The 54,272-nt window shown below is 72.1% G+C and carries 55 protein-coding genes; 19 read left to right on the top strand and 36 right to left on the bottom strand.

What is annotated here, in order from left to right; genetic code table 11:
• Positions 1 to 806: 806 nt before the first annotated feature.
• The 10 genes from ACWDR0_RS23970 to ACWDR0_RS23925 form a co-directional block, all read right to left on the bottom strand.
• Complete coding sequence (locus ACWDR0_RS23970) at positions 807 to 1,409, bottom strand: hypothetical protein (RefSeq protein ID WP_456353803.1); 603 nt, start codon at positions 1,407 to 1,409, stop codon at positions 807 to 809.
• A gap of 467 nt (positions 1,410 to 1,876) precedes the next feature.
• Positions 1,877 to 2,707, bottom strand: coding sequence for a hypothetical protein (locus tag ACWDR0_RS23965; protein WP_456353802.1), 831 nt, complete (start codon positions 2,705 to 2,707; stop codon positions 1,877 to 1,879).
• Between the two features lie 5 nt (positions 2,708 to 2,712).
• On the bottom strand, positions 2,713 to 3,882 hold the full coding sequence (locus tag ACWDR0_RS23960; RefSeq protein ID WP_456353801.1) for a peptidase M23: 1,170 nt from the start codon (positions 3,880 to 3,882) through the stop codon (positions 2,713 to 2,715).
• Positions 3,883 to 3,926: 44 nt separating this feature from the next.
• Complete coding sequence (locus ACWDR0_RS23955; protein ID WP_456353800.1) at positions 3,927 to 4,718, bottom strand: hypothetical protein; 792 nt, start codon at positions 4,716 to 4,718, stop codon at positions 3,927 to 3,929.
• A 3-nt stretch (positions 4,719 to 4,721) separates the two neighbouring features.
• The gene (locus ACWDR0_RS23950) at positions 4,722 to 6,764 is read right to left on the bottom strand and encodes a hypothetical protein (RefSeq protein ID WP_456353799.1); all 2,043 of its coding nucleotides are present in this window, start codon (positions 6,762 to 6,764) and stop codon (positions 4,722 to 4,724) included.
• A 45-nt stretch (positions 6,765 to 6,809) separates the two neighbouring features.
• Positions 6,810 to 7,439 (bottom strand): hypothetical protein, encoded by a 630-nt coding sequence (locus ACWDR0_RS23945; protein WP_456353798.1) that lies wholly within the window; start codon positions 7,437 to 7,439, stop codon positions 6,810 to 6,812.
• Positions 7,436 to 9,982, bottom strand: a complete 2,547-nt coding sequence (locus tag ACWDR0_RS23940; RefSeq protein ID WP_456353797.1) for an ATP-binding protein — start codon at positions 9,980 to 9,982, stop codon at positions 7,436 to 7,438. The genes ACWDR0_RS23945 and ACWDR0_RS23940 overlap by 4 nt, the downstream gene beginning before the upstream one ends.
• On the bottom strand, positions 9,979 to 10,554 hold the full coding sequence (locus ACWDR0_RS23935; protein WP_456353796.1) for a hypothetical protein: 576 nt from the start codon (positions 10,552 to 10,554) through the stop codon (positions 9,979 to 9,981). Before ACWDR0_RS23935 ends, ACWDR0_RS23940 begins: the two co-directional genes overlap by 4 nt.
• On the bottom strand, positions 10,551 to 10,808 hold the full coding sequence (locus ACWDR0_RS23930; RefSeq protein ID WP_456353795.1) for a TcpD family membrane protein: 258 nt from the start codon (positions 10,806 to 10,808) through the stop codon (positions 10,551 to 10,553). The genes ACWDR0_RS23935 and ACWDR0_RS23930 overlap by 4 nt, the downstream gene beginning before the upstream one ends.
• Before the next feature lie 87 nt (positions 10,809 to 10,895).
• Positions 10,896 to 11,972 carry a conjugal transfer protein gene (locus tag ACWDR0_RS23925; RefSeq protein WP_456353794.1) on the bottom strand — a complete coding sequence of 359 codons (1,077 nt, stop codon included), beginning with the start codon at positions 11,970 to 11,972 and terminating at the stop codon, positions 10,896 to 10,898.
• A 218-nt stretch (positions 11,973 to 12,190) separates the two neighbouring features.
• Between ACWDR0_RS23925 and ACWDR0_RS23920 the strand changes: the two genes are divergently transcribed.
• The gene (locus ACWDR0_RS23920) at positions 12,191 to 12,757 is read left to right on the top strand and encodes a helix-turn-helix domain-containing protein (protein WP_456353804.1); all 567 of its coding nucleotides are present in this window, start codon (positions 12,191 to 12,193) and stop codon (positions 12,755 to 12,757) included.
• A 195-nt stretch (positions 12,758 to 12,952) separates the two neighbouring features.
• On the opposite strand, the gene ACWDR0_RS23915 is transcribed toward ACWDR0_RS23920, so the two are convergent.
• Positions 12,953 to 15,235, bottom strand: coding sequence for a type IV secretory system conjugative DNA transfer family protein (locus ACWDR0_RS23915; protein WP_456353793.1), 2,283 nt, complete (start codon positions 15,233 to 15,235; stop codon positions 12,953 to 12,955).
• A 183-nt stretch (positions 15,236 to 15,418) separates the two neighbouring features.
• Here ACWDR0_RS23915 and ACWDR0_RS23910 point away from each other — a divergent pair, with 183 nt between their 5' ends.
• Positions 15,419 to 15,868 carry a hypothetical protein gene (locus tag ACWDR0_RS23910; protein WP_456353792.1) on the top strand — a complete coding sequence of 150 codons (450 nt, stop codon included), beginning with the start codon at positions 15,419 to 15,421 and terminating at the stop codon, positions 15,866 to 15,868.
• A 114-nt stretch (positions 15,869 to 15,982) separates the two neighbouring features.
• Positions 15,983 to 16,270, top strand: coding sequence for a hypothetical protein (locus ACWDR0_RS23905; RefSeq protein ID WP_456353791.1), 288 nt, complete (start codon positions 15,983 to 15,985; stop codon positions 16,268 to 16,270).
• 83 nt (positions 16,271 to 16,353) lie between these two features.
• Here the strand turns inward: ACWDR0_RS23905 and ACWDR0_RS23900 are convergent, their stop codons facing one another.
• Positions 16,354 to 16,914, bottom strand: a complete 561-nt coding sequence (locus tag ACWDR0_RS23900; RefSeq protein ID WP_456353790.1) for a flavoprotein — start codon at positions 16,912 to 16,914, stop codon at positions 16,354 to 16,356.
• Positions 16,911 to 18,149 (bottom strand): helix-turn-helix domain-containing protein, encoded by a 1,239-nt coding sequence (locus tag ACWDR0_RS23895; RefSeq protein WP_456353789.1) that lies wholly within the window; start codon positions 18,147 to 18,149, stop codon positions 16,911 to 16,913. The genes ACWDR0_RS23900 and ACWDR0_RS23895 overlap by 4 nt, the downstream gene beginning before the upstream one ends.
• Positions 18,150 to 18,246: 97 nt before the next feature.
• Here ACWDR0_RS23895 and ACWDR0_RS23890 point away from each other — a divergent pair, with 97 nt between their 5' ends.
• The gene (locus ACWDR0_RS23890) at positions 18,247 to 18,681 is read left to right on the top strand and encodes a hypothetical protein (RefSeq protein ID WP_456353788.1); all 435 of its coding nucleotides are present in this window, start codon (positions 18,247 to 18,249) and stop codon (positions 18,679 to 18,681) included.
• Positions 18,682 to 19,023: 342 nt separating this feature from the next.
• Complete coding sequence (locus tag ACWDR0_RS23885) at positions 19,024 to 19,443, top strand: hypothetical protein (protein ID WP_456353787.1); 420 nt, start codon at positions 19,024 to 19,026, stop codon at positions 19,441 to 19,443.
• A 111-nt stretch (positions 19,444 to 19,554) separates the two neighbouring features.
• On the opposite strand, the gene ACWDR0_RS23880 is transcribed toward ACWDR0_RS23885, so the two are convergent.
• A complete protein-coding gene (locus ACWDR0_RS23880) occupies positions 19,555 to 20,055 on the bottom strand; it encodes a transglutaminase domain-containing protein (protein ID WP_456353786.1) in 501 nt (166 codons plus the stop codon).
• A gap of 116 nt (positions 20,056 to 20,171) precedes the next feature.
• Here ACWDR0_RS23880 and ACWDR0_RS23875 point away from each other — a divergent pair, with 116 nt between their 5' ends.
• From ACWDR0_RS23875 to ACWDR0_RS23865, 3 genes are all read left to right on the top strand, one after another.
• Positions 20,172 to 20,561, top strand: a complete 390-nt coding sequence (locus ACWDR0_RS23875; protein WP_456353785.1) for a hypothetical protein — start codon at positions 20,172 to 20,174, stop codon at positions 20,559 to 20,561.
• Entirely contained in the window at positions 20,558 to 20,806 is a 249-nt protein-coding gene (locus tag ACWDR0_RS23870) for a DUF7848 domain-containing protein (protein WP_456353784.1), read from the top strand. The genes ACWDR0_RS23875 and ACWDR0_RS23870 overlap by 4 nt, the downstream gene beginning before the upstream one ends.
• A 169-nt stretch (positions 20,807 to 20,975) precedes the next feature.
• Positions 20,976 to 21,239, top strand: coding sequence for a hypothetical protein (locus tag ACWDR0_RS23865; protein WP_456353783.1), 264 nt, complete (start codon positions 20,976 to 20,978; stop codon positions 21,237 to 21,239).
• 72 nt (positions 21,240 to 21,311) lie between these two features.
• On the opposite strand, the gene ACWDR0_RS23860 is transcribed toward ACWDR0_RS23865, so the two are convergent.
• The 12 genes from ACWDR0_RS23860 to ACWDR0_RS23805 all read right to left on the bottom strand — a co-directional run bounded on the left by ACWDR0_RS23860 (position 21,312) and on the right by ACWDR0_RS23805 (position 31,036).
• Positions 21,312 to 21,665, bottom strand: a complete 354-nt coding sequence (locus ACWDR0_RS23860) for a hypothetical protein (protein ID WP_456353782.1) — start codon at positions 21,663 to 21,665, stop codon at positions 21,312 to 21,314.
• Between the two features lie 389 nt (positions 21,666 to 22,054).
• Positions 22,055 to 24,526 carry an FtsK/SpoIIIE domain-containing protein gene (locus tag ACWDR0_RS23855; RefSeq protein ID WP_456353781.1) on the bottom strand — a complete coding sequence of 824 codons (2,472 nt, stop codon included), beginning with the start codon at positions 24,524 to 24,526 and terminating at the stop codon, positions 22,055 to 22,057.
• A 163-nt stretch (positions 24,527 to 24,689) separates the two neighbouring features.
• Positions 24,690 to 25,208 carry a hypothetical protein gene (locus ACWDR0_RS23850; RefSeq protein WP_456353780.1) on the bottom strand — a complete coding sequence of 173 codons (519 nt, stop codon included), beginning with the start codon at positions 25,206 to 25,208 and terminating at the stop codon, positions 24,690 to 24,692.
• Positions 25,209 to 25,249: 41 nt separating this feature from the next.
• Positions 25,250 to 25,744, bottom strand: coding sequence for a hypothetical protein (locus ACWDR0_RS23845; protein WP_456353779.1), 495 nt, complete (start codon positions 25,742 to 25,744; stop codon positions 25,250 to 25,252).
• A gap of 2 nt (positions 25,745 to 25,746) precedes the next feature.
• Positions 25,747 to 26,331, bottom strand: coding sequence for a hypothetical protein (locus ACWDR0_RS23840; RefSeq protein WP_456353778.1), 585 nt, complete (start codon positions 26,329 to 26,331; stop codon positions 25,747 to 25,749).
• Complete coding sequence (locus tag ACWDR0_RS23835; RefSeq protein WP_456353777.1) at positions 26,328 to 26,582, bottom strand: hypothetical protein; 255 nt, start codon at positions 26,580 to 26,582, stop codon at positions 26,328 to 26,330. Before ACWDR0_RS23835 ends, ACWDR0_RS23840 begins: the two co-directional genes overlap by 4 nt.
• Before the next feature lie 79 nt (positions 26,583 to 26,661).
• Positions 26,662 to 26,943 carry a hypothetical protein gene (locus ACWDR0_RS23830; protein WP_456353776.1) on the bottom strand — a complete coding sequence of 94 codons (282 nt, stop codon included), beginning with the start codon at positions 26,941 to 26,943 and terminating at the stop codon, positions 26,662 to 26,664.
• Entirely contained in the window at positions 26,940 to 27,134 is a 195-nt protein-coding gene (locus tag ACWDR0_RS23825) for a hypothetical protein (RefSeq protein WP_456353775.1), read from the bottom strand. Before ACWDR0_RS23825 ends, ACWDR0_RS23830 begins: the two co-directional genes overlap by 4 nt.
• Positions 27,135 to 27,235: 101 nt before the next feature.
• A complete protein-coding gene (locus ACWDR0_RS23820; protein WP_456353774.1) occupies positions 27,236 to 27,406 on the bottom strand; it encodes a hypothetical protein in 171 nt (56 codons plus the stop codon).
• Positions 27,407 to 27,645: 239 nt separating this feature from the next.
• Positions 27,646 to 28,914 (bottom strand): hypothetical protein, encoded by a 1,269-nt coding sequence (locus ACWDR0_RS23815; RefSeq protein ID WP_456353773.1) that lies wholly within the window; start codon positions 28,912 to 28,914, stop codon positions 27,646 to 27,648.
• Complete coding sequence (locus tag ACWDR0_RS23810; RefSeq protein ID WP_456353772.1) at positions 28,911 to 29,711, bottom strand: hypothetical protein; 801 nt, start codon at positions 29,709 to 29,711, stop codon at positions 28,911 to 28,913. Before ACWDR0_RS23810 ends, ACWDR0_RS23815 begins: the two co-directional genes overlap by 4 nt.
• Positions 29,712 to 30,679: 968 nt before the next feature.
• Entirely contained in the window at positions 30,680 to 31,036 is a 357-nt protein-coding gene (locus ACWDR0_RS23805) for a hypothetical protein (protein WP_456353771.1), read from the bottom strand.
• A 255-nt stretch (positions 31,037 to 31,291) separates the two neighbouring features.
• On the opposite strand from ACWDR0_RS23805, the gene ACWDR0_RS23800 reads away from it, so the two are divergent.
• The 3 genes from ACWDR0_RS23800 to ACWDR0_RS23790 all read left to right on the top strand — a co-directional run bounded on the left by ACWDR0_RS23800 (position 31,292) and on the right by ACWDR0_RS23790 (position 33,741).
• Positions 31,292 to 32,068: a GntR family transcriptional regulator gene (locus ACWDR0_RS23800; protein WP_456353770.1), complete on the top strand. Its 777-nt coding sequence runs from the start codon at positions 31,292 to 31,294 to the stop codon at positions 32,066 to 32,068.
• A 29-nt stretch (positions 32,069 to 32,097) separates the two neighbouring features.
• Entirely contained in the window at positions 32,098 to 32,658 is a 561-nt protein-coding gene (locus tag ACWDR0_RS23795; protein ID WP_456353769.1) for a UTRA domain-containing protein, read from the top strand.
• 222 nt (positions 32,659 to 32,880) lie between these two features.
• Positions 32,881 to 33,741, top strand: coding sequence for a hypothetical protein (locus ACWDR0_RS23790; RefSeq protein WP_456353768.1), 861 nt, complete (start codon positions 32,881 to 32,883; stop codon positions 33,739 to 33,741).
• A gap of 78 nt (positions 33,742 to 33,819) precedes the next feature.
• Here the strand turns inward: ACWDR0_RS23790 and ACWDR0_RS23785 are convergent, their stop codons facing one another.
• Genes ACWDR0_RS23785 through ACWDR0_RS23765 form a run of 5 tightly spaced genes read right to left on the bottom strand, consistent with a single transcriptional unit; the run spans position 33,820 to position 35,830 of the window.
• Complete coding sequence (locus ACWDR0_RS23785) at positions 33,820 to 34,095, bottom strand: hypothetical protein (RefSeq protein WP_456353767.1); 276 nt, start codon at positions 34,093 to 34,095, stop codon at positions 33,820 to 33,822.
• Complete coding sequence (locus ACWDR0_RS23780; protein ID WP_456353766.1) at positions 34,092 to 34,412, bottom strand: hypothetical protein; 321 nt, start codon at positions 34,410 to 34,412, stop codon at positions 34,092 to 34,094. The genes ACWDR0_RS23785 and ACWDR0_RS23780 overlap by 4 nt, the downstream gene beginning before the upstream one ends.
• Complete coding sequence (locus ACWDR0_RS23775) at positions 34,409 to 34,702, bottom strand: hypothetical protein (protein WP_456353765.1); 294 nt, start codon at positions 34,700 to 34,702, stop codon at positions 34,409 to 34,411. Before ACWDR0_RS23775 ends, ACWDR0_RS23780 begins: the two co-directional genes overlap by 4 nt.
• A complete protein-coding gene (locus ACWDR0_RS23770; protein ID WP_456353764.1) occupies positions 34,668 to 35,555 on the bottom strand; it encodes a DUF2786 domain-containing protein in 888 nt (295 codons plus the stop codon). The genes ACWDR0_RS23775 and ACWDR0_RS23770 overlap by 35 nt, the downstream gene beginning before the upstream one ends.
• Positions 35,552 to 35,830 carry a hypothetical protein gene (locus ACWDR0_RS23765; protein ID WP_456353763.1) on the bottom strand — a complete coding sequence of 93 codons (279 nt, stop codon included), beginning with the start codon at positions 35,828 to 35,830 and terminating at the stop codon, positions 35,552 to 35,554. The genes ACWDR0_RS23770 and ACWDR0_RS23765 overlap by 4 nt, the downstream gene beginning before the upstream one ends.
• 138 nt (positions 35,831 to 35,968) lie before the next feature.
• Between ACWDR0_RS23765 and ACWDR0_RS23760 the strand changes: the two genes are divergently transcribed.
• From ACWDR0_RS23760 to ACWDR0_RS23730, 7 genes are all read left to right on the top strand, one after another.
• Entirely contained in the window at positions 35,969 to 36,271 is a 303-nt protein-coding gene (locus ACWDR0_RS23760) for a helix-turn-helix domain-containing protein (RefSeq protein ID WP_456353762.1), read from the top strand.
• Between the two features lie 186 nt (positions 36,272 to 36,457).
• Positions 36,458 to 37,456, top strand: coding sequence for a hypothetical protein (locus tag ACWDR0_RS23755; protein WP_456353761.1), 999 nt, complete (start codon positions 36,458 to 36,460; stop codon positions 37,454 to 37,456).
• Between the two features lie 14 nt (positions 37,457 to 37,470).
• Positions 37,471 to 38,025 carry a telomere-protecting terminal protein Tpg gene (gene tpg, locus ACWDR0_RS23750; RefSeq protein WP_456353760.1) on the top strand — a complete coding sequence of 185 codons (555 nt, stop codon included), beginning with the start codon at positions 37,471 to 37,473 and terminating at the stop codon, positions 38,023 to 38,025.
• Entirely contained in the window at positions 38,025 to 39,734 is a 1,710-nt protein-coding gene (gene tap, locus ACWDR0_RS23745) for a telomere-associated protein Tap (RefSeq protein WP_456353759.1), read from the top strand. Before tpg ends, tap begins: the two co-directional genes overlap by 1 nt.
• Before the next feature lie 157 nt (positions 39,735 to 39,891).
• Positions 39,892 to 41,799, top strand: coding sequence for a DUF6884 domain-containing protein (locus tag ACWDR0_RS23740; RefSeq protein ID WP_456353758.1), 1,908 nt, complete (start codon positions 39,892 to 39,894; stop codon positions 41,797 to 41,799).
• The gene (locus ACWDR0_RS23735) at positions 41,720 to 42,403 is read left to right on the top strand and encodes a hypothetical protein (RefSeq protein ID WP_456353757.1); all 684 of its coding nucleotides are present in this window, start codon (positions 41,720 to 41,722) and stop codon (positions 42,401 to 42,403) included. Before ACWDR0_RS23740 ends, ACWDR0_RS23735 begins: the two co-directional genes overlap by 80 nt.
• Positions 42,400 to 43,650 (top strand): hypothetical protein, encoded by a 1,251-nt coding sequence (locus ACWDR0_RS23730; protein ID WP_456353756.1) that lies wholly within the window; start codon positions 42,400 to 42,402, stop codon positions 43,648 to 43,650. The genes ACWDR0_RS23735 and ACWDR0_RS23730 overlap by 4 nt, the downstream gene beginning before the upstream one ends.
• A gap of 98 nt (positions 43,651 to 43,748) precedes the next feature.
• Here ACWDR0_RS23730 and ACWDR0_RS23725 read toward each other — a convergent pair whose 3' ends face one another.
• Entirely contained in the window at positions 43,749 to 44,075 is a 327-nt protein-coding gene (locus ACWDR0_RS23725; RefSeq protein ID WP_456353755.1) for a hypothetical protein, read from the bottom strand.
• A gap of 472 nt (positions 44,076 to 44,547) precedes the next feature.
• Here ACWDR0_RS23725 and ACWDR0_RS23720 point away from each other — a divergent pair, with 472 nt between their 5' ends.
• A complete protein-coding gene (locus ACWDR0_RS23720) occupies positions 44,548 to 46,092 on the top strand; it encodes a hypothetical protein (protein ID WP_456353754.1) in 1,545 nt (514 codons plus the stop codon).
• 206 nt (positions 46,093 to 46,298) lie between these two features.
• Here the strand turns inward: ACWDR0_RS23720 and ACWDR0_RS23715 are convergent, their stop codons facing one another.
• From ACWDR0_RS23715 to ACWDR0_RS23700, 4 genes are all read right to left on the bottom strand, one after another.
• Positions 46,299 to 46,817 carry a hypothetical protein gene (locus tag ACWDR0_RS23715; protein WP_456353753.1) on the bottom strand — a complete coding sequence of 173 codons (519 nt, stop codon included), beginning with the start codon at positions 46,815 to 46,817 and terminating at the stop codon, positions 46,299 to 46,301.
• The gene (locus ACWDR0_RS23710) at positions 46,814 to 47,701 is read right to left on the bottom strand and encodes a hypothetical protein (protein ID WP_456353752.1); all 888 of its coding nucleotides are present in this window, start codon (positions 47,699 to 47,701) and stop codon (positions 46,814 to 46,816) included. Before ACWDR0_RS23710 ends, ACWDR0_RS23715 begins: the two co-directional genes overlap by 4 nt.
• A 214-nt stretch (positions 47,702 to 47,915) precedes the next feature.
• A complete protein-coding gene (locus ACWDR0_RS23705; RefSeq protein WP_456353751.1) occupies positions 47,916 to 49,010 on the bottom strand; it encodes a TniQ family protein in 1,095 nt (364 codons plus the stop codon).
• A 103-nt stretch (positions 49,011 to 49,113) separates the two neighbouring features.
• Positions 49,114 to 53,535, bottom strand: coding sequence for a DUF3560 domain-containing protein (locus ACWDR0_RS23700; protein WP_456353750.1), 4,422 nt, complete (start codon positions 53,533 to 53,535; stop codon positions 49,114 to 49,116).
• Positions 53,536 to 54,272: the final 737 nt, after the last annotated feature.

The raw sequence follows: 54,272 nt of genomic DNA, 5'->3' as shown, positions 1-54,272 counted from the left end.
GCCAAGGTCACGGAGACCCACTAGTTCGCCTCCCGCCGGGGTGCCTCCCGCTGGGGTTGCTTGCCCCCTGGGGCCCGGGGGTGTGCCTATGCTCAGTTGGCGGCTTCGCCGCCAACCTGACGGGGTTTCACCCCGTCAGGGGCTCCGCTTCGCGGAGCCTGCCCCGGCTTCGCCGGGGCTGAGAGGGGCTCAGGTCGGCGGCTTCGCCGCCTCTGACCTGCGGTTTTGCCGCTTCGCGGCCAAACGAGCCGCTTCGCGGCTTGGCTGGCAACGAGGGTGGGGGCGGCTGCCGTCGATTCCGTTCCGGTTCGAACTGGCATCCCATTACCCCCTTTCCCGCTCTCATTTCCTTATGGTGCACCACCATACACGAATTGGAATTTCTTGGCAAGAGCCGGTGGTCGCCTCATTTTTGATGGTTATTCATAAACCCCGAAAGGGGTTTATGAATAACGACTGAAGGCCGTTTCCAATTCCCCCGAAGGGGGTGGGCCCCGGCGCGTAGCGCCTTTGGGGGGCCCGCCGCGATAGCGGCCCTCCCGAAGGGAGGGGGTATTTCCGCCCCGTGGCCGAAGGCCACTTAGGGGGGCGGTCATTCCTATTGACGCGGCGAAGCCGTGTCCTGTCCGCCCGTGGCCGAAGGCCACTTAGGGGCGGACCAGCCCGAAGGGCTGTCCATTGCCGCCGCATTTGGTCCTAGATCACAAATAGATAACCCCTCTCCCGGAGTATCGAGAGAGGGGCCAACGGCGCGGGGCGCAGCCCGTATTGGACTGCGCCCCGCGTTCGTCTCAGATGGTCAGAGACTAGTCTCGGTAAAAGAGGTCCCCCTCGCTGTCGATTCCGTGAGTGTCGCCCTCGTCGTCATTGTGGGCGTGATCCTTGAGGACCTGAGCGGCGGTGTCCGGCTCGCCGAGGTACTTGAGGAAGTCGGCAAACGCTTCGGCTTCCTCACAGGTCAGACCCGCCGAGGAGTCGTTCACGTCGGCGAGGAGGTAACCGTCAGAGAGCCTTTCGGCCAGTCGGTTTGCTGCGGTTTCCTGGTCCTTGGTGAATTCCCGCTTCGGCTCCGGCTGGAGTGCGCGCGCCTTGGGGTAAGGCAACCCCGCTTCAAGCGCGCCGAAAAGAGCGAGAGCCGAGTCGAAGAATCCGAGCAGTGCCCACCGCTCGTCAGCCGACCCATTGGGGGAATCCACGACGTATCCGGCGGTCTCCGCCATCCACTGAAGGGTGACGGTGGGGTCGATGACGTATCCGAGAGTGCGGTCGGCATTCACGACCCATACCTCTTCCCCGTCGAGGTCGATGTCGCGCGCGGTGATGGAATTCCCGCACGTGATGCACACGAACTTCTCGTCGGATTCGGCGTGGTAGGGGTTCGTCCCGCACTGGCAGAAGATGTTGTTCATTTCGGGCCTTCCTCGGTGGATGGCCCGTGACCCAAACGGTTGAAGCGGCTGGGGCACGGGAGTGCGCCCCTTCCGCCTTTTGCTTCCGGGGCGTGTCCCAGGAAGCCGCGCGGCACCCCGCTTGCTTTCGGCCCGGTGCGCGCCGAAGGCGCAGGGCCGAAACACTTTTCCCGGTGAACGCGCCGAAGGCGCCCGGGAAAAGCGGTCGGCGAAGCCGACCGAATCGCCGGTGAACGCGCCCGAAGGGCGCCCGGCGATTCGCCCGGAGGGCCCGCTAGGGCCCGTAGGGCGGCGGGCGGGGGCCGTGTGGCATCCTGGGCCACGCCCCGGAATTGATGGCCCGTAAGGGCCTTTCCCGCGCCTTGCTGCGCCCCGCCGCGCCTTGCCGCTCCCAGTGCTGCGCCGCGCCCCATGAAATGCGGAGTGCCCCCTCGCCGATTCAGGCGAGGGGGCACTCCATTCTTTCTCTACGCTGCTGCGCCCCCCTCGATCCAGCGGAGGACATCGCGGGCGCGCTCCTGGTCCTGGCCGAGGAGCTCCATCACCTGTCCGGCGATCTCCCGGGCGTAAGCGGGATCGGAGGCGGCGAGGCGGCGCCACGCAGCGTGCGTGTTCCTGACGAGGCGTTCGGTGTCCTCGGCAGGGGCGCCGGTCTGCTGGCGTCGGCGGGCCGTCTCGACCAACAGCTCGATGAGCTCCGGGAGGTCCACCGCGGCGACCGAGGCGCGAGTCGTGAGCCACGCGCGGACGGTGAGCGCTTGGACAGTGAGCGGGTGCTCGGGCCCGTGCATCGCGGCGAGAGTCCGTTCAAGCTGGTCCGCAGCGACTACGGCCGCAGCGAAGTCGCCGGCGCGCTCCTGGGCGACGAGGTGCCGGAACAGGGGCTCGACGGTCGGAGGCGGCGGGGCGGACCAGGCCGAGGCGTCCGGCGCCGCGGTGGCGGCGCGAGGCGCCGGTACCGGGGGCGGATCGGCCGGCGCCAACCTCGGCCCCGGCTCGGGTGCTGCGGGGGGCCGGGGGGCCGGGGCCGGGTGGGGGTGGTCGAGGGTCTGCACGGTGCCGTCCGGGGCGACGACGAGCGGCCAGGCCGAGCCGTCTGCTTCCTTGGCGGTCACGCGGACGGGACGGCCGTGGTAAGCCGCTTTAATGCGGACCTCGGCAAGGGCGGCGAGGCGGGCGGCGCCGGGATCACCAGTGGGCGGGCTGACTTGCTCGCCGTCGAGGAGGGCCTCGCCGGAGGCGGTGACGGTGACGGTGTAGACGGGGGTTGCGGGGATCTGGTCAGGGTCAATGGTCATGGCCGCTATCCGCCCTTGGGAAAGTACGGGGGCGCCCATCCAAGGTATGTGGCACCCCATTTTGATTCGACGTCAGTTGCGGGGACAACGTCAATATATCCCGGGCGTCGAATATCATTACTGGCAATTTCTCCGTTACCGAGATAGATGGAGACGTGGCCCGCCCGTTGTCCCGTATCCCAATACATTAGGGCGCCGGGTGGTGGATTCCTGTCGCGGTCGTTTCTCATGTTGGCGGGCATTTGGCGGTAGTGGTCTATTGCGTACGGGACTCCGGAGAAACTCCACCCGTAGGTTCGGGCGACGAACGCCAAGCAGAGGCGCCACCAGTCCCGGCCGCCTGTCTCTGCTTCCTGCCGGGCCCACGCGATGGCGTCGGCGGTGCTGCGGGGGTTCTTCACCGAGGCGGGCCAGTCGGCTTCGCCGTCGTGGAAGGGCTCGCCCGGCTGTCCCGGCTTGCTTCCGGGCGTGCCCACGGTGCTGCCCGGGTAGCACTCTTCGGCGTTCGACGGCCCGTCGTCCTGGTCCCCGTTGGCGCCGTCGTCCGGGGTGCCGGTGCCCTCGTCTCCGGTGACGGAACCCGCGCGGCCGAGGTCGATACCCGCCTCGTCGGCGAGCTGCCGCGCCCTCGACTCGTGGCCGGCGTACAGCTCCGGGTGCGCACTGACCTGTACGGCCTGCGCGGCGGCCCCCAGGTCCATCACGGCCCATCCGGAGACATCGGTCAGGCCGCGGGGCGATCCGTCGTCGTCGCCGAAGAAGAACATGGCGGAGCTGTATTCGGGGTCCATGATCTGTTCGACGGTGCCCCACCCCGCGGAGGGCCGTTGCTGGAATAGGCCGACCGAGTCGAGGTGGCCGTCGCGCCTGTTGATGAGGGTGGACTCCTGTAGCGCGGTGACCAGGGCAACGAGCGTTGCGCGGCCGGAGAGTCCGCGTTTGGCGGCGACGCCGTCAATGATCCGCGCGTTGGCTATCTGCTCCTCGCGGAGCTTGGCCGGCGGGCCCGCTCCCCCGGGGCCGGGGGCGCCCGTGTCCACTTCGGGGAGGCCGCGGTCACCGCACGAGTCCGCGATGGCCTTCCCCCCAATCCCGGCGCCGAACATGCCGACCACCAGGAGGAAGGCGACGAAGACGACCGAGGCGACGCCGATGATTTTGGCCTTGAGGGCCATGCCGCCGACCCGGCCCGCGATGCGGGCTGCATCCCGGGCGTCCACTACAGCCCCAAGAGCCGGGAGACCTGCCATCCGTCGGCGGCGCGGGTCACCTCAGCCTGAAGGGTCGTCTTCTCCGTGTACGTGCGGTATCCCTCGACGTTCACCGTCGCCACGGTCTTGCGCCACACCCGGAGAGGGGTGTCGGCCGGGAGATCCTTCCCGGCCGGGCTGACCGTGACCTCCTTGACGGTGGACACCCCGCCCCGGCTGACGAGCTTCTCCCACGCCGGGTCCTGGTGGGCCGTGAGGTTCTCCACCAGGGCCGCCGACATGTAGGGCGCGGCACGGAGAACGGCCGCGGTGTGCCGCTGGTCCTCGGGCGGGTTGCGGGTCAGATAGAGGCGGATGGCTTCGCGGGCGACGGTGTCCGGGTCGCTGCGGTCCACGGCAGGGGCCGAGGAGGAACTCGGCGACGAGGACGGACTCGGCGACGAGGAGGAGCTCGACGCCGGCGGGGCGCCGGGCGCCGAGGAGGCGCTCGCGGTGGCGGTGGGCTTCCCCTTGCTGTCGTCGTCCTGGCCGAGGAGTCCGGGCCACAGGTAGCGAGCACCGAGGCCAAGGCCGAGGATCAGGGCCACGATGATCAGGGCCCCGGCGGGGCGGAGCGGATCGCGCCGGCGCTGCTCTCGCACCCACTCCGTTGTCTGCCGCCGCGCGTCCTGGCGGTGCGCCTTCTTGGCCCGCCGCCGGGCCCTGCGCCCGTCTTGCTGCTTGACCTCCTCCGGGTAGCTGTAGTTGGCGAGAATCTCGCGCCACTCTTCGGGCGTCCGGTCGTCCTGGTTCTTGGTCATGGCTCACCCCTTGGGCGGTGCGATGCTGCGGGCAGGGGCCGCGGTGGTCTTCGGCGGCCGGGGCGGCGTGCTCGGCCGCGGTGGGGGATTGGGTGTGCTGCGGATGACGACGCCCTGAATGATCTTGGGCTCGGATGTTCCCCGCGCGGGGGGCGCTGCCGCTTCCCGGAACGCGTAGGACGGGGTGGCTCCGACTTCCGGGCGCATGACCGGGGATGCCGGGGCCCGTCCGGATGTGCCGGGGCCCGCGGTGGAGTCGCTGCCGCTCCCGGGCGGGAGTGCCGGGCGGGGCTTGGACGGACCGGGCAGGCCCGGGGGTGGGGTGGGGGCCGGGGGCGGTTCGCGGTCAAGGGTGACCTTGGGACGCGTCGGGCCGCTCGGCGCGGGCCCGGCCGGTACCGGTACGCCCGGCGCGGGTCCGCTCAGCGGGGGCGGTCCGGAGGGTCCGCTCGGCGGTCCGGAGATCGGCCCGGGTCCTGGGGGGAGTCCTGGGGTGGGGCCGGGTGGAAGCCCCGGGGCGGGGCCGGTTGGGAGTGGTGCGGGCATGGGCGGCCGGGGGCGCGGGACGCGGCTCACGGTGATGGTGGGTCCGCCGGTCCCAGGTGCGCCGGTTCCGGGCCCGCCGGTCCCGGGTCCACCCGGGAGCTGCGGGTTGTTCCCGCCGCTGCCGGGGCCGGAGCCCGGCCGCGGGAGGGTGCGCACCGGCATGTAGTTGTGTCCGCTGCTCCGGCGCCGGTTGCTGTTGCGGCTGAGGGCGCGGGAGGCGAGGAACCCGGCGAGGGCGCCGCCGCTGGTGGTGCCGCGGACGCCGAAGATCTGCGCGAGGACGCTGCGGAACTGGAGGCCGACGAGGGCGGCCACGATGCTGAGTCCGGTGGTGGGGAGCCATCCGTACTGGCCGAACATCTGCATCGTGGCCGTTTGCAGGCTGAGCACGGCGCCGAGGGTCATGGTGGCGATCAGTGATTCGAGGGTGCGCGCGAGCAGTTGGTCGAACCACGCCAACCCCCACTGGCGAGGGCGGCCGGGAATGACCCAGAGGCACGCGAAGATGACGCCGGTCAAGAGGAGCATGAGGGCACCGAGGAGGCTTGCCAAGGAGGTGAAGGCGAGAACGATGATGAGGGCCGCGAAGATGATGACGCTGATTGTCGCGGGGATCATGACCATGATCCGGCCGACCGGGGAATGCCCCTGTCGCCATTCCACGGAGTCGCCGCCGACCGCGTCTTTGGTGACGTTGTCCTGAAGCCATTCCTTGCGCTTCTCGCCACTAGTCCCCTGGTCGAGGAGGTCTTTCCCGTACTTCTCGCAGACCTCGAAACTTCCAAAATTGGCCACGCACCACGGGGTGGCAACATAGGCCCGCCATACCGCATCTGAGCTTTTCCGGAGCATGTCATCGCGGCCGGTGCCCGTGAATTTCGGCTCGTGGTCGAGGGCAAACGGGTAGTTGCCGCTGCCGTCGCCGAGTCCGGCTGAAGTGGCTTCCATGGTGACGGACGCGCCGATCTGCCGGGCGGAGTCCACGCCGCTGACCCATGTCCCCGGGCTGGTCAGAAGGCTGACGGAGACAACGCCGGAGACCATGACCCAGGCAACTTGCCCCAGGCCGCCACTCCCGCCGCCTTTCCGGTGTTCAACGAAGGCGACGAATCCGCCGAACGCGAGGCCAGCCGGAAGAATGGTGATGGTCAGTACCTTTGCGGCGCCGCCGATACTGTCGGTGATGGCGTCCTCAAGCGGCGGGATCGTGGTGAGCTGGAAAACCCACTCGGTGATCACCACACTCGCAGTGCCGAGAGTGGCCACGATCGCCATCAGGATATCCGCAATGGTCTGCGCCATCGGATCGAGAATGTCCCATTTCCCGAAATCGGAATCAAGACGCCACAAGTTCGAGTTGTTATAGGTCTCGTAGAGGGTGCCCTCGCCCTCCGGAACCTTGGAATCGGGCGACGGCATCAGGTCGCCGATACCAGTCGGTTCGATGTCTTCGGCCTGTGCCTGTCCGGCCAGAACCATCAGTGTGGTGAGTGCCCCCATGAGGGGAATGGCGAGTGTGCGCCCCCGTGGAATGTGCAGCATTTCTTACCCCCCGGACAGGGCCGCCACGACCGCCGATCCGCGGCCGGTGTCCCCGTCGTGTACGTCCTCGGCTTGATCGACCTTCCACTCGCCGCGCTCGTCCACCAGGCGCAGCGCGCGCCGGGAAGTCTCCGGCTCCTTCCCGGGCCATGTCACGGTGTAGCTGACGAGGACTCCCCATCCGGCCGGGTGGTCCTCGGCGGCCGGGACCGTCACGACCTCGGAGGCGGTGACGGCCCCGGTGTCGGCGAACTCGGGGCCGGACGAGGAGGGCCTCGACCTGGGTTCCGGGGTGCTGCCGTCCGCGTACCGCGGCGGCTCGAACGAGGGGCTCGACGCGGCTTCCGAGGGGCTCGGCTTCGCCGTGGAAGGCGTGTTGCGGTCGGCGCACTGCTGCACCGTGCCGCCCCGGAGTCGCTCGGTGCGCAGCTCGCACGCCGCCTTCCAGTCGCGGCGGTTGGCCGCCTCCTGGTGGGAGCGGGCCACGGCGCGGAGCTCCTCGACCGGCGCCGGCGCCGGGGAGCTGCCTCCCTTGCTCCTGCCCTCTTCGCCGCCGCCGTCCGAGGACGAGCAGCCGGTCACGGCAATGATGAGGACGGCCGCCGCGGCGGCCTTCGCGGTGGTGCGGTTCATGCGGTCACCTTCTCCATGGGTACGGGCCCGTCCCCCGCCGTGGCCTTGGGGGAGGTGTCGAGGAGCGCCAGGAGCTCGCGGCTCGGTACGTCGAACTGCACCGTAGCCGCCGAGAAACGCCTGTCCCTGACGATGGCGTGACCGTGGCGGATCTCCTTGTTGGGCAGGAGTCCCACGCTCTGGATCAGGGCCCGGGTGTGCTCGTCCTTGGGCAGGCCGAGCAGCTCGGCCAAGGCGTCCTGCTGTTCGCGGGTGGTGAGCTGGAAACCCACGACGGTGGTCAACTGCTCCACTACACCCGCGAGTTTGGCGAGGGCCTCCGGATCTTGGGTGTCCAGCACGAGCGAGGTACGCAGGGCGCGGCCGACACGGGCGACGTACTGAAGGAACCCGGCTCCCTCGCGGGTGGCGGTGAGTACGTGTACCTCCGGCACCGCGACGATCTTGGGCAGGCCACGGAGGTCCCGGCGGCCCGCGGTCGTGATGCCGAAGGCGAGCATCGAGTGCATGAGCGCGACCGAGAGCCGTTGTGTGGGGTTCCAGTCGCGGCGCGGGGCGTCGGGCATGGGCAGGGACAGGCCGGGCATCTGGACGACCCAGATCCCGGGGGCCGGTACGAGCGGTGGGGCGGCCCCGGTCGGGCGGCCCATGAAGGGCGCTCCGAGGGTGTTTTGCGAGAGCTCGAACAGGGCTTCCCCAGCCTCCTTGGCGAGCTCGTCATCGGAGTCCCGGAGGTACTGGATCACCTTCCACGTCGCGGGCTCCCCGGCCCGGATCACGGCGTTGACGGCGCGGGTGATGGGGGTCTCGGCGCCTCTCTCCCGGAGCCACTCCGGGATGGCGATGGACAGTTGCGCCGGCACTTCGCCGCGGGCGACGTCGAGGCCCTCGGCCGCCAGGAGCGCGAAGAGATCGGCGGTCCCGGCGAAGTCGGGGCCGGTCTCCACGAGGTTCCCGTTCAGGCCGTAGGCGCGGGCCGCGGACACCAGTCCGCCGAGGTCCCCTTTGAAGTCGAGGGCCAGGGCGAACGCGCCGAGGAACCCGGCATCGAGGAGGCTGAGCATGAGTGCCGTGGTCTTGCCCCGGCCGCTCCTGCCGAGGAGGGCTGTCGTCGTCGCGTCGCCGCGGTCCGAGCCTGCGGTCACGTCGTTGCGGAACACGCCGCTCGTGCTGCCGGTGAGGTACCCGACGATGGGGCCTCGGTCGTCGCCGACGCTCGCCCCGCCCCACCACCAGGACCCGGAGAACGCCGACACATCGCGGATGTGCCCCAGGCCGGGGATGCGGAGCTGGTCACCCGGCTGGAGTTCGAGCCACGCGTCGCGCTGCTCGTCGTCTGCGGGGACGACCTCGATCCCGACGCCGCCATAGTGCGTAATCACCGCGTCGATACGGGCCCGCAGGTCGGCGAGGGAGGTGGTGCTCGTGACGATGATCCGGGGGTGGTCCTCAACGAGGGTGACATCCTCCCGGTTCATGTCGCGGCCGAGGCCGCCCATCACGACCTCGGTCTCGCCGATCTGGAGCTCCGGCTCCTCGGCCGATGCCTTGGCCGCGGATCGGCGCTGCTCCTTGGCCGAGCGGCGGACATCGTCCACCTTCTTCCGGGCCTCCCGTTTGGGCTGGACCCGGAACCGCACGGACGCCTCGGCGTTGACGGGGCGGATCAGGGATGCGGGGTCGAGGTCGGGGTCGAGTTCCTCGTCGTCGGCGTCCACCACGTAATTGATCTCGGAGAGGATGCGGAGCCACTCCCCCGGCCCGGGGGTCTCGGTGACTTCGGGGAATCCGGTCATGTGGAGAACGGCGGTCCACGCGGCAACGTCCCCGTGGGCGTCCACGATCCGGAGATGGTCCGGGTAGGGGAGGACGCGCCCGCGGGTGAGGGTGTGCAGCCGGGCGCCCGTGATCATGCCGGACTGGGCGGCCGGGAGGGGGGTTGTGCGGTGCTGTTCCCGGGCGATCATCCACGCCAGCATTTCGACGGCCGCGGGCTGCGCCTTCCACGGTGACGACTCAAGGCGGCGGCCGAGGCGGCGCACCTGGGCGTTGAGCTTGGCCAGGTCGCGGGCGGAGAGCGAGGAGCCGCCGACGCCGAGGAGCTGGGCGCCGCGGGCGCCGGCGGTCTGCATCTGTCCGGCGCGCTCGCTCATGCGGACGCCGAGGAGGAGGTACCGGATCGGTAGTTGCATCTGGTCGAGGCGCCGTACGCGGAGCTCGGCCCACTCCTGCCAGTGCCCGGCCGTGAACATCTGCTCTGCCTCGGCCTGGTAGTCGGACGCGTTCAGCGGGGCCCACAGGATGCGGAGGTGGCAGTCGAGGCCCGCGAGGGTGCGTGAGAGAGCGGCGTTCGCGGAGTCGAGTTCGGCGTCGCGGGCGGACTCCGACATGAGGTCCGTGTTCGAGGAGTCGAGGACGAACCACGCCTCCGCGTGGCTGCTGGTGACGATCAGCCCGTCCGCGAGTGCGGTGTACTCCGGGGGCGGTGCCGAGCGGCTCCCGCCGAGGCCGAGGAACTCCCCGATCTTCTGGAGCGGCTTCACGACTGGTCCCCCTTCTTCTGGTGCGGGATGGATGTGCGGCGGCGGGTTGCCCTGGCCACGGCGTCCGGGCCGTACAGGCGCGGGCGGGCATCGAGTCGGACCGGGGCGCCGGCGCCGGGGGCGGTCGAGTCCTCCGGGCCGAGCCACCGGTCGAGGAGAGGGCCGAGCGGGGAGTCGGCAAGGATCGACACCCGGGGCGCCCACCGGTCCCGGCGGGCGATCCACTCACCGCGGGCGGCGGCACGCTGCCCGCCGCAGATGATCGGGCGGTGTCCGAGGACGAGGTACCTGATGCCGATGGCCCACCTGGTCATGTTCCAGCGGCGGTCAACGGCCTGGGAGCGCTGGGCTCCGTATACGGACACGATGACCGGGGGCAGAAAGTACAGGGTGAACGTGATCTTCCCGGGGAGGCCGAAGAGGAGGGTAAGGCCGCCGAACCAGACCCCGAAGAGGATCAGCCCCAGGACCAGGGCGCGGCGCGGCGCCCCCTCCCCCAGATCGACGCCGAGGAGCTCGTGCTGTCGGGTGTCGAGTTCGAAATGGCGGGTGTAGGTCCGTCCGGTCCTCATGCCGTCCCCGACACCTTGCCCCACACTCCGGTGAGCATGTCCTGTACGGCTTCCGGGGCCCACACGATGGCACCGACGAACACCGCGGCAACGAGCAAGGTCACCATCTCGCCCCACTCTTTCTTGATGAAGTGACCGAGGGCGCGGACGGCGAGGAACGCGGCAAAGAGATTGCCGACGACGATGAGGACCCAGTCTTTGAGTTCGGCTCCGGTGGTGAGCGGTGCGGCGAGCATGAGGTCGAGCGGCGGCACGACGGACCCCCTTGTGTGTGAAGTGGATGATTGACCAGGGACTATGACGAGGGCTCATGTTCTATGAGCTGGGGACATAGGGGGCCGTCAGAGGGTGCCGCCGCGCACCTCGGCGACCTGCCATCGGTGGGCGTCCTCGCTGGTGACCCGTGTGAGCGTGACCCGGTAGACGGTTTCGAGGGTGGCGCCGCCGAGGGACCAGGAGACGCGGGCCGTACCGACGCGGTCGGCCCCGCTCCCCGCGTCGGCGGACCAGGCGACGAGTCCGCGGAACTCGACTCCGCCCGCCAGCGGGGGAATCGCCGCACCCGGCGCGGTGACCGCGTCGGTGCCCTTGGCGTACGCCTCGAAAAACGTCTCGACGGTGGACTCGGTCGAGGAGCTGAGTTCCGGATCGGTCTTGGTGGTGGGGAGGTCGGGGGCGGCCGGACCGGTGGCCGGGATGCCGACGAGGCCGGGGCGCCCGGTGACGACGACTCCGCCGGCGGTCGAGACCACGGGCACGTCAAGACCGATCCAGCGCGGGGCCGGGGCGGGGGGCGCGGGCTTCTTCTTCGGCGCCGGGGGTGCGGCGGGCCGCACGAGGACATCGACCCTGACGCGGGCCTGCCGGTGCGGGCCGGGGGTGACCGTGCCCGGCTCGACGGCGACGACGGCCTGTTGCCCCTGCCCGTCCCATCCCATGCCGGTGTCCGCACCGTCCGGGAGGACGGAGGCGAGGAGTGCCTCCCGCTCCTCCTTCGCCGTCTCGTCCCAGGTGAGGTAGGCGCGCGCGAACCGTCCGGCGATGGCCTGTGCCTCGGCCGAGGGATAGGCCGGAGCCGCCTTCGGGGCCTTGACCTCCGGGGCCTCCGCCTTGGGCGGGATGAACCAGGAGCGCACGCCCGTGATGGCGGCGAGGATCAGCACGAACCACACGAGCCCGCGGCCGAACCTGCGGGCGAACGCCGCGCCCGACCGCTCGTCCTGGGGCACCCAGGGAGCCGCGACAGGCGCCGGCGCGGCGGGCGCGGGCGCGGTCTCAGGGGCGGCCGTCTGCTGCTGCCGCAGCGCCGCGCCGGCGGACTCCCACGGGTTGGCGGGCCGCGGCGACGGGACATCCCGCGCGGGCGGGGCGGCAGTCTTCGCGTCCGGCGTGCCTGCCGCCGGTTCCGGCAACCCCATGACCTTTCGTGCGATTTTGGCGATTGATGGCATTCCCCCGTAACCTCCCCCGCTGCTCCGCCTGTTGGCGGATTATGGACCCTACGTCTGTCATGTGCCGGGGTCAAAGAAGTTCGTATGCGGTGATGGCCCGACCGCGGCCCCAGAACTCCCCGTGAGGACCCCGGGCGACCGCTAGAGTGCCGCCCGACGTGTCGAACGACAGGCCGGGGGAATGGATGCGCCTACGCCGTGAGCGGCTCCGGGAGCTGCGCCGGGCACTGAATCTGACGCAAGCACAGATTGCGAATGCGATGGGATGCGCCCGGAGCACGGTCTCGACCTGGGAGACGGCCGGGACCATGCCGCGGCCCGCCGTGCTCCGGCACCTTGCCGAGTTCCTCGGCACCACCGTGAATGATCTGACGGTCCAGGAAACTCCGGCTTCCCTTCGGGCGCTGCGAGTTGCAGCCGGAATGCGGCAGGCCGATATTGCAAGAATGCTCGGAGTGGGCACTCCGACCTATAGCGATGTCGAGACCGGGCGCCAGGGAATCCCGGCGCGCTGGATTCCCGCGCTTACCCTGGCTTTCGGTGTCCTGCCGGACGCACTCCGGGCACTGGGCAAGGACGGGAGGATTCCCTCGCTCCCCGGCAGGGCCGTTCCGGCAGGGGTGTGCGTACTCATCCCGCCGCCCTCAGCGAGTCCCCTTTCCGGCCGGTTCGCCGCCCGCCCCGGATCTTATGAGCCCACCGCGAGGAAATGGCGGCGGCCCGGCTCCATGGATGTTCCCGCAGCTCTGTAGAGATGACCCGAAGGAGCTCCGGGAACGCAGGTGGGCGGCGGCCGTATTCCCCGGCCGCCGCCCACACTTCGGAACCTCTTCCCGGCCTCCCGGGAATCCGGAAGGGTCCCAATGTGAAGCACTCCCCCGGCCCGGCGGAGCCCGGCTCCGTCCAGAACACCGGTCAGCAGACCGACCGGCACCGCCGCTTCACCGTCAGGGCGTTCCGCCGCCCTCCGGCCCCGGGGCCTTGCGTACCCCCTTGGTATTCGTCTTCTGCCATGCCTCCCACGCCGTCAGCCATTCCACGAGCTGCGCCTCGGAGTAGTAGGAGGCGTGCCCGTCGCTGATTCCCTCGGGCTCCGGGATTCCCCGGGTTACACCGCGCTTGAAATACGTTCGCGTGGTGGCTGCTTTCCACGGCAGAGTTCCCCGCTCGTAAGCCTGGGCAAGCGTGTAGGTATCGGGGAGCTCCTCCTCCTGGTCCTCCTGGCCCTCGGCGGCGAGGGGCCCGGCCGCGGCGCCGGCACCTGTCGCGGGGGTTGTCGTCGGGGTTGTCGCCGGAAGTGCTGTCGTGGGCTGTGAGCTGGGCGTACCCCCCAGAACCCCCACCGCCGGCGCGGGCCCGACACCAGGCGCAGCCGGGGGCCCGTACTTGCCTCCGGGCAGGAAGTTGGCCGTGGCCGCAACCGCGTTGACCTCTGCGAGAGCGGCCTCGGTGATCCACGGCGCCATATGCCCGGCATCGAACCACGCGGGGGCCGGAGGGCATTCCGCGAGTAGCTGACGAACCATGGGCGTGATGTAACTCGGCTGGATTTCCCGGACGTACAGGTAATCTGCGTCCGGGTCTTTCCGCTTGTCCGAGTAGGCCCCGCGCCCCTTCACCTCGGAGTCATATCCGATGACCGGCGTACTCTGTCCGAATGCCACGCCCCATGAGGTCCGGTCCTGATTTCCCACCAGAATCCTAGTACCGATCTGACTTCGCTCCATGGTGCCGCCGAAAAACTGATTGGCGAATTGCTGGGTTCCGACAACGACCCTGTGATTCGAGGAGCGGCCTTGCAGGAGAATAATCGACAGCCAGTCGAGGAAAGGAGGAGCGCCCTTTCCCTTGATTCCATGCCGCCACCATGTGTACGCAAGTTTGATCAACGTCGGGAGCTCGTCCACCACAAGCGTACGGGCAACGAGTTGGGATCTCAGTGCCGGGTCCCCTCCTCGTCCGGCAACGGTTTCCGCTGCCATCATCGAGGCCAGGAATTCGGCGAACGCCGCGATACAGGTCCGGGGCGTCTTGTGGATGCGTACCCCTGAGAAACCCTCGGCCTCGATCAGCGAATTCTGTTTCGTGTCGAGGATGTCAATCAGCTCGCCGGTCTGCCTGCCGTGGACAACCGGGATGTAGAGAACGGTTGACTTACCCGACCCGGTGTCACCAGCCACCCCCCAGTGTGGTGTAGCGGTCTGCGTCTCGATGACGGCCTCGGTGATCTCGTCACCCTCGACGGCGAGCCCTACATAGATCCGACGCGGGTCACCGGTCGATTTCCACGGAACATAGTCCGGGAGCCGCGGGCGCGTCTTCTCTTTCGGCTTCTGGGTCCAGTGCACAAAGTGCTCGTTGCCGGTCCGGTTCCACCGTGCAACCCAGTCGCCGGGGACCCGTTCCTCTATGACCCGCTCGACGGCGGCGACGGCTTCGGGTCCGCCGATCCACGCGGCGGGGATACGGAGAACGATCCGCGCATCGTCCGCGCGGAAGTCGTCGGGGACCGAAAGCCACCGCGGGCGGAGCTCCTCCTCGTCCATGCGCAGGATTTGACGCAGGGCCACCCAGAGGCCGGGGCCGTAAATCTGGCCATGGGTCCACACCGGCTGTACGCGCCACCATCCGAGCCCGGCCGGACTGGTGGCCGCAGCGAGGAACACCACGGCGGCGACGGCGGCGAAGACGAGCGGGGTCTCCCCCGGGAACCGCCACCAGGCCCACGCGATCACCAGGGGCGCGAGGCGGACGGCGGACCGGGCGGCGCGGGGCCACCGGTGCCAGACGCGGAGCACCCGCCACAGACCCGCCACCGCTCCGGCCGCGATGCGCACGGGTGCAACGACGACCCGCAGGACACGGCGGGCGCCGGCACTCTTCCCGGGCGGGAGCGCAGTGGCCGGACCGGGCTTCGCCGGGCGCGCGCCGAGCAGCTCGACGCGGGTCTCGGTCAGCCGGTCGTCGGGGAGCGGAGCCCCCGCTCGCCACCATGTCGCCTCGCTGCGCGGAGGGCCCGCCAGTTCGCGGCCGGAGAGAAAGCGGCCGACCGCCCCGGCGGCAGCACCGACCGCGCGCTCGATCGACTCGTTGAACTCGCGTCTCTGGGCGGGCGTGCCCTGCGCCGCGAACGCGAGCATGGCGAAGACGCCGAACAGCGCGGCAATACCGATACCGGGCCATCCGCCCGGGAAGGTGTCGGGGTCCGGGAGGTCTGGCAGTTCTGGCACATCTTCCCCCTGTCGTTCCGCACGCCGCAGGGTGCCGGCGCGCGCCCTGTGATCCTCGCGCACCGACCCGCCGGGCCGCCAAGGGGGAAGCACGGTCCGGCCCGCCGGGCGCCAGGGTCACCCGGGCGTGTGGTGTGAGCGGTGGGGGCGTCTCCGACCGGCGCCCGGGGCGGTTGGCTGATCATGAGACGAATTCAGCACGTTCTGACGACGGTGGCCCTGGCCCTGGTGCTCGTGGGCGCAGGTGCCGCCCCGGCCCCCGCGGCGTCGTACGAGTACGACCGGCTGAACGCGTGCCGGGCGGTGAAGGGCGGGGGGTGCGCACCCGGCATCGTGGTCAAGCACTGGCACAAGAAGGGGTCCAAGTCCCGCGGGGTCGGATGGGTGTACGCCTCGACCGAGCGCTCCGGGAAGCGGAAGACGTACGAGGCGCGGTGGCTGTACCAGCGGCCCGGGGGCAAGATGCGGGCCGCCTCCGGGTGGAAGAAGGCCCGGCGCCCGGATGCGCGCGTGTCCTTCGTGGAAACGCACTGGGGACGCGACGGGCGTACGGGGCCGCGGTACCCGGTGAACACGAGGATCTGTATCGAGTTCCGCGGGGTCGGCAAGCGGATCTGCGTGCGGCTGCGGTGACGCGGGGGTCCTGCCGGGCCCGACCGCTCCGGCCGGAAGAGGACCATGCGGGAGGTGGGGACCAAGGTCGTCCCGTAAGGTCCCCGGCGGTAACTCCAGGCGAAGGGGTCCGCGATGAGCGGTCAGCACGAGCACGCGTTCGCCACACCTGCGGACCTGGGAGGGCTCGACCGGTACCGGGCCTGGTGCAGGGCCGCCGGGCTTCCCCCGGTCGAGGGCGGATACGGGCTGCTCATGGTGAATGACACGTTCACAGGGCGGGTTACGCGGCTGACGCACGATGTGGAGTACGTCCGCACTCTGGCCGCCGCTGCCACGACAGGGAGTGGAGTCGGCGGAGTGCAGATCCCTCCCGGGATCTTCCCCTACGTGCGCGAGGGATGGCCGGACGAATGGGTGTGAGCTGAACCCGGCCGAAAAACGAAGGGCCCGTCCACTGCGGACGGGCCCTTCACCGTTCCTGTTCTGTGCCCGGCGGCCGGGCCTCAAGCGCCAGGGAGAGCAGCGAGAGCGAGCTCCCACGGGTACGCGTCCACATTCCCATGCCGGGGCTCGTGGGGTACGAACCCGGGTCCGCCGTGCTCGTCGGCCAGGAGCACGGTCACCCCGGCGGCGCGCAGCTCGGCGACGCTGCGCGCGACGGCGGGGTGTCGGCCCTGGGCGGCGTTCCAGTACGGCAGGGCGACGATGGGCAGGCCGAGGCCGATTCCCTCGGTGAGCAGTCCGAGGGCGAGGTCGTCCGAGATGCCGCTCGCCCACTTGTGGAGCGTGTTGTTCGTGAGCGGGGCGACGAGTAGGGCGTCGGGCTTGGGGAGGACATCGCGGCCGGACGGGAGCTTGTACTCGTACCGGATCGGGTGGCCGGTGAGGGTGCGCAGTTCGGACAGGCGGCCCGCCGGGTCGTCGGTGTGCCACCTGTGCGCGGTGGGGGTCAGGATCAGGCAGACATCCCACCCGGCCGCCTGTGCGGTACGGATCGGGACGGCGAGTCGGAGCGCCGGCGGGGCGGCGCAGGCAATGAGGTAGAGCGTCCGTGTGGTGGTCACCCGGGCAGTCCACAGCGCCGGGCGAGGAGACGCAACCGCCCCTCGGCGCTGCTGCCGACGCCGAGGAGGCGGAGCTCCTCGACCAGGCGCACCGACTTGGGGCGGCACTGCACCTCCTCCTCTGATTCGCCTTCGGCGTCGAGGAGGACATCGACCGCGGCGGCCCGGTCTCCGGCCTGCGCGTGCGCGCGGGCGAGGTCAACGAGGTGGTGAGCGCGCCGTTCGCGGGGAAGCCCGGCGCGGGCGTCGGGGGTGATGTCGGCGGCGACGGAGACGGCGGCGGCGCCTTCGGACAGGTGAGTGTGCGCGGTGACGCGGTGGACGGAGACGTTCGTCGGGCCGAACGCGGTCCAGTGGTGATTGGCATCGTGGCCGAGTTCGGCGGCGTGCTCGGCGGCCTGGTCCAAGAGCTCGGGTACGGCGCGGGCCGCGGAGGCGGCGAGGAGATCCGAACCCGCTCCGGCGCGGGCCTGCGCCATCGCACCTTTGAGGTAGAGCATCCCCAGGACCGACAACCCGGCGCCGCCGCGGGCGCGGAGGTCGGTCTCAAGGCGGGCCGCGGAGGCAACGGCAAACGTCGCGGCGGCACGGGGTTGTCCCTGCCCGGTCATCGCGTCCGCGAGGTGGCGGCAGGCCGCGGCGATGACGACCGTGTCCTCGGATCTCTCGGCGGCGGCCACCGCGCGGTGCCCGGCGACGAGTGCAACGTCGGTGGCGCCGTACTTCACGGCGGCGGCCTCGACCAGGTCCATGACGGTGGCGAGGAGGCCGTACGCGCGGAGCTGCTCGTCGCCGTCGTGAAGGGCGGCAGCTCTGTTGGTCTCCACCAGAAGGGACGGCACCAGGCCGCCGAGGCTGCCGAACTTGCCGGACTGGAAGGCGCTGCGGGCGTGGACGAGGCGGCGGTGCAGGGTGGCCACGGGCAGGGGGGCGGCTCCGGCCCCGGCCGTGCCCGTGATCACGTCGTGCCGGTCGAGGGCGCCGCGGATCGCGGCGAACTCGACATCGTCCACGCCGCGGGGCGGGGGGGTGTCGCCGAGGAGGAGCTCGACCGGGATGGTCAGCGCGCGGGCCACGGCCTCAACCACGGAGATTTGCGGATCGGCCTGCCGCTCCCCCGCCTCGACCGCTTGCACCCATCGTCGGCTCTTGCCGATGAGGGCGCCGAGATCGGTTTGCGTGATGCGCCGGCGCTCCCGCCAATAGGCGATGCGGCGGCCGAAGGTCTGTGCCATGCCTGATCCCCGAAGAAGGGCACACACATCGTGTGCCTACCTATCGTTGTACCGCTATTACGGTGCGGATATGGCCGGATCAAAGGACTCAGTCCCCATGAGATGGACGGACCACCTCGACCCCTCCGACGAGGCACTCGCCGCCCTGCGCGGCGGGGTGACACGCCTTGCGGACTGCGGCGTGCACTGGGACGCCGTGATCATCACGCCCCTGGCCCGGGGCCTGGCCGCGCTGGACATACTCGGGCTGGGGCTGGACGACGGACACATGGTCATCGCGGACCGCAACCGTCAGGAGCTCGCCGTTCTGGTGCCCGCCGGGTCGGGAGCACTCGGCGACGGCGTCCCGCAGGGTGTACGGCTGCTGTCTACCGGGTCGTGGCTGCTCGTCCCGGATATGCACCCGGGGTCGTGGGCGGCGTCGTGGCTAAGCGGCCCGTACCGCGGGGAGACGATCTATGTTGAGGTGGCGCCGCTCCTGGCGGCGGTCACCGCGGCGGACGCCGAGAGGCTCGACGGCGCCCGCTGCTGATGCCCGCGGATGGCTCCTCCCCCCGTGGGAGCTGTCCGCGTCCCGGGGCCCCGGAGCATACGCTCCGGGGCCCCATCCATATATAGAGGAGCGCCCGCTCCCCGGGCCGGGGAGCGGGCGCTCTAGAGTGGGGGTGTGGGCCCTGCCGGTTGAAGCGGCAGGGCCCACACCTGTCAGGCCGCCTTGGGCGGGCGGGGCTCGACGGCAGTCTCGGCGCCGCGGGTCTCCCCCTCGGCGGCGGCGGCCCCGGCGCGGACCTCGACGGCGCCCCCGGACCGCGGCCCCGCAAGGCACACGATCCGTGTGCCGGGTCCCCGGGCGGCCGGGCCTACGGTCCCCGGTATGCCGCACACACCTGCACCCGCCGCTCCCCACGGCGCCCCCGCCGGAGCACCGCCTCTCCCCCCGCCCCGGCCGCGCGCGATGTCCGATGACGAGATCCGCGCCGCACTCCGCCGCCGGTACGAGCAGATGCCCGACGAGACGCGGACCGAGCCCCTCCCGGGACTCCCCCCGGAAGTCGGCCGCGGCCCCTTCCGGAAGGCAACTCCCGCTCTCCTTGCGGGCCTTGTCGAGGGCCTCCTCGCTCTGCGGAACGAGGCCGCCGCCGCGGAGGAGCCGGCGCCCGTGGCCGGGTGCGTGATCTGCGCGGCGTTCGAGGCGCTGCGCACCGCCGCCCGGTCCGGCGGCCGGGAGCTCGGTGTCGCGTCGGCGAACGAGGGCATCCGGCAGCACCCGCACCGGACGAGCCGGACAGGGTGACACCCGGGCCCGCCCGGGTGCTGGGGCGGGCGGCGGCGGTCTGCGGGTGGGCGGCCGTCGTCGTGCTCCTGGTCCTCAACATCGCCGGTCTGCTCCGCGGATGAGCGGAAGTCACCCGCGCCGAGCCTCCCGCAACCAGCGGTTGAAGGCAGCGCGGTACCTCGGCCCGGCCGGGTCGGGCCCGGCCGAGCAGAGGTTCGGGACCGGCTCCGGCCCGTCCCCCGGGCGCCAGACCGGGCCCGCCGGCGGGTAGGCCGGGACGGTGTCGGTCTCGCCGTCCCACTCGGCAACGGCGAGACCGGCGGCGCCGAGACCGGGGTCGTGGGTCGCGTCCACGAGCACCCATCGGCCGCCGAGCTCGACCTCGGCGGCGCTGTGCACGTCCTCACGGGACCGCAGGAGCCGCACCTCGGCAGGCCGGGGCGGAAGAAGGTACAGCCACCGCACCCGCCGCGCCGGGTACCCCATCGCCCGGAACCCCCGGACGAGGAACGCAGACTTCGCCAGGCAGTCACCGCGGCCGACCGCGAGCAGCTCCTCCGCGGCGTGCGCGCCATCCGTGGCGTACGGGACGGCGCGCACGAGCTCGAACAGCGAGATCCGATCATCCATGGGCCGATGCTCTCCGGCCGGGTGGGCTCGCACACGGAGCCGGGCCAGGCGGCTGCCAGGGAAGGCACACACACCGTGTGCCTTCGTTCCCCGACACCGCGCCTACCGTCCCGGGCATGACGCCTTCAATCCAGACCGACCCCGGCAGTCCGGACCGTACGGATTCCCCGGGGTCCCTGACGGGCGAGACCGGGCTCGTCCGCCAGGGACCCGCGTTCGCCCGTGATCTCGTCGCCAGTCTCGACACGGCCGGAAGGACCGTCGCGGGTCTTTTTGCGCTCGTTCCCGGATCGGCCGTCACGGTGAGCGCGCACACGGCGGTGGTGTGCTCCGGCAGGACTGCCGCCGATGCCTTGCAGGCCGCGGCCGATCTCACCCGGGACGCGGCGGCCAACCTCACACCCCGGTCCCTTCACTTGTCCCACGACCCCGGCGCCGCCGATACCCCGGGGTCCTGGGAAGTGACGGTCACTCTGACGGCCAGCGCCGGGCGGGATGAACGGTGACCCGGGCGACGTACCGGTTCAGGGACTACAAGATCAGCGCTGACCCCTCGTCGCCCCCGCCGGCGTGCTCGGCCATGTGCGTGACCGGCGAGGATTCCGACTGCGGCGCGGCCACGTCCGAGGAGCACGCCACCGAGGACGCGGTCGCGGAGTGGATCGCGGAGCACTCCCGCGACACCGGCCACGACCTCTACCGGAAGACGATCACAGGGTACGTCCGCAGCGTGCCGGGGGCCTGGCAGTGACCGGCCCGCAGCCGGACTTGCGGATATGGGGGCGGTGCGAGCGGGTCCGGGTCTTTGTGGATGCCGTACGGCTGACACGGGCGGCCATCGCGGACCAGCATTCCGGGCCGTCCGCAGCACAACGGCCGAATCCGCCCGCGCGGTCCAGTCCGGCTGGGACTCTTGGAGCATGACGACTGATCAGCGCCGGGTGTACGGCTCGGACCATGACGACCCCGCCCCGTGGCCGCGGCCCGGCCACACGTATGCGGAGCTCTGCGGGGGCCCGCTCGGCGAGCAGCTCCTCGACATCACCGGACAGACGGAGGAGGAGCTCGGCGACGGTGCCTATCTGATCTCCCCCACAGGTCGGTACGGGCCGGGCGGCCGGTCCGACTACGAGCCCAGGGAGGACGATCCGTTGCGGTGGGACTGGCGGGGTGACGTTCCCTGAGATCGCCGCGCCCACAAACGGCAACGAGCCCGGACCCCTGGGAGGGGCCGGGCTCGTTGCCGTCAGGTGGTGCTACAGCCAGCGGAAGGCATTCCGTACCTGACCGGCTGCGTCGGCGAGGTTCTCAGCACGGAGACGGCCGTCGAACTCGTACGGATCTTCAAGGGCGGCCATGACGACTTCGGACGCCGCGTCGAGCACCCCGGCGAACTCCTTGTGCACCCGGGCGTTCTTGAGGGCCTGCACGACGGTGTCCGGGTCGGCGTGGCGCCGCCGGATCGCCTCGGCGAGGAGCCGCAGGGCCGCGGCGGCGGCCGGGGCGAGTACCTCGACCTCCCGCTCGATCTCGTCGGCTGCGGGCTCGTCGGCCGGGGCGTCCGCAGCGGGCACGATGTGGAGCCGTGCCGCGCGCGAGTGTTCGATCACGAGGTCTGCTCTCCCATCGTGGCGCGAGCGTTCTCGGCCTCGGCGAGTACCTCGATGGTCATACGGTCGGCTCCTTCTCCAGTGGCGTGCGCGGGTCTCACGGGACATGGTGACGGGTTCTTCCCTCCTGTGGGAGAAGGCCCCCCGCACGTCCGGACCGGCCTTGGCCGCCGGTCCCACGCTAGGTGACTTTGTGTGATCTGTATGGGGTGTTGGGGGTGTCTGGGGTGGGGCTGGGTGGGGCGGCCGTCTGGGGCTTACCGGAGCGGTTCCGGGGGTGGCTTCCTGACCCCAGACACCCCATACATGCAGGTCGGGACCCCCTACAGGAACGGCATCCCAGACGGAGCGTCTGGGATGCCGTTACAGGGGCTGTATGGGGTTGGCGGTCACTTTCGGTACTGGTCGATGGCGGCGGCGAGGGTCTCGGCGTAGTAGCCGAGACCGGGCTTCTCGGTCCCGGGTACGCGGAGCTGACCGCCCGCCGGACGCTCGACACCGACCCTCCGCAAGAGGCCGTTGAGGGTGATGCCGAGCGTCCGCGCGTCCTCGTATCCGAGGCCCTGGGCGAGCGGTCCGGTGTGCATCCGGCCGCCGGCGTCCGACACGATCCGGTGCGCGCGGAGCAGCAGAACGGGGACACCGTCCGCGGATACGGATTCGTCCCCGCCGGTACCGTCGTCCGGCTCCGCGTCGTCCGCCTCGGGCGAGGCGGACGGTTGCGGTGATGCGGTGTGCCCGTGCCCCGGGGGCGGGGTGCTCTGGTTGCGCATCGCCGATTCGATCGGGTCGGCCCACTGCCCGCGCATCCGTCCGGCGGCGGTACGGATGCGGGTGATGGTGTCGATCAGAGTGAGGAGCTCGGGGCCGTCAAGCCAGAGAGAGCGGATACGGCGGTAGCGGTCGGCGAGGAGGATTCCCATGCCGCGGATCCCCGGGTCCAGCTTGGAAGCGTCCCACCCGGCCTTCGCCGCGCCCTGGGACAACGCCATGTTGGACTCGGTCGTCTCGGTGACCCGCATCGCCCACTTCCACGTCACATTGCCGGTGACGAGGCGGGGCAGGACTCCGTCATTGCCCTTGGTGACGACCTGGGTGGCGATGACGAGGATGATCCCGAACGCCAGGCCCCGGGCCGCGAGGGCGCTGAGCGCTTCTTTGATCGCCGCGCCGTGCTTGCGGTCCCCGGTGACGGCCGCGGCCTCGTCAATGACGACGAGTTCCAGCCCGCCGAGTTCGGCGATCAGGCGGGGGTCGTCGATCTGTTCCATCCCGTACCGCTTGAGGATCGCGGCCCGGCGGTCCAGATCGGTTACGAGGGCTTCCAGCAGGGCCCGGGTGCGCTTGGCGCCCTTGGTGCCGGGCTCGTCCACGAAGGTGGCGGCCAGGTGGCGCCACCGGTCCTGACCGGGGGCCTTGCCGTCGATCAGCCGCAGGTTCACGCGCAGGTCCAGCAGGGCGCCGGCGATGATGCCGCGCAGGGCCGCGCCCTTGCCGGAGCGGGAGGCGCCTCCGAGCGCGAGGCTCGTGTCTTTGAGGACGAGGTGGACCAGGGCGCCAAAGGCGTCGAAGGCTACCGGGATACCGGTGTCCCACACATCGACCGTGTCCATGCCGGTCAGCGGGGAGGCCCTGGGGGTGGTGAACGGGTCCTCGGCGAAGGCGGCTACGGCGAGGGTCTTCGCGTTCCCGCCGGCGGAAGCGTGGACCGGGTCCATGAAGAAACGCGCCCGGTCGAGCCCCATCTCCCCGGCGATCTGGCCGAGCCGGGGGAGGACGGTCTCCGCGGTCACCCCGTCGCCCGTGGGCAGGACAACGTGCGCGAGCCAGCCGCCGGGCACGCGGGTGATCGAATCGGGCCGGGCGAGACGGACGGTGCCCTCGCTGATCGCTCCGGCGGCGAGCATCGCCTCGGTGAGCTGGTCTGTCTCCTCGCAGTCGAGCACCTCGCCGGACGATCCGGACGGGGCGGCCGAGGAGGTGTCAGCCGGAGTCCACGAGGCGGTGAAGCCGGGCGCGGCCGAGGGCGGCGGCGGGGTGAACGGGGGTTCCCCCGGCGCGGATGCTGTCGGCGTCCCGCCGGGGGCCGCGCCGGGGGCCGCAGATGCAGGGGCAGCCGGAGCGGCCGGGGCGGCGTAGTCGAGCTGGGGAACCTCCGGCGGCGCAGCGCGCCAGGTGCCGAACCGGCCCTTCGCCCAGCCGGTGGCCGCCAGCCCGGTCAGGATGCTGCCCAGAAGGGTGGGTCCGCCGAACTGGAGAATGCCCCACCCGGCGGCCAGACCGATGGCAACGGCCTTCCAGCGGCGGCGGTTGGCCATCCGCTTGCGGTGCCCGGCGAGCTCGGCGGCGGTCGGCTCGCGGTGCCCGGTGTAGGGCTGGGACTCGATGTCACGGATCCGCTCGCGCCACGCGGCAGCCTCGGAGCGCAGCCCCCCGGCGTCCTTCCCGGCGCGCTTGTGGCTGTCCGGGCCTGCGCTGTCGGAGCTGCCCGCGGCGAGCCGCTCGTCGGCCGCCGCCTCCAGCGCCTCGGCCTTCTCGGTGAGCCGCTGCGCCTCGCGGGTCCGTTCCTGTTGCCAGGTGGCGTACCGGTCGTTGAGGAGGTCGGCGCGGACGTGGGCGTCAGTGACAAGGGCGCTGTTAAACCAGCCCGACCGTTCGGCGGCCAGGACGCGCAGGCCCTCGCGGACGGCGGTGATCTCGCGGACGGTGGCGGCGCTGAGGAAGGTGGCGGCGCGGGCCGCCGCGCCGGGCCTGCTCGCCTCGGCCTCGGGCGCGGCACTCGTGGTGGTTGTGGTCGTGGTGGTCGGTTCGTCGTCGTCCACGAACTCGGCGTCGATGACGATCCGGTCCAGATGGGTCATGGTGCGTCTCCAGAGGCGCGGGGCGAATGGGCGAGGTGGCCGGGGCCGGGCGGCGACGGCCGCCCGCACCCGCCCGGACCGCGCCCCTGGCCGCGGAGGCGCGGGGGCGGTGCGGGTGGGTGCGGGCGGCCGGTGGCGCCGGGAAACGGCAAAAAAAAGGGGGTCAGCCGATGGCGCCGAGGAGGCGTGCGCCGAGGTCGTTCACGGCGGGGATCACGCTGACGGCGACCGCGCCGCCGAGGACGGCGGACAGGCCGAGCAGGACACCGGCGACGATGCCGCGGGTGGCGAACCGCTTCTCGGCGGAGTTGATCGCTTTCCACAGGCCGAGAACGATGATCGTCAGCAGGAACATCAGGATGTTGCCCTCGGCCGACAGCTCCACCGGGGTGGCGCGCACGCCCCGGGTGGTGTTCCCGCCGGTGACGCCCCACATCGCCAGGGATCCGGCGCCGTTACCGAACCACGTGATCACCCCCGCGCCGAAGGCGATCAGGCCGCCGGTGCACATGCTCGCCATGCCGCCGTAGGCGATGCCCCCGGCGAAGGGGATGAGGGTCTTCCAATCCTTCTTCTTGGACTTCAGGTTGGCCTTGAGCCAGTGGGCGAGGAAGTGGAGCGGGATAGCGAGTCCGACGGCCAGGCCGCCGGCGGTCAGGCTGGACGCGGGAATGTTGAGCACGGAAGTGCCTCCGATAGTCGTGGTGCGGAGCGGGGGGCGGGTTACTGGTAGGCGGCGGCGACCTGGCCGAGGAGGTGATCGCCGAAGGCGTTGACCGCGGGCATGAGCACCACGGCGGCAAGGCCGGAGACACCGCCCGCCAGGCCGAGGGCCGAGCCGGAGACGGCACCGGCCGCGATCTGGCGGCGGAGCTGGTTGTCGCAGCAGCGCCAGACCAGGACGAGGACCAGGAGCAGGAACGCGGTCGCCACTCCCCCGCCCGCGGTCATCCCGGCCGGGGAAGCCTCGGCGAGCAGGGCCCCGGTGCCGGTCACCCGGTCGCCAACCGGGTTGGTCGCCTCGGCAGTCAGCCAGTGCGCGGCCAGGCCGAGGAAACCGCCGGAGCACAGGGCACTGAGAAGGCCGATCAGCAGACCGCCGCTCAGCGCAGCGGCGCCGGGCATCTGACGGCCGGTGCGCCACCAGCGCGCGGCAGTCAGGACGAGGACGGCGACCGCCAGGCCCAGGCCGCCGTAGGAGAGCTGCGTACCGGTCACCGTCAGACCCCCGTGAACAGGTAGCTGAGGGCGTGGATCCCGGCCGGGGTCAGGAAGCTGATCAGTACGACGTGCCAGGACAGCGCCCTGACCAGCCAGCCGCTACGCCGGTGCTTCATACGAGCCCCCAGCTCGCCGACGACGGCGACGGCGGCAGCGGCGTAGACGGCCCCGAACGCGTCGGGGTCGAGCTGCCCGGTAACCGGCACCAGCAGCAGCCCGGCCACGGCGGCGCTGCCGTTCCAGACCGGCCGCAGCCGGGCCACCGAGAACCGGGCGGGGCCGCCGGTCTGGACGGCCGGGTAGAAGTGGTTGTGCGTCACGTACGTGACCGGCGGGGCGGTCACGTACACCGGGGCGGCGGTGGGGGCCGTTGCCACGCTGCCGCCGCCGCGGCTCCACCAGTCCCGGGGCTCGGGCAGGCCCGGCGCCCCTCCGTCCGGCGGCGGGGGCGCGGCGGGCAGGTCCGCCGGAGGCGGGGTGCTGGACGACGGCGGAGGTGTCCCCGCCGCGTCGCCGCGTTCGCCGGACAGTACGACCCTGGTCGGCTCAATCGGCGGCTCGTCGCCGGTGAGGGCGCTGCTCATCGCCGTACCCCCTCGTCGCGGCCGGTGCTGCCGTACTGGTTGTGGTGGAGCCAGGCCCGTACCCGCAACTCCTGGGTGTCCGCGGCGCCGGCGGCCGAGCCGGGGGCCATGGCCTCCGGCCGGGCGGCGCGCGGGGAGGCGGCACGGTGGGGCAGGCGGGTGAGGGTGGCGGGCGCGGTCGCCGCAGTGGCGGCGAGGCGGCGCAGGTGCCGCAGGCGCCGGGGCCTGCGGATGAACAAGCGGGTGAACACGGAGTCTCCCGAAGGGAAGAAGGGCCCGGCCCCGGGCCCCGCCGTGACGGGCGGGCCCGGGGCCGGGGCCGGGGAGTGGTCAGGCGGAGGGCGCCAGGTCGCGGGCGCGGACAGTGATACGGAACCCGCACGTCAGCCGCAGCGGGCAGCCGCCGCACACGACGGCGGCCTCGATCCGGCTCGCGGGGCAGGGGAGTTCGTTCTCCGCAGCGTCGAACAAAGCCCACTGGCCGGTGCACGCGGCGGTGCCGTGGCGGGATCCGAGGACCGTGCGGACCGCGCGCCGGGCCCGCCGGGTGCGGCGGGTCATGGCGGTTCTCGCGTCCGGCGAGGCCGCGGCCGGGGGTTCGGTGGTGGTCACCGGTTGCGCCCGCGGTCCTGGCGGCGGCGCTCGGTGTCCTCCCACGCCTGTCCCTGCCGGTCCGCCGTCTTGGCGGCGCGGTGGTGGGCGGCGCGGCGGCGGCGGGACGCCCGCTCACTCGCGGACTCGCGGTCGCTGTAGGTGCTGGCCGCCATACGGCGGTCGTTGCCGATCAGGCCGAAAAAGGCCATGGTGAACTGCCTCCTGAGCTGAAGGGGGTGTGGGAAGAGGTGCGCCGGCCAGGCCCTGAGAAAGCGGGTCGGCGCACCTCTGTTCCGGTGTGCTGGGCAGGTCAGGCGGCGGGCGGCGGGGTCTCGGCGGCGAGGCGGTTGGTGACCGCGTCGCCAACCGCGTCGTACGCGGCCCGGACCTGCGCCATCACGTCCGGCGGGGCGGCGGGGCCGCTCTGGTCCTGCCCGCTGCCGCCGGAGGTCTCCGTGCTGGCGGTGTGGTTGTCGCTCATAAAACCGGTCTCCGTCCGGTATCGGGACGTTCGGGATGTTGGTGGTACGGGCTCGCCGCCGGGAGCTCGGCCGGGTCTGCTCGCCGGGTCTGCGGCCAGGTGGCCGCTCGCCGGGTCTGCTTCCCGGGTCTGCGCCGGGCGGGTCTGCTGCCGCTGACTGCATGGTTCTTCCGGCAGTCGCAGCACGCGCCCGTCCGGCCGGGGCCGGGCGGGCGCGCACTGGTGGTGCCGGAGGATGGTCAGGGCCGGGGACCGGCCCCCTCCTCCTCGTCCTCCTGGTCCTCCTCGTCTGCTTCCGCAGCGTCGGCCGGGTCCTCGTCCGGTGTCCCGGCGTGCTCGGAGGGGCTGTCCTCCTCGCGGGACAGCAGCTCGGCCCAGGTGCGGCGGATGCGCTCCTCACCGCCGACGAACCCGGCTTGGCGGAAGGCGGTCATGGCTTGCCGGTAGGAAAGGGGCGGGTCCTCCCGGTGTCGGAGGTGGCGCAGTACGACGGCGAGCTGCGCGTCGTTGAGGTACTCGCCCCGTGCCGGTGTCGGCACGCCCGCCACGGCGGCGATCTCCGTGAGCGTCACACCCGTCACGCTCTCCGTGCCGGGGTCCGTGACGGCGTCACGGACCCGGTCCGTGCCGGTCTCGCCGGGGTGTGCCGGTCCGCCATCCGGACCGGTGCTGACCTGCGTGACTCCCATCGTGACGGTGCCCGGTGCGCCCGTGCCGAGGGCGGGCGGGCCCGTGACGGTACCGCCCCATTCCGTGTCATCCGGCACGGTGGCCGTGCCGGATCCGGCACGGCCCGGGAGCACGGGCCGCTCGGGCGTCCACTCGCCGAGCACCGGCAGCACGATGCCCGTCACGGCCGCCGGGAGCGGCATCGTGGTGACGGTCTCCTCGGTCGCCTCCGCCTGCGCGTGGAGTGCTTGCACTGTCGTCTGTCGCGCCTTCAGAACGGCTTGCCGGTAGGCGGTCTCCGCCTCGGCGACGCGCGCCTCAAGATCCTGGGCGACCTCCAGCAGCTCGATCCGGTGCGCGGCCTCGGCCTCCATCTCCTCCAGCCGGTCAGCGACTTCCTGACGCTTCGCCTCGATCCGGTCCCGCGTGCCCGGCGACGCCTTCCGCCCCAGCGCGGGCAGAGCCACCCACCACGCCAGTTTCGTTGCGACGATCGCCACCGGCGTGATCACCACGGCCAGATCCACGCGCCCGCCCTCGCGGAGCAGAAGCTCCGCGGTCGGGATCGCGGCGTTGACCGCGGTGAGGGACAGTCCGGCCCACCGGACCCGCTTCGCCCGTCGGTGGTTGTTCCCGGCGAGGATCTCCGCCGCCTGGCAGACCACCCACAGCGCATCGAGCGCGAACACGGTGGGCACCGCCCACCCGCCGAAGGCCGGTTCCAGAATCCCGAAGGACACCGCGACCGACAGCACGGCCACGCCGAGCGTGACCACGCCGAGGACCGCCAGGACCATCGACCGGGCCGAAAGCTCCCCGGCCCTGAACCACGTCTTCATCCCTGTGCCTTTCCATCGGTGCTGTTCATGTGCTGTCCGGCCAGGCTGGCGACGTCCGCCAGGCGCTCGCGCTGCGCGGTGATCTCCGCGCGGACCGCGGCTTCCTGCGGGCCGCCGGAGCGCCAGACGAACTCCTCGTACTCGTACGCCGGGGCGATGCCCCATCCGGTGATGTCGAGCCCGGCCTCGGCGGCGACCTCGGCGAGCGGGAGCTCGTACTCCTCCCCCGCCTCGTGCATCTGGTCGGCGGCGAGGCGGGCGAGCTTCTCCCCAGTCGGATCCCACACCTGAGCGGCTGCAACGGCGGCTTCCTGGGCGTCGGTCAGGGCCAGGATCCGGGCCCGCCACATGCCGTCAGGGGTGGACCAGAACGCGCGGAACACGGCGTCGAGCTCGGCGCGGGCCGTGTGAACGGCCTGCCACAGCGGGGCGGCCTTCCGCAGAGCCGGACCGGCCAGAAGGCGCAGCCGGGCTTTCGACCACAGGACCCGCGCCGCGTCGTACTGGCGGTCCAGCTCCATCCGCTGTCCGCGGGTGAGAGCGGTGTCCCTCCACACCTCCCCCGGCGTGGCCGGGCGGGTCTCCCGTCCGGTGAAGCCGCCGAAGGAGTAGATGGTCTGGCCCTCGTACGGGCCGGGGGCGGACCCGGCGAACAGGGGGTGGTGGTACTGGGAGAGGTCCGGGAGCGGCACCGGCCGCGCCGGCTCCGGCGGGGTGCCCGTTCCGGCCGGGGTGGGCGCGGGGGAGAGACCGGAGCGGTCGAGCGCGTGGTGTAAGGCGATGGTGCGTGCGGTCATTGAAGTCCTCCGGGAGAGGTGAAGGGGGCCCGGGGCCGTGCCCGGGACAGATAGAGAGGAGAGGGGGCCGCCCGCCGTACGGGCGAGCGGCCCAGCGGGCGAAGCCGCGGTGAACCGGGCCCGGCGTTCCGCGCCCTGTCGGGCTACCGGGGCGGCGGCCATGAGCAGAGCGCGGGGTGGCGCGGGCCCGGCCGGGGCGGTGCTGGTGACGGGTCAGTCCGGGAGGCAGAACGCGCAGCCCTCGGACGGGGTGGTGTTGGTGCTGTTGTGGCAGCCGCAGCGCTGGCAGACCCACGTCAGCGGCCGGGTCAGGAGTGCGAGAATGGTCATGCGGATCAGCTCCCTGTGATCGGGGGTTCCGTGCAGACCCCCGGCGCACAGGCGGTGCTACGCCTGCCGGGGGTCGCGCCGTTTCAGCGGCGCAGTGCCGGCGGGCCCCGAAGGGGGCTGTCGGCAGGTGCGGCATCAGAGGCCGCCGTGCCCCGGACCGGGCTCGAACCGGTCATCGCCTACGTACTTGCGGGGCTCGCGTTCTTCGCCCTTGTCTCACCGCGCGTTCGGATCGCTCGTCCGCCCGTCAGGGGCGGCATGGGAAAAGGTGCTCCGGTTCTGTCCGCGCGGCAGGGCTGGCTTGTCGCCGTTGCCTGTCCCGCAATCACGCCTGCGGGCGGGCGGTCCGCATCCCCAGCGGACGGGGGCCGGTTCAGCCAGAGGACGCACCGGGCACCCCTTCGCAGTCTCCTGCGCGGGAGTGCCGGCGGTCGTAGCGGCGCCGGAAGTTTCACTGTGGAGTTCTCAAGGAACGAACGCTTCCTTCAGACCCCTTCCGAGGGCCCTCCGGGCTTTTCGCTTGCCGACGACGGGTCGGCCTGTGCTGGCAGGTGCCGAGATCCGGCTCCCTCATCCGGCGCCGCCCGTGGGGGCGGTTCCGGGTGGGGAAGCCGGGTCCGTGAGGACCCGGCAGGAAGTCAGGCCGCCGCGAGCGGGGCGGGCACCGGAGCGGCCCACCGCCCGGCGAACACGTCGTCGGGCTCGTATCCGCGGGCGTTGTCCTCGTCCTCGGCCTTCTTGATCTCCTCAGCGAGACCGGCGATCACGTCGAGACCCCGGCCCCGCGGGATGTATCCGGCGTTGGCCATGTCCACCAGGGCGGCGAGCCGGGCGTGCTCGGCGGCCTCGCTCTCGTCGCCCTCGACCGGGCCGAGGACGAGGTCAAGGTCGATACCGACCACGGTGGAGAGGTCGAGACGGGAGGGGGCGAAGGCGGCGGCGTTCGTCGCGCCGATTCGCAGAACGGTGACGCGTTCGGGCATGGTGGTGCGCACGCGGGATCACTCCTCTGTCAGTCGGAGGAGTCCGCCGAGCGGCCCTGGTGTGCGTGGACAAGACGCCCCAGGGCCGTGCCCGTTTCAGGGCGCGGCGGACAACAGCAGCGCGAACCCTGAGGGCCTTGCTGCGGTGCCGTGATCGGCACGACTTGAGTACACCACCGAATGGAATCCATTGCAATACTCTTGGAATCCATTCATGCTGTAGAGGCTCCACCGGCCGCTAGATGGATTACAGATAGGGTGAGCGCCATGACAGATGAGCCGCGCCGAGCGACCTTCCGCGCAGTCGCCGACGAGGTGCGCGCACGTATCGCCCGGGGGACCTACGAGCCGGGGGCCAAGCTGCCCACCGAGGAAGAACTCGCCAAAGAGCTCAAGACCAACAGGGGCACGGCCGCACAGGCCCTCCGGCTGCTCACCTCCCACGGAGTGATCACCAAGAGCCGCCGGGGCGCGTACGTCCACCGGATCGTGACCAAGCTCCTCCGGGACTCGACCTCTCGGTACATGCGCGTCCGCCGGGAGGAGGGACAGGCCCGGGGTGCCTTTGAGGCCGAGATCCGCCATCTGGGCATGACTCCCTCGTCCATCACCACCGCTGATCGCATCCAGCCGCCGGCGTGGATCGCGGACCTCCTCGGCGTGGACGCGACCCAGGTCTCGTCGGTGGCACGGGTACGGCGGATGCTCGCCGACGATGTCCCGGTTCAGCTCGCCACGTCCTACCTCCCACTGGAGATCGCAGAAGGCACCCGCCTTGAGGAGATCGACACCGGGCCCGGGGGAAGCAAATCCCGGCTTGCCGAGCTCGGCCACGCACAGGACACGATCACGGAAGAAATCGCGGTGCGCCCTCCGGACGAGGACGAGATCGCGGCTCTAGATATGACGGAAGACCAGCGCGTTTTCGAGATCACTCACATCGGGCGCACCGAAGACGGCCGGGCCGTGGAAGTCACCGTGCACGTGATGCCCACACATCTATGGCGCCTCTCCTACTCGTGGCCGCTCGGCCCCAGCCACTGACACCACCACCAGGAAGGATGATCAAGCACATGGCACAGAACACCATCAGCGCGACCGGGGGCATCCTGCGGGACGCCCGCAGCCGGTACCGGACGGCGACCCGCGAAGAGGGCGGAGCTCACGGCGCGTACGAGAGCGAGACCCGCCGCCAGGGCGGCGCTCCGCGCGCCGAGGTGACGGTCGAGCGGGTCACGGCTCCGGCCGATGTCGCTGCACTCCTTGGTGTCGAGGGACCCGTCGTCCTCCGGGCCCGGCGGATGTACGACGGTGACCGCCTGGTCCAGCTCGCCAACACATGGATCCCGACCGATGTCGCCGAGGCCGCCGGAGTCGAGCAGGTGGACACGGGCGCCGGCGGGATCATCTCCCGGATGCGCGAGGCCGGGTTCGATCAGGGATCCGAGGCACTGGAGGACATCGAGCAGCGTCCGGCCACCGCCGAAGTAGCCGCCGCGCTCGGTGTGCAGGAGGGTGACCTCCTCCTGACCATCACCCACCAGGGGCAAACCGCCGAGGGGCGGGTCGTGGAGGTCACCCGTCATACCCTCGGCCCCGGCTGGACCCTGCGGTACGGCGTCCCGCTCGACTGACCACCCGCACCCGCACCCGAAGCGCCCGGCTCTCCTCGGAGGCCGGGCGCTTTTGCGTGCCCGGGTGTCGTCCGGGCGGGTGATTCCGCCCTCGCGTGTACGGGCGCGGCGGGAGGGGTGCGCGCCCAACTCTTAGGCGAATTACACCTCTTGACACGCTTTATGCGATCTGTCACGTTCTGCCCTACCCCATTCGGGGACAGTCCACGGAAGGAAGATCGAATGCGTACGGAGTACAGCGACGTGCAAGCCGCGAAGCGGCTGCGGGTGCAGGTGACGGCGTTCCGCCGGGCGGTCGCGGGCGGCGTGGTCCCGGCGGCCGACATCCGGGGGTTCCTCTGGTCCCGGGCCGCAGTCGAGGGGATCGACCCGGCGGCGGTTCGACCGCACGAGGAGGCGCCGCGGCGGCGGACGGAGTACGGCGAGGGCGAGCTCGCGGGGCGGCTGCGGGTGCCGGTGGCGGCGGTGCGGTGGGGTCGGCACACGGGCACGGTCCCGGCGCCGGATGCCGAGGGCGGGCTCTGGTCCCGGGCCGCAGTCGAGGCCATGGACCCGGAGGCGATCCGGGCGGGCCTGCCGGGTGAACCCCTGTCGGCGTACGAGGCGGCCGAAGTGCTCGCCGGTGCCCTGGGGGCGCCGTCCGCTCCGGGGGAAGCGCCCTCCGTCCGAGCCTTCACCGTACGGCAGTTGATCGCAGCGGGCACCCTCATGGACCTGTCCGGCAACCCCCGGGCCGCGCTTCTCCATCCGGATCAGGTGGCGGCCGTCGCCGCGCGGCCGGGTCTCGCCGAGCTGCTCGCACCCCTGGCACCGCTCGGCCCCGATCAGGCCGCCGCGCGCCTCGGGGTCCGCCGGTCGGACTGGAACCACATGGTGCGGCTCAGGTGGGTACGGCCCGCCGAGTGGCAAGAGGTGGAGTTCGGCACAAGCCGGGCCGGGGCGGTGACCGTACCGATCTACCGGGTCGGGGACGTGGACGCTATCCCGGCTGCGCACCCGGCGGTGGACTGGTCCGCGCTCCGGGCCATCGGGCGGGGGCGGCGGTCTCCGCTCGCCGCGCTCTCCCTCGCCGGCGCCGGGTGACGAGCTCCCGCTCGGCTCGATAGAACGCGAACGCCCGCCCCCGGTCGGGGGCGGGCGTTCGTTGCGCGGGGCGCGTTGTCAGGGGCCGGAGATGATGGCGACGACGAGCACCTCGCGCGCGGTGTCATCGACGCGGTAGAGGACGCTCGTCCACGCGGGGACGCCGCCGACCTCAAGGAGCGCGGTGTAGAGGCCGCCGACCGGGTCGGGGTAGAGCTCGCCGAGCGCGTGCGGAGTCTGGGCGAGCTGCTTCTCAAAGGCGAGGACGGCCGATCGCTCCTCGGCGGTGGCGGTGGCGAGTCCGGCGCGGCCGGTGTCGCTGTAGACGACGGACCAGGACGTGTCAGGGGTCACCGGCCGGGCTCCTGCGGGCCGGTGCTGCCGACGATCTCCTCGGAGGTCCAGCGCGGCGCGTCGGGGTCGGCCGAGGCGGCGACGGCGGCCCGGATCATGGGGTTGGTACGCATGACGAGCCGGTGACGCCACTTGCGGACCAGGGCGCCGTACGCGTCGAGGTCATCGAGGACCAGGCCGCCGAGCTCCTGGTCGAATTCCTCGCGGTCCGCAGCGGCGGCGGCGGCGAGGGCGGCGCGGAGCTGCGTCACGGTGCGGGGGCCGCCGGGGTGGGTCCGGTACGGGGACACGGGGTCTTCTGCGGGCAACGCGCTCACGGCCGGGGCTCCTCGGTGGGTCGGCTGACAGGGCGGGTGGTCAGAGTGACGGTGCCGCGGCCGGTGTCCGTCACCTCGTACGGGACGCCGGCGGCGTCGAGCTGCGCCCGGGTGGCCGCGAGCGCGTTCGTCTTCCCGCTGCCCGTCCGGCCGGTCATCATCAGGGCCGTCAGGTCGGGACGGGCCGCGATCTCCCGGGCGCGCGCGACCACGCCGGAAGCCTCGTCGTCCACCAGGACGAGCGGGAGCTCGGGCTCACCGGCCGGGAGCGCGGCGGGGTTCGGGTCCATGAGGGTCCTTCCGTACGTCGGTGACGGTGGTGGACAGGGCGGGGCGCATCTGGCGCTCGATGGGGGCGAGGGCCTGCCGGGGGATGACGAGGACTCCGTCGAGGAGGGCGCGGGCCTTGGCGTACGCGGCCTGCCGCTCGGCTTCCTCGGCGCGGCCGTCGAGGGCGAGCTCCAGAAGGCCGCGGGCTCGCGTGACGGCGGTGCGCTCGTCGGCGGGCAGGTGGGACACCCCCGTTTTGCGGGCGTGCTCGTCGGCTGCGCGCCAGGCGATTTGCAGCTCGGAGACGGCGGCACGGTAGGCGGTCAGGTCACGGCCGCGGCGGTGATCATCGGCGGCGGCCATGGCCTTGAGGAACCGCTCGGTGGTGGGGGCGGTGACATCGTCCAGCGCCGGGCGGTCGAGGACGGCCAGGACATCGGCGACGTAGGCGCCGTACGCCTCGCGTACTGCGTCGTGGTCGGCCTCGGTGGCTCGGCGCCGGTCACGGTCGGAGGGTGCGCTCCGGGCGGGGTGGTCTTGAGAGCGGGGGGCGGGGAGAGCGGCCGGTGTGGGGCGCCGGCGGAAGTCCCGGGCGATCCCGGTAGTTCCGGTGGCGATCATCACGGCGGCGCCGGCGGTCAGGGCCGCGGCCACCGTGTCTGTGGGGTCCGCGGTACCGGCGAAGACGCTCCGGATCGCCTCGGGGGCATCGGCAACGAAGGCGTACAGCAGTCCGCCGGCGCCCGTGGTCAGGACTCCGCCGCCGGTCTGGGTGGGATTCTGGCGCAGTCGCCCGACCATGACGGTGAGGGCGCCGAGGGTGATGCCGCCCGCCCCGGCGATCGAGAGTAGCCACTCCCCTACCGCGTTCATGCCGCCCGGCTGCCCTTGCCCTTGGCGGCCTTGGCGAGCTCCCGCTCCTTGGCGGCCTTGGCGAGCCATCCGGGGTGCTCCGCCTCCACCAGGTCACGGAGGTACTGGCTTGTGATCCCCGCCCTTTTGGCCACGGCGGAGAGGTGTCCGTACGTGCTGCTCTGGACGGCCTCGGTGACGGCGGCGGTCAGCAGGGCGGCGCGGTCGGTCTCGGCAGCCTTGGCGGACCGGTCAGCCTTCCGCCGGAGGTCATCGAGGGTGGATGAGGTAGTCATGGGGCGAGGATCGCACGTCTTGAGATCCACTACAAGCGACACTTGTAGATGAGCTCAAAGCGTGGAAGAGTGTGCGCGTCGGCGTGGCGAGATCAACGACACCGCCCCGTCTGGCAGTATGAGCATCGCTCATCCACCATGAGGAGACGCCATATGGGCAGCGAGAAGACGCTCCAAGTGACCGTCGTGGCACTGATGCACGCGGCTGGTGAGAACCAGACGACGTTGGCTGACGGGCTCGGGATCACTCAGGGGCAGGTGTCGCGGAAGGTCAGGGGCGGGGCGGCGTGGTCGCTCGACGACATCGACCGTCTGTCGGCGCACTACGGCATCCCGGTGCCGGATCTGCTCTGCGGGCCCACGCACGCCGTGGAGAAGCTCCCCGCCCGGCGCCGCGCCGCGATGATCGGCGGAACTCAGACCGTCTTCGCTGTCGCTTAGCTCCTGGCCACAGGCCAGTTGAGCCTGTGGCCCCATGACCGCACAAACGCGAAAGGCCCCGCCGGAACTGCTCGGGAGCTGGTAACTCCCGACCCGGCGAAGCCTTCGCGTTGACCCCTAGGTCTCCTGCGAGTGTACCCACCGATTGCCGGGGCGTCCCGCAGAGGCCGGACCGAAAGGCCGACCGTGGCACCACAGCACAGAACGATCTCCCCCGACGAATGCCGGACCTGCCGGCGGATTCTCGGGGTCCTCGAAGACCGTCACCAGGCCAGCGCCGGAGAGCCGATCACGACCGACGAAATCGGCCGTCTGGTCGGGCTCAAGCGCCGCGCCACGCAAATCCATCTCGCCCACCTGTTCCAGCACAGCCGCATCGACGCGGACCGGCGCACTCCCCTGTCCGGGATCACCGGGGCCAGCGAGCCCGTGCTCCCCGGGGCCGTGGACTGGGCGTCGCGGATGACGGAGACCAGCCCCGTCTTCGCCCCCGACCCGACGTGCGCCCGCTGCCTGGTGGCGCTCGCCGAGGTCGGGTGGTCCGGGGAGACCGACCCGGCCGAGCTCGCCGCGGCGGCCGGAGTGTCCGTTCGGTCCGTCGAGCGACACCGCCCGCATCTGGTCGAGTGGGACCTCGCCCGCTTCAAGATCAACACGGTTTCACTCGGCGGCGGCCGGTTCCGCGGACGCAAGAAGACCACGTTCGAGCTGATGAGCGGCTTCTACGCCCGGCCCCTCACCCGCGACGAATGGGCCGATGTCCCCGCGCGGGCCGCGAAGGTGGTGGACGGCGTCGGATGGTTCGTCGGTGTCTCCCCGGAGGAGCGCGAGAACGCCGAGATCGCCGTCGCGTTCGTCCTGCGGGCCGGATGGCCCGCTCACGCCGTCCTCAAAGCGCTGGACGCAACCGAGGACCGGAGCGCCTTCAACCCCATCGGCTACTTGCACAAGCTCCTCGGCAAGCTGCGCGGGCAGCGCTACTTGATCCCGGCGCGGGAGCTGGTGACGGGCGAGGCAGGCGGGCCGCGGCGGGTCACCGACTGCGAGGTGTGCCGCAACCGGATGTGGACCACGATTCCCGTGGGCGGGGGCGCGGTCCTGTGCGGCGGCGCGGTCTGCCTTGAGGCCGGGACCGAGCACGACACCCGTAGCGCGCCGGTGATCCGCCAGCGCCGGACGAGCTGAGAGGGGGCGGACTGATGGGCAAGATTTTCGACGCCTTCCGGGAGCAGTTCGACTTCAAGGGGAGCATCCCGAAGACGGCCCGGGGGCAGCTCAGTGCCCTCCTGCGCAAGGAGAAGGGGAGCACCAAGCGGGTTGCCGAGCGGCTGGGCGTGTCTCAGCGCACTGTGCAGAGGTACATCAAGGGGGACCGGAAGATCGCCAACTCGAACGAGGAGACCCTCCGGAAGCTGCGTTCCGAGGTCTCCAAGGATCACCGGCCGACCGTGCACGCGAAGGCGCGGGCGGCGGCGAAGGCGCGGGGTTTGTCCGTGGAGACCCGGGCGTCTTTCGGTTACACCGCGAACCAGATGACGACCGATCAGTCTCGGATGCGGCGTCTGACGGAGGACATCCCGGATGACCTCGTGGACAAGATTTTCGATGCCCACCAAGAGGGCAACGAGGACAAGGTTCAGGAGCTGATCGCCGAGGGCCTGGCTCAGCAGTATTTCCGCACGGGCCCCGGCGGCGCGGGGCTTGACGTGGAGTTCCGGGACATTGATTACATCGAGCTGGAGTGGCGGGACTGATGGCTGAGAAGACGTACCGCGCACCGCTCGTCGTCCTCGACGGGTCCGAGGGGGCCCTCGTCGCGCACTGGCCGGACGTGCAGACCACTCCCCTGCCGGGCGAGGTGACCGATCTGGCGACGGCCGCCGAGTGGGCGCTCGCCGCCGGGCTCGGAGCCCCGAAGCTGTCCAAGGTCGGGGAAGACGCCGGCGCGCTCCTGGTCCTCACGGAGTCCGCTGTCGAACTGCTCGGCCTGCCGGTGGAGATCACCGACCGCAAGAGCCTGCGGGTACCCGAAGACCACCCCGCACGAAAGGCCCTGTCCGAAGCAGGGTGGGAGGTGTCCCGCGCGGGCCTCGGCCCGTGGTCCTTCCTCTACAGGGACAGGGCCGAGGTGCACGTCGCCGTGATCCCGTGGGGCGCCTTCGGCCCGAACGGGCGTTGGGGGGACATGGACTTTGTGGCCGCCACTCCTCCGGCCCTGGCGTACACGCTCGGCCTGTACGCGTCCCGGGTGATCACGCCGACCGGGGGCACCGCCGGGTGCAGTACCGCTCTGATGACCGCGCTGCGCCCCCGGAAGATGGTCCAGTTCGAGCGGGGCACCGGCCGGATGCGGCGCGTACCGGTGCCCGGGTCGCTGGTCGATCCGGTGGACCCGGCGCCCCCGGAGGCCCCCGACGAGCATCCCGTCGCAGCCGACCGGACCCGCGAACAGTCGCGGGACCCTCGGCACGTCATGCAGGAGGAGGCCCTCGTCTGGCACCGGGCGCCGACCGCGGCCGAGGCTGCCGCCCCCTGGGTGGTGGGGCTGGACGTGAACACCGCGTTCCTCGCCGCCTCCAACAAGTTGACCGTAGGGCTTGGGGAGGCGGTCTACACGGACGGCCCCCGGTTCGACAAGAAGATCCCGGGGGCGTGGCTCGTGGATCTGTCCGGGGTCGAGCTGCGTACCAAGGATCTGCACACGAAGGAGTGGAAGCCGCTTCCGGACGGGATGCCGTCGCCGTTCACCCCGGACGGGAAGCCGCCCACGGGTCCGGCCTGGTACGCGACGCCCACCCTGGCGTACGCGACCGAGCTCGGTGTCGAGGTGAAGCCGCTCGCGGCGTGGCTGCGGCCGGAGTCTGGCCCGTACCTCGCTCTCTGGTACGACCGGCTGAGGGCCGCGTACATGAGCACCCTCGCGGACCTCGGCGTCACGGAGGACATGGGAGAGGGCGAGTTCCTGGCCGCAATGAAGACGGTCAAGGAGCGGGACCCGGAGGCCGTGGCGCTCCTGACAGCGATCAAGCAGACCGCCAAGGGGGGCATCGGGAAGATGCGGGAGAAGCCGCAGGGTAAGCGGCCCGGTGGGCGTCACGCCCCGTGGCCCGCGCTCAAGCGGGTGACTTGGCGTCCGGACATCCGCGCGGCCGTGATCAGCGCGGCCCGGGTGGGCGCGCACCGGAAGATGGTCAAGGTGTGGAACGCGACCGGGGCCGTACCGCTCGCGGTGCTGTCGGACTGCGTGATCTACGCCTCTCCGGAGCCCACCGCCCTCGCAGTGGTCGCGCGCAAGGAGGACGGGACCCCGCTCCCGGGAGCGTTCCGCGTCGGCCCGAACCCCGGCTACTGCAAAGAGGAGGGGACACAGTCGATGGAGTGGTACCGGGGTCTCGTGGCGAAGGACGTGAACCCCGGCCGGTTCATCAAGGACGGCAAGGAGGACGCGGGCCGGGAGGAGTAGGGCGCGCAGCCGAGAGCGGGGCGGGGCCGGTGCGCTGCACCGGCCCCGCCCCTTTCCGTACCCCAAAGACGCAGTTCATCTATCAGTTCAACTTGTAGTTGAGTTTTCACTGTGGGATGGTGGGGCTCCCGTACCGCCACCAGGGAGGCCCCGCACCATGCCCACCGAGTACCTGACCCGGACCCGGATCGCCGTGGACCGCCACGGCGACGGCGAGGCCCGTCTCGTCTTCCCGGCCGCGTCCGGCAAGGGCCGGGCCCGTGCCGCCGCGGTCTGGCGCCTGGCCGTCATCTACCGCGTCAGCGCCACGCACCCCCGCCGCGTCCGGCACTGGAACCCCGCTGCGTCCGACGCACCGCTCCCCGTCGCCGACGAGCTGACCCTCGACCTGTCCGGACAGCCGGAGCGCATCGCGCACCTTCTGTCTGCCGCCCCGCGCTACCTCGCCCGGGTCGAGGCCCTCGCCACCAAGGCGGCCCGCGCCTACGGCCGGTGGACCCGCAGCGCCGCCGGGCAGACCGCGCACGAGTACACCGACGAGAACGGCCGCCGCGCCTACGCCCGCGCCTTCCGCGCCGGCGCCTTCCGGGCCGCCGCGGACTACTACGGGATCAGCGCCCTGCCGCCCCGGGACCTCGACCCGGCCCGCCCGCTGTGGGACCAGGCCGCCCGGATCGCGTGGGACATCGTCAAGGGCGAGGAGCCGGTCAGGCTCGCCGGGCTGCACGACGAGGACGAGGCCGCCGAGCTGCTCGCCGCCGCCGACCGCACCCCCGACCCTGCCGCCGCCGCGTACGAGGAGGAGCTCGCCGGGCTGCACGCGGCCGACGCCAACCGCCGCGCCCGGTTGTTCGCTGCGCTCGACGGCGAGGAGCTCCCGGCGGCCGGGGCCGCGGTACCGGCCGCCGTCGAGGACCAGGACCACGACGAGGACCAGGTCGAGGAGGAGCTCCCGGCCGTACCGCTCTCCCGCGTACAGCTCCGGTGGCTGCACACCGCCGCCGCCCACCCTGACGGGCACTTCCCCGACGCCTGCAACCTCCGCAGCCTGCGCGCCCTGGCCTCCGCCGGGTGCGTCGAGTGGGCACCGGGGTACGGCTCAAGCGGCACGGCCGAGGAATTCCTCGCCTACCTCAAGCCCTCCCCCGGCATGGTGCGGATCTCTGCGACCGGGCGCCGGCGGGCCGGGCGCGAGGAGCGTGAGCTCGTCGTAATCGTGCCGTGCGGTGGCCGGAAGGCCGTGAACGAGCAGGGGCACCCGCGGGCGGGTCAGCCGGTGGTCTGCGCCCCGGCCGGGGAGCTGTATGTCGGCAGCTACCACCGCGCCACCCGCCGTGCAGCCGACACCCTGACCCGCGGCGGACGCACCGGACGGGTGATCCTGCTTTCGGCCAAGTACGGGTTGGTCGAGCTGACGACGTGGCTCTCGACCTACGATCTGCGGGCCGGTGACCCGGGCACGGTCACCGGCGAGACCCTCCGGCGGCAGGCTCACGAGCTCGGCATCTCCGGGGCCTCCGTGACGGTGCTTGCCGGGAAGGCGTACGCGGGACTCGCCCGGGAAGTGTGGGGCGGGACGCTCGCCGAGCCCCTCGGCGGGACACGGGGTATCGGCGAGCAGCTCGGCCGCCTCGCTGACATCTACGATCCCGCCCGGCACGCCGAGAGCCGGGTCGAGGAGGTCCACGAGGACCAGGTCGAGGAGTTCAGCCGGGCCCCGGAGGTGTCGGGCCCGTCCGGGCTTGTCCCTGGGGCAGGGGCTCCGCTCCCCCGGGCGGCACTGCGGTCCTGGCGCTCTCATGCCGGAAGGGGAACGGCCCGCTTGCCGGGTGCCGGCGCTTCCCGGGGCGGGCGGATTCGATCCGTGTCCGGCTGCCGATTCCGCTTGCCAGGGGCGGCGGTTGGCGGCTCGAACGCTGTCCCGGGTCGGCGCGGCGCGGCTGTATCGCTTCGGGACGGTGTGATCAAGAGCTACCGTCTTGCGCGTGAAGACATCTTTCGAGAACGTCAAGATCCCTTCCGAGGGCAAGAAAATCGCATTCGTCGGCAAGGGCGGCACGGGTAAGAGCACGATCATCGCCCACCTCCTCAAGTGCTGGAACAACGAGGGCATCCCCGCGTCGGCCATGGATGCCGACGAGCCCGGCGACGAGGAGAAGGGCAGTCTGCTGGAGTGGTCCGACGAGTCCGACCTCGGCGGGCCTGTCTACCCGGCGCCGTCCCGGTCCAAGATCCGGAGCCAGATCGAGCGGTACACCCCGACCGGGGGACTCCTCGCGGTGGACACCGGGGCGTGGGAGCGCAAGGCCGGGAACACTCACTTCGCCGTACTGAGCGGGGTGGACATTGCCGTTCTGACCCTGCCGCCGACCCGTATGGAGCTCAACCGGGCCGGTTCGGTGCTCGCTGCGATCGACCACCTTCAGGAAGTCGGTGCGCACGCACCGCGGCTCCTCATCTGCCTGACCCTGACGAACCCCTCGGCGAAGGCCGCAGACTCCACCTATGAGGACCTCACGGGCGCCGGGTTCGAGGTGCTCGCCACGCGTATCCCTCGCTCGGACGCGCAGGACGGGTATGGGCAGTCGTACGGACTGGAGCCGCGCATCATCCCCGGATCGCCGATGGAGCTCCTTGCCGCCGAGCTCGCCCGGGAGGCGAGCGCGTGACGGTGCAGACGACGAACCGGGCCGATCTGCTGAACCGGTCCCGGAGAGGGAACCGGGCGGTCAAGAACACCACCGCGCACGAGGTGGACACGGCGTCGGCGGCGTCCGGTGTCCGGGAGCTTGCCGAACAGCTCCCGGACCTCGACGCCGTCAGGGAAGTGGCGGAGGGGGACACTTCCCCCCTCTCTGAGGAGGAGCTCCAGCAGCGGGCGGCGACAGAGCGCGTAATTCACTCGGCCATGGCCGCCGGGGACGCCGCGATCTGGGTTATCGGCCAGGCCCTCACCGTGGCCGCCAAAGGGAAGTTCCACCGGGACAAGGGCCTGACGTTCGACCAGTACGCCCGCGAAGAGACCGGCAAGTCTCCCGCCCATGTCCGCCGCTGGATGGATGGCGCCCCCCTGGCCCTGGCGGTGACCGCCGCCCTGGGGCAGGTCACCCCGCCGGAAGGGCACATGCGCCCGCTGCGGAAGGTCGAGAAGGCGCTCGGCCGCGCGCCCACGATCGAGCTCTACAGGGCCGCCGACGAGACGGCGGGGGAGAAGGGGCGGAAGGTCACCGGGGCGGTTATTGAGCAGATCCACCGGGAGTTGCCGAGCAAGCTCCCCGACGACCCCGCCGAGGCTGCGGACATAGTCCGGGACACGGCCCGCCGGGTGGCGAGCAACCCGGCGCCCTCGAATCCCTCTCCAATTGGAGAGAAAGCCGGGAAGGCCGGGAAGCCCGCCAAGGCGAAGGCCGCGGGCGCCGGGAAGGGCGGGCCGGGCTCCGTGCACTTGTCGGCCGAGGTGCCGGCGGCAGTGGCGGCCCGGTTCAGCGAGTGGGGCACAGAGCTGTCAGCCCGGCACCGGGTGAAGGTCAGCGCTGCGGACGTTCTCGCGCTCGTCGCCGAGCTCGCGGCCGAAGGCGGCTCGGACTCCCTCGACCTGATGTCCGGCCGTATCGAGCAGCGGCACGGCGAGCAGCTCGGCGAGGGGATCACGCGGTTCGCGTGGCCGCCGTCGTCCCGGTCGAAGGCTCTCCGGATAGCCGAGCGGCGGCTCGCGGGGCATCCCGCGGTCGGCGAGCCGGGCACTCCCGTCACAGGGGAGGAGAGTGTTCCGGAGTGCGGCGGCCGGGATGGTGAAGCGGAGTCGTGTGCAGATGTGGCGGTGTGGAGGGTGGATGACCCCAAGCAGGGGTCCGCGTACTACTGCGCCGGACACCTGCCGGAGGAGGACACCCCGCCCGGGGTGCGGCGGCAGTAGCCGAGTCTCTCCAATTGGAGAGACTCGGCCCGGCCCGCAGATCGGGGCGGGCGTACACGATGAGGCCCCGGAGCTTGAGCTCCGGGGCCCTCACTGTTCTACGGGTTGACCGCTTCGGGGGAGTCGTCCGGCCACGACCACTCGCCGTTGTCGTGCCCGTCTCCGGGGTCGTGGCCGGGCTCTCCCGCGCACTGCGACCACGCCCCGTACTCGTCGGGGAGCTGCGAGCCGCAGAGGTCGGGCTCGGGCGCCGGCGGAGGGATGCGGAATCCCGCGCCCGCGAGCGCGGCCGTCACCAGCTCGGCGAGGGCGGTCTCGCCCATGGCTTGCGCCCACCGGCCGGAGACTGCCGCGGCTTTCTCGACGGCGGCCTCGTACTGCTCATCGGTGAGCATGGGGCGGGGGGCGGGTCCGGCGTCGGTCATCGGCAGGTCTCCCGGGCGGTCTCGATCAGGCCGGAGGAGCGTCTCCTCCGGTGCGCCCCGTACGGCCGAGGTGCACGGGCAGACGATATCGGCCGCGCCGCGGGCCCGGAGCGGCCTTCCGGGCATGAGGCGACTCCTGCAAAACCGCAGGTCACCCCCGAAACCGCCAAGTCGTGCACCCCCTCGGCACCGAAACCGCCAATCAGTGCACCCCTCGTACGACCTGGGGTTATGGGCTGCGCTCATGCCTTGTGAGCTGGGGGCATACGACCCTGCCACCCGATGGGCGGGAGTGCGACTCATTTTCCACCCAACTTGTAGGTGAACTTGCAGTTCACCTACAAGTCATGTCATGGTGGTGCCCCACCCCAACGGAACGGGAGCAGCGCACATGCAGGTATGGGCGAACACAGACAGCAACATCCTTCTTCTTCACGCCTTCACCGGGCCGACCCGGGAGGATCTCCGCGCGATGTGCCGGAGGACGATCCGCCCCAACGTCTCGATCCTCCGCGGCGAGCGCTCGCTCCGCACCGAGGAGGAGGCCCTCCGCGCACCGCTCACAAGCTCGTGTGAGCGGTGCCGGGTGAAGGTGGCGGCCCTGGCCGCCGAGAAGGCGGTCGAGGCTCCGGCCGCGCCCGCCGAGCCTGCCGACCGGGAGGCCGCCGAGCTCGCCGAGGCCGTCTCGGCGGGGGCCGCGGACCGTCGTTTCCGGGACGCGATGGACAGCATGACCCGCACCAACAACACAGCTTCGCTCGCCAGCCTCGCGCGCTGGACGGCCGCTCTCTGGCCGCACGCGAAGGACTCCCACAACTACGCCCCGGACGAGTTCTATTTCCTGATGGCGCGGGCCGCGAGCATCACCCATCTCGCCACCCTCGCCGGACTCGCGCGCCGGGCTGCGCACCTCTGGAACAACGCGGAGGACGCCGTCGAGGGCCGTTTCTTCCTGGTGACGCCGGAAAACCGGGACGTGTTCGCGGACATCGTCCCGGCCTCGCGCCCGGTGGTCGGGGATGTCGTGGCCGCTGTCCGGGCCGACGCGGTCAGCCACGGCGACACCGTCCTCGGATACGCGCTGGACAAGGCGGTGACCGCGGAGCTGGTCACTCTGCGGGACGTGACGACGAATGCCGACCCGTACACCGCGATGCCGCGCACGTACGACCGTACGTGCGGGTGCCTCGGCTGCGAGCAGGTAGCGACGGCCGCGGGCCCCATGGTCACCCTGGCCACCGACGCCCACACCCCGTGGGACACATGCGACCCGGTCCCGGCCGCCTCGCTCGTCCTGGTCCACGCAGGCCGCCGGGCCGAAGCCGCCGCCACGGCCGCCCCGTTCCAGCCGGGGGACCGGGTCGTGTGCGGGGACGGCCAGCAGCGCACGGCCACCGGTATGACGTTCCGGCCGGGGGAGCCCGACCGGGTCACGGTCGAGGGCGGGGCCGGATGGATCGCCGCCGACTGCCGCAAGGTCCGGCCGATCAGGGTCCGGGCGTGGTTCTCGCGCGCAGTCCTCGACGGCGTCAAGGAGGAGGCCGACCGCGCGCGAGCTGCGCACCGCGCAGAGTTCGACGCCCGGAAGGCGGCCGAGCGCGCCCGGTACGGGAGCACCGAGAAGGCTGCCGAGCGGCCCGCGGTCGAGGGTGCGGTCGTGGCCCACTGTGGGTGGTCGGCGGGGACGGCGCCGCAGCACGCGGCCGACACCGACGCCCGCGCGGCCCTCGCTGCCCTCGGCGAGGTGGAGCTCGCCGAGGTGACCGCCGAGACCGACATCTCGGCCCGGCCGGGGGAGAGCGGCTACGCCCCGGAGGCCCGGGGGTTCCTGGTGGAGCCGCGGGGCGGCGGCCGGGTGGCGGTCTACTGGGTGCAGGCCGGGCGGCACGTACGGCCGGGCGGTGAGCCGTGGGCCCGGAGGCTGCGGGACGCCTCGGAGCGGCTGAGCACGGCCGGGTGGAAGGTAGAGCCGACGAGCGTCCGGTGTGTGTTCGCGTGGCGGCCGGACGCCGGATAGCAGAAGGCGCCCGCTCCCCGATGAGGGAGCGGGCGCCGCCGTGAGGGCCCGCCGCGTCTGCGGCGGGCCCTCCGTCGTTCACCAGTCGAGGGCGGGGCCGTGGCACCGGCCGTCGTACGGGCTCGCCTCTCCGTGGTGCCGTGTATGGGTCAGTCCGCCGAGCACGGGCCCGGCTCGTCGTCGGCGTCGGTGTAGAAGTCCGCCGCCTAGTCCTCCGCGCGGTCCGGCTGCGGAGCCCGGGGCGCGGGCACTTCCCATGTCAGTCGGAGGTACCGCCAAGTGCCGATCCCGTACCCCTTGAGATCCACGTGGGCTTGCTCCACGACGAGCCGCTCCCCGGCGAGTTCGGTCGTGAAATCGGCGTAGGGCCAGCACCGCGGCTCCCACTCCTGATCTACGTAGCCGCCGAGCACGAGAGTGCCGTGCCTCTTGGGGTCGAGGCTCGGCCCCCGCATTTCGACGGTGCAGCCCTCGCCGAAGTCGATGACCGCCGGCGGGGGCGGGGGCGGGGACGTGCGCGGCTCGTTGCTGATCTTGTCGTGTGCGAGTAGCCAGGCGTCCACTTCTTCGCGGTCGAACAGCGGGCTCTCTTCCGTGCCGCCCTCGGCCGCGGCCGGGAAGTCGTCGTGCTGCCGTCGCCAGTTCACCACGGCCGCGCGGCCGACGCCGACGCGGCGGGCCATGTACGCCAGGGTGACGAGCCTGCGCTCCTCGCCGTTGCTCACCACTGGCGGGGCTCCGTCCATGTGTCGGCCGTGGGCTGCCGGTCGGGGTCGAGGGCGGGGACCCGGGAGAGGGCGCCGTCGTGCTCGTGGTCCTGGTGCTCGTCGTCGTACTCGTCGGGGGGATCTCCCGGGCTGTCGTCCCGCGGATCGTCGTCCCAGTCGTCGGGTTCCGGGGTGGGCTCCTGCTCCTGGTCGTGCTCGGCGCGGAGCTCCTCGTCGTCCTGGTCCTCGTCGCCGTACGCCGCGTAGTCGTCCTCCGGGGCGGGGTGGTCGGCGGGGTCGAGCTCTCCCTCGCCGCCGTCGTCCTCGTCACCGCCGTTGCCGAAGTTGGGGTGCCTCACGCCGTCGTACACGACGGTGCTCGGTCCCCGGTCCGTGGTGCGGTGCTCGCCCCAGGGGATCGCCGGGAGCTCGACCACCGCCTCGAACCCCTCCTCGTAGTCGGAGCACACGAAGACATCCATCCACGTGGTGACGGTCCAGAGGGACCCGGGGTACCGGTCGGTGTGGACCAGGCGCCCGGTGCATCCGTCGTGCCCCGTGCACGGCTTCCCGTGGTGGCATCCGGTGCCGGAGCACCGGCACGGCTGTGCGGGGTCCTCCTGGGGGCGCCACACGGCCTCGGCGTGGGCCCGCTGCTCGGGGGTGGCGTCGGCGGGGAGTGCGCGGATACCGAGGGCCTCGGCGGTGATGCCGAGGGCGGCCTCGGCGGCGGTGGGCTGGAGTACGTACGCGACGGCGGCCGGGACGGCGGGCGCCGGCGGTCCGGCGAAGGACTCCGCCGCAGCGTCGGCCCGTACGCGGTTGAGGGCTTCCTGATAGGGGATGCTCTCGGCGCGCTGGAGCGCGCGGGCGGCTTTCTGGTCAGCGGTGCGCTTTGGCATGGCGATACCTCCCGTACCCGGGTGTCGGTCCCCACGCAGCCGCCCGGACGGAACGGATCGTCAGCTCGTCGTCTCTCGCGCCCGGTATCCCTGGGGACCTTCGTACCGCGGTGGTCCGGCGGCGTGGGCGCCGGCGGCGGTAGGGGCGGCGGTGTCCGCCCACGATCACGGTAGCGGACACCGCCCCTCGCCCGCCGGAAGTTCCCCGCGGTTCCTACTTCTTGGTGGGGCGGCCGGTGCAGCCGGGGTAGGGGACCCACCGGCAGGACGGCGCGCGGCCGTCGCACCGGGTGCATACCTCCGTGGTCGAGGTGAGGGGCAGGCCGTGTACCCACATCAGACAGGACGGGGCGCGGAGGAGACCGGGCTCGGCCGGGGGAGTGTGCAGGGTGGGAAGTCGGTTCCACCGCCGCTCGTCGGCGGTGCGCCCGCGGGGGCGCCCGCCGGGCTGCGCCTGGTGCTGCTCCAGCCAGTACCGCAGCGGCTCTAGGTCCCGGCGGCCGAGAGGGCGGTCGGGGTGGAAGAGGCGGGCGGCGCTCTCGGCCCACCGCGCGGACGATGGTGCGTTCTTGTGGTGCCGGCGCTCCTCCCATGTCCACATGGTCTCGGCGAGGGTGACGGCCTCCGGGTAGACGGCGACGGGGGCGGCTCGGCGGCGGTGCCGGGCCATTCGGAGGGAGTCCTCGCGGGCCCGCCACACCGGGAGGGCCGGGCCGGAGGTCCACCACCACAACGCGATTTGAAGGGCATCGGCCACCAGGGCGTCACCGACGTGCCCGGCCCGGTGGACGAGGTCGCGGTGCCGGTGGAACGCGCGGGCAAGGTCCGGGACCGGGCCCGTGTCCACCAGGGCGCCGCCGTCGTCGCCGATCATCCAGCGGCGCCCGCAGGGGCACGGCCGCCACCGGGAGCCCTCGGCGGCGAGCCACGCCCCGGGCTCCATGCAAAGAGGGCAGGCGGGCAGCGGGGCGGCGCCCCGGTCCGCGGGCCACGGTGTGAGTCGGGTGGCGTCGGCGAGCTGCTCGTCGCGGGCGCCCGGGAGCGTGCGGGCGAGCTGCTCGCGGTCTCGGCCGAGGAGGTCCGCGAGACGGCCGAGGCCCTCGGCGTCGAGGCGGAGCTCCTCGCGCTGGGGCGCCGGCTGCTCGTCGGGGAGGGCCTCGGCGGCGACGAGCACCGCCAGGAGCGCGCGGAGCGGGGCGCCGTTGGCGGTGGCGGTGCGGGTGAGGAGAGAGAGGGTCGTCTCGGTGGGGATCAGAGGGACGCGGAGAGGAAGCTCGTCCGCGGTGATCGGGGCGGGGGCGGGGGTCATGTCGGCACCTTGGCATAGGGGACTGACAGGGCGTGAGCAGATGGGGGAGGCGGCCCTCCGGGGGGTGCACCACCCGTCACACTTGACGCGTTCCTGTCAAGTTCTACGGGAGCGCACCCTCCCCGGGCCGGGCCCGGCCCGGGGGGCGAGGCGGCCCTCGCCCCCCGGCCGCCCGGCCGCCCGTACCCCCGCCGGGGGTTGTCGTGGGGGTTGTCGCCGGGGTTGTCGCGTGCCCCCCTGTCGGCTGCTGTGACCTGCGCGGATACCCCCGCACCCCTGCCGCTGACCCGCGCGCGACAGGTACCCGCCGACAGGGGGCGCCGGCGGCCCGGCGGGGTGCCCCCGCGGCGGCCGGGGCGGGGCCCGGGGGCGGCCCGGGGCGGGGCCCGGCGGCCGGGGCCGGACCGTCGTCCGCCTCCGGGCCCGGCTCCGCGGGCGGGGGGACCGCGGCGGCGGACGGCTCCGGGACGGCCGGTCGGTCGGCATCGTGGACCAGGTCCCGGAGCTCACCCTCGGCGCGCTGCGGGGCGGGTTCGGCCTCGGCGGGGACGGCGGGGGCCGGGGGTTCCTCGGCGCGGGCCGGGGCCGCGGGGGCGGCGGGCCCCTCCTCGATGTACTCGGCGGGGGTGGGCAGTCCGTACGCGTGGGCCAGGGTCGCCGTCGCCGTACGGCGGTCGCGCCCGGGGTCCGGGATGGTGCGGCCGGTGTGGTCGCGCACCTCGTACCAAGCCGCGCCCGCGCCCGCCGAGTGCAGGGTCACGGTCCCGCCGATGGCCTCGAACCCGTCGAACTCAACGACGGTGGTGAAGTCGGACAGGTCGGCGGTACGGCGGGCGCGGGCCGTGAACCGCAGCTCGGCAGGGACCGGCACCCGGACCACCAGGCAGTGCGCGTTGCGGCGGACCACGGTCATCCCGGCCGCCTCGACCGCCGCCCGGTACGCGTCCAGTGCCTCATCCCAGGACCCGCGGGCCGCCGCTCCGCGGGGGCGGAAGCAGTCGGAGCCCTGCACCCGCATGATCCGCACGTCCCACATGTCCGGCCCGATCTGCCATCCGTCGCGCTCGCCGAGCTCCCCCTCGGCCAGGCCCTTGCAGACCAGGACGCGCCGCACCGCGGCATAGTCCCACCGTTCCCCGTCCGGGGCGGGGGACCACTCCGGTACATCCGCGGCAGGCTCCGCGGGGGCGTCCGTAGCGGGCACCGCCGGGGGCGCCGCGGGCACGTCCGCCGGGGCGGGGGCGTCGGCGGCGCCGGGGTTCGTGACGGTCTCCCCGTCCCGCGTCCGCGAAAGGATCTGGTCGTACCGCGCCTTGGTGTCCGTGATCGTGTTGACGTTCCGAAGCGTCACGGTCTTGAGGTTCGCGCGCACCACGACGTACCGGTCCGTGTAGACCTTGCGCGCCTCGACCACGTCCCCCGGCCGGAAGTCGGACCGCTCCCACGGGCGGTCCCGCCCGTGCACGATCGCGGCGCGCTCGGCCTCCGCCGCCGCCTTCCGCGCGTCGCGCTCCGCCCGCTCCGCGGCGGCCGTCGCCTCGACCGCCCGTCGCGTCGCAGCGTCGCCCCGCTCCCGCGCCCGGAGCGCGCCCCGGGCGGAGTGATGCCCCATCAGGATGGGCTGTCCGCCCGCGAACCGGCCATAGTGCGCACTGGCACTGTCGCCGAGCTGCTCGGCGCGGCGCCGCGCCTCGACCGCGCGGAGCTCCGCCTCCTCGGCCCGGCGCCGCGCCCGGGTGATCTCCGGGGCCAGTGCCATTGACGCGTCCGCGTCAAATCTCCGGGGAAGCGCCGGCACCACGGGGGCCGGGTCGCCCCCGGCGGCGGGGGCGGCGTTCTCGGCGGGCGCCGCCGGGCTGTCGGCCGCGGCCTCCGCGACCACCGGGGCGCAGCGCGCATCCGCCTCCGGCCGCCGGGGCTCCACCGAAGGGGCGGGGGCGAGGGAGTCCTCCGGGGTGTCCGGGATGATCTCCTCGTACGTCACCGCGTCGCCCCACTCGGCCAGAACGTCAGCCGGAGTCCGGTCCGCCTTGGGCGCCCGCCGGGGTTCCGTGATACTCCGGACCGGGGTCCACACCGGCGCCGGGCCCTCCGCCGCGGCCCCGATCCGCGCCCGCATGTCCGCCTCGACCTGGCGCCGTTCCTCAACCCGCGCGGCCATCAGCGCGTCAGCCTCGGCGCGGGACAGGATCGGCCGCCGGTCCGGGCGGCGGACCTGCTCGCCCTTGCGCCACTGGCGGGGGCACTTCCGCGCGTCCGCAGGGTGCATCTCCTCACGGGTGATGACCCATTCCCCTTTGTACTGCCCGACCAAGAACCGATGCCCGCGCCACGATGCCGTGACCTCCCACCGGTCCGGGTACGCACTTTCGGTCCAGCACAGCACCACGCGCGCCGAGTCGTCAGCGTTCCCGGTCGGGCGCCGCCGCGGCTGGGACATCAGGGCAAGGGTGTTCCGGGCGTTGCGGTCCGCCGCCACCCGCCAAGATGACGCGTCCTCGTCAAGTTTCCGGGAATGATCCTCGGTTCGAGCGGGAGCCTGCCGCCTTACTGTCGTGCACTCGTCAAATCCTCCGGAAAGCGCCGACCCCTGTGCCGCCGCGGCCTCGGCCGCCTCGGCCGCGCGCTCGTCGTTGCGACGCTCGGCGTCGTGCTCCGCCTCCGCCATGCACCCGAAACCGGATGCGATGATCCGGCGCCCCCGGGACGCGTCGACCACGTACCAACTCCGGTCGTGACCCGCGCTGCTGATTTCAGCGCGCGCCACGAACGGGCGCCCGTTCAACTCGGCGAGCGCGCACCGGGCGTTCTGCACCGCGCGCCGCGCGTTCCCCTCCCCGATCCGGCGAGCCTGCGCGGACGGGTAGCCGCTCTGATTCCGCGCGCGCTCCTCGGCGCGCGCGAGCTCCTCCTCGGCCCAACGGACCGCCGCGCGCCGCTCCTCCTCGGCCGCCGCCTCACGCTGCGCGTGCTCCGTCCATGCGAACAGTTCGGCCACGCGCCGCGCGTGAGCCTCGCACCCGTCCGCCAGCACACGGGCGCGGTTCGCGCAGTCCCGTGCGCGCTGGGGGTCGGTCACGCGCGCCCCGTCGTACCAGTCCCACCGTGCGGCACAGTCGATGGTGTGCGCCGTCCGGGACCGGCGGTCGAGGAGCCGCAGGAACGCGCGCGCCTCCGCCGCCTCGGCCTCGGGGAGCGTTTCGACCGGCCGCGCGGCCCATGCGCTCCGCGTGTACGTCATCAGGTCTCGCGTGATCTCGTACGCCTCGGCCGCCCGCGCGGAGTGAGTCTCTGCCTCCTCCGCCGCGGCGACGCGCTCCGCCGCGCGCTCCGCCTCCGCGCGCTCCGCCGGCCGCGCGGCCTCTCGCTCCACCGCGGTTGCAGCCTCGGCCGCGCGGACCGCCGCGCGCCGCTCCTCCTCGGCCGATCCGTCCGCCGCCGCCTCGGCGTACGCGTCCGCCACGACGTCGGACACGCTCCAGTAAGCGCGCGCCAACGCCACCTGTCGCCGGTCCGCCGTACCCAGGGTGAACAGTGCGTCAGCCGCGAACGCCTCGGCGTCCGCCTCCGCCTCCGCAGCGTCCGCCCACGACTCTGCCTGCTCGGCCGCCGCCTCGGCCGCCTCGGCCGCCGCCTCCGCGTGACGGACCGCCGCCGCCATGTCCCGCGCGTGACCACAGATGATGTCGCACGCCGTTTCAGCGTTGAACCGACCGGCCGGGGTGGAGCGCTCAAAGGTCGTGTATTCGATCATGACCTCTTTCCGAGCATGGTCGGCGGTTTCGAGTGCAGCACCGGCCCCGGTGTGCTCCGCACCGTCCGCGCCCTCCCACGTGTAGGCGGACGCCGTACGGGCGCGCTCGGTGTACTCCCGTACCTCCTCCGCCGCCTCCGCCCCGGGCAGGGACTCGGCGTCGAAACGCGCCGTCAGGAACTCACCGAAAGCGGCGAGGTACTCCGCGCTCCCGGGACGGTGCGACCACATGAGCGCGTCAGCCTCGGCGACGCGGACGTGAGCACGCTCCGTCTCCCGCGCCTCGGCCGCCTCGGCGCGCTCCAGCGCGGACACTGCGCGCTCCCATGCGGTACCGGCGCGCTCCGCCGCGGCAACGACCCGCTTGTGACCCTTCGTCACGCGGTCATGGGCACGCGTCGCCTTGACGCGGAACGCCTCCGCCGCCTCGGCGTCCGCGCGCTCCTGCGCATCGGCCACGGGGTCGGGAACGATGTTCGCCGCCGCGGCCGGAGTCTCCGCCGGGGTGTTCGCCCGGGGCGCCCCGTCGGTGTCCGTGCGGTAGAACGCGACCGTTTCGCGGTAACCGTGCGTGTTGAAGGTGACCCACTTGCCCGCGCGCCACACGTAGCGGCCCGTACGGGAGTCGGACGGGGTGGCGACGACGAGCGTCCACTCGTCCCGCGTCTCGGCCCGCTCCACCATGGCGCCCCATCCTCGACGCGTCGCCGCACCGGCGAGCGCTCCCAGGTTCCGGGGGGCGCCGTTCTCCAGCGCAGAACCGACAGACATCGGAGTTGAGTTGACGCTCATTCGCGGGTTCCTTCCGGTCCGGTCCGCCGGGACTGTTCCCCGGCGGTTGGTGCGGTCCCCACACTACGCGACTTGTAGTTGAATTACAAGTTTGCCTACAACTCCAATCCGGGCGGGGGGCAGTCGAAACCGCGCCACCCGAACCGCCGGCGCCGGGCGGTGGCGAGCGCTCGGCCAACCGGCGCGCTAGCCTGCCCTCGAAGGCGCCCCCGCCCCGGGGGTGTTGTGGATAAAGGGTGCACAGCGTGGCGGTTTCGGTCCTGACCAGGGACGACGGCCCCCTTAGGGCCGAAACCGCCAACCGATGCATCAATCTGAGTAAGGGTCAAAACTTTGGTGACGGTCCTTACTCGAACAGTTCATTGGAAACGGTTTCCAATAGGAACGCGCCGAACGGGGCGTTTCCGCAGGTCAGACCGAAACCGCCAACCGATGCACCTCCCCCCGAGTGTTCGAATACTTGGCTGTGGATAAAGGGTGCACGGCGTGGCGGTTTCGGTAAGGCCAGTCAACCCGCCCCGGAGAGTGCACCGTCCCTAAAACAGCCCCTGATCAGGGGTTTTGCCGTTATCCACAGGGGTGCACCGATTGGCGGTTTGTACCGAGGACTCAATCTCTCCCGCAGACAAAGACGGGACCGGCGTACAAGTTGGGTGGAAAATGAGTCGCACTCCCGCCCATCGGGTGGCAGGGTCGTATGCCCCCAGCTCACAAGG

The sequence above is a fragment of the Streptomyces sp. NPDC003691 genome, assembly GCF_053981115.1.
Note: the sequence above shows the minus strand (reverse complement) of the source record. Positions and strands in the feature narration are given on the sequence as shown.

What these genes read in the sequence shown, in the direction of transcription:
- ACWDR0_RS23970 (WP_456353803.1), bottom strand. Translation starts at nt 1,409, where the DNA reads ATGAACAACATCTTCTGCCAGTGCGGGACGAACCCCTACCACGCCGAA.
- ACWDR0_RS23965 (WP_456353802.1), bottom strand. Translation starts at nt 2,707, where the DNA reads ATGACCATTGACCCTGACCAGATCCCCGCAACCCCCGTCTACACCGTC.
- ACWDR0_RS23960 (WP_456353801.1), bottom strand. Translation starts at nt 3,882, where the DNA reads ATGGCCCTCAAGGCCAAAATCATCGGCGTCGCCTCGGTCGTCTTCGTC.
- ACWDR0_RS23955 (WP_456353800.1), bottom strand. Translation starts at nt 4,718, where the DNA reads ATGACCAAGAACCAGGACGACCGGACGCCCGAAGAGTGGCGCGAGATT.
- ACWDR0_RS23950 (WP_456353799.1), bottom strand. Translation starts at nt 6,764, where the DNA reads ATGGGGGCACTCACCACACTGATGGTTCTGGCCGGACAGGCACAGGCC.
- ACWDR0_RS23945 (WP_456353798.1), bottom strand. Translation starts at nt 7,439, where the DNA reads ATGAACCGCACCACCGCGAAGGCCGCCGCGGCGGCCGTCCTCATCATT.
- ACWDR0_RS23935 (WP_456353796.1), bottom strand. Translation starts at nt 10,554, where the DNA reads ATGAGGACCGGACGGACCTACACCCGCCATTTCGAACTCGACACCCGA.
- ACWDR0_RS23925 (WP_456353794.1), bottom strand. Translation starts at nt 11,972, where the DNA reads ATGGGGTTGCCGGAACCGGCGGCAGGCACGCCGGACGCGAAGACTGCC.
- ACWDR0_RS23920 (WP_456353804.1), top strand. Translation starts at nt 12,191, where the DNA reads ATGCGCCTACGCCGTGAGCGGCTCCGGGAGCTGCGCCGGGCACTGAAT.
- ACWDR0_RS23910 (WP_456353792.1), top strand. Translation starts at nt 15,419, where the DNA reads ATGAGACGAATTCAGCACGTTCTGACGACGGTGGCCCTGGCCCTGGTG.
- ACWDR0_RS23905 (WP_456353791.1), top strand. Translation starts at nt 15,983, where the DNA reads ATGAGCGGTCAGCACGAGCACGCGTTCGCCACACCTGCGGACCTGGGA.
- ACWDR0_RS23895 (WP_456353789.1), bottom strand. Translation starts at nt 18,149, where the DNA reads ATGGCACAGACCTTCGGCCGCCGCATCGCCTATTGGCGGGAGCGCCGG.
- ACWDR0_RS23890 (WP_456353788.1), top strand. Translation starts at nt 18,247, where the DNA reads ATGAGATGGACGGACCACCTCGACCCCTCCGACGAGGCACTCGCCGCC.
- ACWDR0_RS23885 (WP_456353787.1), top strand. Translation starts at nt 19,024, where the DNA reads ATGCCGCACACACCTGCACCCGCCGCTCCCCACGGCGCCCCCGCCGGA.
- ACWDR0_RS23880 (WP_456353786.1), bottom strand. Translation starts at nt 20,055, where the DNA reads ATGGATGATCGGATCTCGCTGTTCGAGCTCGTGCGCGCCGTCCCGTAC.
- ACWDR0_RS23875 (WP_456353785.1), top strand. Translation starts at nt 20,172, where the DNA reads ATGACGCCTTCAATCCAGACCGACCCCGGCAGTCCGGACCGTACGGAT.
- ACWDR0_RS23865 (WP_456353783.1), top strand. Translation starts at nt 20,976, where the DNA reads ATGACGACTGATCAGCGCCGGGTGTACGGCTCGGACCATGACGACCCC.
- ACWDR0_RS23855 (WP_456353781.1), bottom strand. Translation starts at nt 24,526, where the DNA reads ATGACCCATCTGGACCGGATCGTCATCGACGCCGAGTTCGTGGACGAC.
- ACWDR0_RS23840 (WP_456353778.1), bottom strand. Translation starts at nt 26,331, where the DNA reads ATGAGCAGCGCCCTCACCGGCGACGAGCCGCCGATTGAGCCGACCAGG.
- ACWDR0_RS23825 (WP_456353775.1), bottom strand. Translation starts at nt 27,134, where the DNA reads ATGGCCTTTTTCGGCCTGATCGGCAACGACCGCCGTATGGCGGCCAGC.
- ACWDR0_RS23820 (WP_456353774.1), bottom strand. Translation starts at nt 27,406, where the DNA reads ATGAGCGACAACCACACCGCCAGCACGGAGACCTCCGGCGGCAGCGGG.
- ACWDR0_RS23815 (WP_456353773.1), bottom strand. Translation starts at nt 28,914, where the DNA reads ATGAAGACGTGGTTCAGGGCCGGGGAGCTTTCGGCCCGGTCGATGGTC.
- ACWDR0_RS23810 (WP_456353772.1), bottom strand. Translation starts at nt 29,711, where the DNA reads ATGACCGCACGCACCATCGCCTTACACCACGCGCTCGACCGCTCCGGT.
- ACWDR0_RS23800 (WP_456353770.1), top strand. Translation starts at nt 31,292, where the DNA reads ATGACAGATGAGCCGCGCCGAGCGACCTTCCGCGCAGTCGCCGACGAG.
- ACWDR0_RS23795 (WP_456353769.1), top strand. Translation starts at nt 32,098, where the DNA reads ATGGCACAGAACACCATCAGCGCGACCGGGGGCATCCTGCGGGACGCC.
- ACWDR0_RS23790 (WP_456353768.1), top strand. Translation starts at nt 32,881, where the DNA reads ATGCGTACGGAGTACAGCGACGTGCAAGCCGCGAAGCGGCTGCGGGTG.
- ACWDR0_RS23775 (WP_456353765.1), bottom strand. Translation starts at nt 34,702, where the DNA reads ATGGACCCGAACCCCGCCGCGCTCCCGGCCGGTGAGCCCGAGCTCCCG.
- ACWDR0_RS23770 (WP_456353764.1), bottom strand. Translation starts at nt 35,555, where the DNA reads ATGAACGCGGTAGGGGAGTGGCTACTCTCGATCGCCGGGGCGGGCGGC.
- ACWDR0_RS23765 (WP_456353763.1), bottom strand. Translation starts at nt 35,830, where the DNA reads ATGACTACCTCATCCACCCTCGATGACCTCCGGCGGAAGGCTGACCGG.
- ACWDR0_RS23760 (WP_456353762.1), top strand. Translation starts at nt 35,969, where the DNA reads ATGAGGAGACGCCATATGGGCAGCGAGAAGACGCTCCAAGTGACCGTC.
- tpg (WP_456353760.1), top strand. Translation starts at nt 37,471, where the DNA reads ATGGGCAAGATTTTCGACGCCTTCCGGGAGCAGTTCGACTTCAAGGGG.
- tap (WP_456353759.1), top strand. Translation starts at nt 38,025, where the DNA reads ATGGCTGAGAAGACGTACCGCGCACCGCTCGTCGTCCTCGACGGGTCC.
- ACWDR0_RS23740 (WP_456353758.1), top strand. Translation starts at nt 39,892, where the DNA reads ATGCCCACCGAGTACCTGACCCGGACCCGGATCGCCGTGGACCGCCAC.
- ACWDR0_RS23725 (WP_456353755.1), bottom strand. Translation starts at nt 44,075, where the DNA reads ATGACCGACGCCGGACCCGCCCCCCGCCCCATGCTCACCGATGAGCAG.
- ACWDR0_RS23720 (WP_456353754.1), top strand. Translation starts at nt 44,548, where the DNA reads ATGTGCCGGAGGACGATCCGCCCCAACGTCTCGATCCTCCGCGGCGAG.
- ACWDR0_RS23710 (WP_456353752.1), bottom strand. Translation starts at nt 47,701, where the DNA reads ATGCCAAAGCGCACCGCTGACCAGAAAGCCGCCCGCGCGCTCCAGCGC.
- ACWDR0_RS23705 (WP_456353751.1), bottom strand. Translation starts at nt 49,010, where the DNA reads ATGACCCCCGCCCCCGCCCCGATCACCGCGGACGAGCTTCCTCTCCGC.
- ACWDR0_RS23700 (WP_456353750.1), bottom strand. Translation starts at nt 53,535, where the DNA reads ATGTCTGTCGGTTCTGCGCTGGAGAACGGCGCCCCCCGGAACCTGGGA.